Origin of the sequence: Marinilabilia salmonicolor, assembly GCF_003003035.1 — a bacterium.
In the GTDB taxonomy this organism is placed as follows: Bacteria; Bacteroidota; Bacteroidia; order Bacteroidales; family Marinilabiliaceae; genus Marinilabilia; species Marinilabilia salmonicolor_A.
In genome coordinates this window covers 115,343-173,013 of the sequence record NZ_PVTS01000003.1, presented here as the reverse complement: position 1 = coordinate 173,013, position 57,671 = coordinate 115,343, and the positions used below count along the sequence as shown (strand labels likewise).

Genomic DNA, 57,671 nt, shown 5'->3' with positions numbered 1-57,671 from the left:
AATAACCTTTTGAAATTGAAAATATATTTTTCTTCCAAGGAAAAATGATATTCCTGGAAATGACAGCGAGATGAGGTTTGATGGTTGGATGTTTCATGCCGGAGTGAACATGATGTTCTAATCTTAATGTATGAGGTTGGGCAACTTGTGGAATCAATTTAAATGCTCTAATATATCTTATATGGTTATGGATTTAACTTCTGCCTTCTGCCTCCCAACTTCACAACTTTTCTAATATTTATCATATCCCCATTTCACACGGAAGTGTATTTTTGTGGCATAGAAACCACTCACAGCGTTCCATGAGTCACCGCATAAAAGTATTTGCTGCCCTTACTGCCACCATGCTCTTTTGGGCCTTTTCGTTTGTATGGACTAAGGTAGCCTTTACTGTTTGGACACCCATTTCTACAATCTGGCTGAGGTTAGTTCTCAGCTCCCTTTTCATTTTTGGATATCTGGCATTGACCAAGCGATTGGAGCCTTTGCGAAAGAAAGATCTTAAGTGGTTGATGGCGCTCTCTTTTTTTCAGCCGTTCCTTTATTTTATGGGAGAGAGTAATGGACTGAATTATCTCAGCTCCACTATGGGATCTGTCATTGTAAGCACCATTCCTCTATTGGCTCCCATTCCCGGGGTGCTGTTTATGAATGAGCGTTTCTCGTGGCTCAATCTGCTTGGGATTGTGATATCCTTTTCCGGGGTGGGACTGATTCTTTTTGAAAATGGTTTTGAGCTGAAAGCACCCATCGAAGGGCTGTTGTTTATGGCACTTGCCGTTTTTGCTGCTCTGGCCTATTCTGTTGTAATTAAGCGGATGGGGAACCGCTATTCGCCGGTGAATCTTACTGCCTGGCAAAACCTGTTTGGTGTCGGTTTTTTCTTTCCTTTTTTCTACCTCAATGATTGGGAGCATTTTGTTTCTACTCCGCCTACAACCGATGCACTTGGGTCACTTCTTTTACTGGCAATTTTTGCCTCTTCCTTTGCCTTTATCTTTTTTGCTTACGGGATTGCCCGAATCGGGGTCACCCGGGCCAATGTGTTTGCCAATATGATCCCGGTTTTTACTGCCATCTTTGCCTGGATGGTACTGGATGAGGCGCTTACGCTTAAAAAACTGGCCGGTATTGCAATTGTAATCGGGGGCTTGTTTATTTCACAGTTACGCAAGCAGAGAGATAAAGTATAAACACCCGGATTAAGAAATTCCCTCATCTTTAGAATTTATATTTGAGTGAAATTTTTAGGTCTTTATAAATTTTTTCGTTGGCGAGGTTAAACAATATTCCTGGTTCGAGCTGCAGCCGGTTAGCAATGGAAATCGGGTATCCCAAAGAACCCGTTAAGTACCATTTGCTTTTTTCTCCGGGTGAAGCGGTGGTCTCGCTGAATGGGTTGTCAGAAAGGTCTTTAGAGTTCAGAAACCTTTCATAGTAAGTTCCCAATCCAGCGTTGACAAAATTACTGTTGTAGAAAAGCATTAACGGAATGCTTATGTAGTTAAGCCTCAATTCCGCTTCATAAGAAAAGGAATAACTTACGCCGGTTAGGTTGATTTCAGGGTAATCTTTGTGGTATTTATAGATTAGTCCTGATTGCAACCACCAATTACCACTTAAATTTCGTGACAATAATGCACCGAACCCTTTTTGTTTCGCATTATTATTGATTCGGCAGGAGGTCACTACTTCAACGGTCCATTTTGTCGGACTCTGTGTAGCGGGACTCTGAGCAAAGGTAACTGTTAGAGACAATAACGAACATAGGAGAATAATGATGTATCTGGGCATAAAGTGAGTTTTGTACTGGTTTAATCAAAGGTTCTCATTGGTTATTCCATGCCTAACTCATGCATAATAAAAGAATAAATATCGGCTCCGTTTTGTAATCTGGAAGAGTACGTGTGTCCGCCATAGTGGCCCGCATTTTCCTGTACCTTTAAGAGAATGGGGTTGGTTTGTATTTCCCTGTCCTGCAATTTGGCAACAAATTTGTAACTATGAAATGGTGGTACCCTGTCATCATTTTCGGATGTAACTACAAGCATGGAGGGATAATTGACGTTTTCCTTAATGTTATGATATGGAGAGTAATTTTTCAGTCTGCAGAAACTTGCACTGTCCGCAACGGTTCCATACTCATCGATATGCCAGTGGCCAACAGTGAATTTTTCAAACCGGATCATATCGGTGGGTGCCACCACCGGAACTACTGCCCTAAATAGCTCAGGGCGTTGGGTAGCTGCTGCTGCAACAACAAGCCCGCCATTGGAACCACCGGTAATTGCCAGCTTCTCAGAGTTCGTGTATTTCTGGTTGATCAGATACTCGGCAGCAGCAATAAAATCGTCAAATGAGTTTTGTTTATGTTTGCCGCGTCCTGCTCGTGCCCATTGGGGGCCCTTGTCTCCGCCTCCCCTTATGTTGGCATAAGCATAAATGCCTCCGTGCTCTATAAAATGTATTATTTCTGACCGATATGAAGGTGTTGAAATGGAACCAAATCCTCCATAAGCGCTTAACAGCAGGGGGTTTTGGCCATTAGTGGTAATCCCTTTTTTATGAACCAATACCAGTGGTACTTTATCCCCTTCTTCTGATTCGTATTCTAACTCTGTGTATTTAAACTGTTCAAAATCAAAGGGGACTTCTGTCCGTTCCACCACTTCTTTTTCAAAACTTTTGATGTTGAATTCATATACTACCGGTGGTACAGTCCAGGAGGTAAGCACAAAGCGAACCAGATTGTCCTCCGGTTCCCCTTCCAGGGCATGTATGGAAGAGATGAAAGGAAATTCGGCCTGGTGCAAAACTGTTCCGTCATATCCCATCACCAGAATTATGGGGTGGTTGTCTGACTGTATTGTAAGCACCATACGATCTTTGTAGGGTACCACATCCATCAGTACTCCATCAGAAAATGGAGGGATGATTTCTTTCCACTGAAGAGGATTTTCCGGGTCTATTTGCACCACCCTGTTACTGCCTGTTTTGTCGGAAATAAGGCCGATAAGTTTCCCATTTCGATTGTCTAGTATTCGTAAGGTCCTGTCGAAGTTGGTGATTAATGGTCGCAGAAATGGCTGATGTGAATGATAATCTTTATAAAAAACGCTTGCTTTTCCATTTATTTCATCCTTTTCTGTCAATACGAAAAAGCGTTCATCAGAAGTGGTCATAAAGCTTACTTGAACCCATGGTCTTTCGGGTCTTTCAAAGACCAATTCATCCATTTCCTGGCTGTTACCAATTTTATGATAATAGACTTCTTGGCCTGTTGTTTTTCCAAATTTTCCCACCTGATCAATTACTGAATAGAAAAACCCGTTATCCAGCCAGGAAAGTTCGGAAAACTTGATTCCTTTCAGGTGGTCTTTCAATTGTTTTCCGGAGGGCAGCCTTACCACACCTATTTCCTGCCAGTCACTTCCGTTGCGGTTGTATTGAAAAGCCAGGAGCTCCGAGTTTTTGGAAACCTGGTATCCGGTAATATCAATATTGTCTTTTCTGGAAATATCGTTATAGGGATCTATGAGAATTTTTCTGGTTTCTTTATTGCGACTCGTGTTAATGAGAAGCGATGATCCTACACGTGAATCTGTGTATGCAAAAGAAAAAAAGTATTTGCCGGCTTTTTGAGGGAAATTATACCGAACGCGCTTGTTTTTATAGATCTCATTGAAAGAGTTGGATTTTCTTTCTGCTTTTTTGAGCCAGTCTTTAGATAGTTCGTTTTGTTTGGCTACCCATTCAACGGTTTCAGGGCTATCTGTCTTTTCAAGCCAGCGGTAGTAATCTTTAATAATATGTACATTGTAAAATGTATCAACGACCGGAATCTGTTGGGCATGAATGGGGGCATACTCCTGGGCATAGGTTGTTAAGGAAAAGATCAGGATAAGGAAAAGAAGCGATATTCGCATGATGGCGGGGTTTGGGAGATGTTTAAACAGAAAACTAAAAAAAGCTAAATGACAGCCTTCGGAAAGCCTAAAACAGTGTTATTTTAATACATGAGTAGCCAGCAACTTCTGAACCTCATAGACATCAACTGATTTATTGAATTTCTTCTGAACACTCGGGTTGCTTTCCCCCGATATCCAGATTTTTAACTCTGCATCCAGATCAAATGTTCCGGCTGTTTCGATGCTGAAACGGGAAATACTGCTATACACCACAGAGAAATACTCTGTTTTTCGGCCGGAGAGTCCTTGTTTGTCTATTAAAAGCAGACGTTTGGTGGTGAAAATGAAGGTGTCACGAAAAAGTTTGAAGCCGATTTCAATTTCTTCGTTATCGGTAAGTAATTTGTTGTACTCGGCTCTGAGTTTTTCCGGTTCAACCATGCCGGCATTGCCCATCAGGGAAGAAAAGATGCCCATTGTTTGTAGTTTAGAGGGTTTGAAAGGTAAATGTAATAAAAAATATTTGAAGTTTCATTCAAGCATAAAATCCTATTGCCCGGATATGTGATGTAAGGCTTTGGCCGGTCGTTGGTCATAATTTAAACAGTGCCCGTCCGTTTTGCGGGCCGGCGGTGGCGAGAGGACTTAATGGGGGACTTCAAGGCCTTGGAGGCCAGCCGGAAATTAGGCCTGATGCGGGCAGATAGGTTTAAGCGGACTATACTTTTTTGTTTCCTTTTTGGGGCAATGCCAAAAAGAAAATCAATAAAGTAATTAAAATTTGGACTGATGACTTTTTCAGCGGTTCCTAACCTGGATTATTCATAAATTATCTATTGCGATGTTCAACTACCTTCTAAATTTTGGCGTCCTCGATAAAATTGATTTGAAAATAGTTCACTATTCCCTTTGTCAATTTTATCTGCGGCTGCCTGAATTAATTGGTATTTAAACATCTCATAACGAAAACTCATGAATAAACCAGGCTAAATAAATTCTGGAAAAATTGTAATTGAAGCTGTGCTCGTCCGGAAAGTTGCGTTTGCAAGGCATTCGAAGGAGCTAAAAGCGCAGGTTCCTTGGGTAAATGAGTATTTTGGCGGCAAGCATAATGAAGCAAACGTGACTCTATAGACAGACATTAAATAGGGAAGAAAGTCAAAATGGGCATTTCGTCATTCAGGATTCGTCAGGATGGATGGAATGCAATCGTGTATATTGAACTCTTTCTTTTTCACAATAGTCCGTTAAACTTTTTCAAAGCTCTGGAAATTAAATCTTTAAGTTTAAATGAGTGTTTTCGATAAAATACAGAATGTCAATGTCTTACGATTTTCTCTAATTCCTAACTTCTAAAATCTAACGATCTATTGTTTTCAGATGATAAACAAAAAACCCCTCGATCGGAATCGAGGGGTAGATAATGGAATGGATATAGATAACCCGACGAAAGCCGGATGCTATTCTCAAATGCTATATGCGATTAAAACTCGGCACTTTTAGGTGCTCTTGGGAACGGAATCACGTCGCGAATGTTGGTCATGCCGGTAACGAACAGCATCAGGCGTTCAAACCCAAGGCCAAATCCACTGTGCGGTACGGTTCCGAAACGGCGGGTATCCAGAAACCACCACATCTCCTCTTCCGGGATGTTCATTTCGGCCATGCGTGCGGTGAGTTTCTCGTAACTCTCTTCACGCTGTGAGCCTCCGATGATTTCTCCAATTTGGGGGAAAAGGACGTCCATGGCACGAACGGTTTTGTTGTCATCGTTCAGCTTCATGTAAAAAGCCTTAATCTCCTTGGGATAATCGGTGAGGATGACCGGTTTTTTGAAGTGTTTTTCCACCAGGTAACGTTCATGCTCCGATTGCAGATCAGTTCCAAAACCCTTTACAGGATATTGGAATTTTCCCTTTTTGTTGGGCTTGGAATTTTCCAATACGTTAATGGCTTCCTCATAAGTCAACCTGATAAAATCATTCTCCAGAACAAATTTCAGCTTCTCAATCAGCTCCATTGACTTTTCGGTATCCTTCTTTCCTTTTTCTTCCTGTTGCAGTCTCTGACTCAAAAACTGAAGATCATCCATGCAATTATCAAGTGCATATTGAATGAGATACTTCAAAAACTCTTCAGCCAGATCCATGTTGTCCGTCAATTCATAGAAAGCCATTTCGGGTTCAATCATCCAGAATTCCGACAGGTGACGAGTGGTGTTGGAGTTCTCGGCTCTGAAGGTTGGTCCGAATGTGTAAATTTCAGACATGGCCAATGCGGCAAGTTCTCCTTCGAGCTGACCGGAAACCGTCAGGTTGGTTGGTTTTCCGAAGAAATCTTTGGAGTAATCAATCTCTCCCTCCTCTGTGCGTGGCAGGTTGTCGATGTCCAGGGTGGTAACCTGAAACATCTCACCGGCTCCTTCAGCATCCGAAGCGGTAATGATGGGGGTATGAATATTGTAAAACCCTTTCTTATTGAAAAATTCGTGTACCGCAAAAATCATGGCATGACGCACACGTGTGATGGCTCCAAATGTATTGGTGCGAAAACGCAAGTGGGCTATCTCACGCAAGAATTCGAGTGAATGTTTTTTGGGCTGAAGCGGATATTTATCGGGATCACTGTCTCCCAGAATCTCGATGGATTTGGCGAGTAACTCCACATTCTGTCCGGCGCCCTGCGATTCCTGCAACTCTCCGTCCACCGAAATGGCGGCTCCTGTGGTGATGCGGCGTACCAATGCCTCGTCAAATTGTTCCATATCCACAACCACCTGGAGATTATTGATGCCAGACCCATCATTCAGGGCCACAAAATTTACATGTTTGTTTCCTCTGCGGGTACGTACCCAGCCTTTCACGGTGAATGGCTTTCCAATTTCTTTCGACCTCAGAAGGTCTGCTACCTTTGTTCTCTGCATCAGCTTAGTATTTTTAGTCTTGGAGGCTACAAAATTAATGATTTGTTTTTAGGCATCCTCATTTTTTAGCGAATAATAAGATGCATGGTTCGCAGAGAATCAGTTTCTCCGAACAATCGTGATCCTTTTTAAAAGAAATACTTAAGGTGTTTTTGATAAAAAGAAAAAGTTACTACCTTTGCAGACCGAAATAATCCGTATGGGTAGAAAAGAGATTTCCAGGAAGGAAACCACCTGTCGGAGAGAATCTTAAAATTGTATTTCAATGTACGCAATTGTATCCATTGGAGGCCAGCAATTCAAAGTTGAGAAAGACCGTAAAGTCTATGTGAACCGCCTCAATGCAGAAGAAGGAGCCTCAGTAGAGTTTGACCAGGTTTTGATGGTTGACAACGATGGTGATGTGAAGATTGGTGCTCCCGTTTTGGAAGGTGCCAAAGTTACTGCCAAAGTATTGGCCCATCTGAAAGGCGAAAAAGTAATCGTTTTCAAAAAGAAACGCCGCAAGGGGTATCGTAAGAAAAACGGACACCGTCAGTATCTGAGCCAGATTCAGATCGAAAACATTGAAGGTTAATCACGAAAAAAAATTAATGCAATATGGCACATAAGAAAGGTGTAGGTAGCTCCAGAAACGGACGCGAATCAGAAAGTAAACGTTTGGGCGTTAAGATTTTTGGCGGCCAGGGCGTTAAAGCCGGTAACATTATTGTACGTCAGCGTGGTACTCAGCATCACCCGGGCGATAATGTAGGCATGGGAAAAGACCACACGCTTTTTGCACTGACCGACGGAACAGTTGTTTTCCGTAAAAGACAGGGAGACAAGTCTTTTGTTTCTGTTGATCCGGCAGCTGCAGAATAAGTTTATTCGTAAAAAAATTCTTTGAATCTCCTGTTTTTGTTACTTTCGTAACAAATTCAGGAGATTTTTTGTGTCTTGTTTAATTAAACGCTAAGACGCAAAGATACAGAGATTAGGATGATTGAAAAGGGATGAGGATTTTTCTTAATATATTTCTAATCGATAGAATTCTTCTGTGATTAGAATATGTTTACTGTTCAAAGACGCGGTGGCCTGTCCGCTTTCCGGGCCGGCGTATGGCGTGAAGACAAAATGGGCGACGTTCATGGCCTTGCGCAATGGCCGGAAATTTTGGCTTTAGCGGGTTGATAGGTTTAAGCGGACTAGCCTTTTTTCGTTCTTTTTGGGGCAATGCCAAAAAGGACAATAAAAAGAAATTAAATGTGGGACTTCTGATTTTTTTCAGAAAACCCCATTTAGATTCCGTCTAAAAAGTCGGGAAAAATGATAATAGGAGCTGTGTAGGTTCAGAAAGTTGAGTTTCCAAAGCATCCCCCAATTCTTCGGGGAAGCAAACGTGACTTTATGGAAAAGCACTAATTAATAATAATCTTATATTGAAAATATGCTCACACTCAAGTACATTCAGGAAAACCGGGAGGATGTTGTGACCCGATTGAAAACCAAGAGGTTTGATGCCGGTGAAATTGTGAATAAAATTATCACTGCCGATAATGATCGAAAATCGACTCAGGCTGAGGCGGATAAGAAGCAGAATGAACTGAATACCCTGTCTAAATCCATTGGACAGCTTTTTAAATCAGGAAAAACAGAGGAAGCCAATGAAGCTCGGGAGAAAACAGGTGCTTTGAAGGAGGAGATTCGTGTACTGAATGGAAAACTTGCGGAGATAGAATCTGATATTCAGAAATTATTGGTGCAGGTTCCTAACCTTCCCCATTCAACTGTTCCCGAAGGGAAGGGAGAGGATGATAACCTGGTTGAGCGCGAGGGGGGAGAAATTCCAACGCTTGAAGATGCCCTGCCTCACTGGGAACTGGCGTCCAAATATGACCTAATTGACTTTGAACTGGGAACCAAGCTGACAGGTGCCGGCTTTCCGGTGTATAAAGGATGGGGGGCCCGTCTGCAGCGTGCGCTCATCAATTTCTTTCTTGATGAGGCAACAAAAGCGGGATATAATGAAGTCCTTCCACCGCTCTTGGTTAATGAAGATTCAGGTTTTGGTACCGGACAGCTTCCCGATAAGGAAGGCCAGATGTATCATGTTACAGAGGATAACCTCTATCTGATTCCTACCGCCGAAGTGCCTGTGACCAACATATTCCGGGATGTGGTGCTGGATGAGAAAGATCTACCGGTAAAGCAATGTGCTTACTCGGCCTGTTTCCGGAGGGAGGCTGGTTCCTGGGGGGCGCATGTACGGGGGTTGAACAGACTTCATCAGTTTGATAAGGTGGAAATTGTACAGGTCGCACATCCTGATAACTCTTATGAGATTTTGGACCAGATGGTTGCTCATGTTCAGTCGGTGGTGGAAAAACTTGAGCTGCCCTGGCGCATACTTCGCCTTTGTGGAGGCGATCTGAGCTTTACTTCTGCGTTGACTTTTGATTTTGAGGTTTATTCAGCAGCGCAGAAACGATGGCTGGAGGTAAGTTCTGTATCCAATTTTGAGACCTATCAGGCCAATCGTTTGAAGTTGCGCTTCCGTAAAGCTGGTGAAAAGAAACCTCAGCTGGCACATACATTGAATGGTAGTGCATTGGCACTTCCGCGTATTGTTGCCGCTATTCTGGAAAATAATCAGACCCCTGAGGGAATCAGAGTTCCGAAAGTGTTGGTTCCGTTTATGGGAACTGAACTGATTAAATAGACGTGTCTATCCATAAAGTACCATCTACTGCGTTACGCTTGTCCGAAAGTACTCATTTACGAAAAGTAAACTCCGTATTTTCGGACTTCGCAAGACTTGTAACTGGCACTTTCTGAACAAACACACTTCTAAAAACAGAATTTGCTTAGTTTATAGAAAGGCTAAATAGAAGAGTCTGTCCATTAAGTACCATTTGCGTCCCCGAAGGATCAGGGCAGGCTTAGCAACTGGCACTTTTTGACCAGACACATGACTTTTACATCGTTAGACGGGTATCAAATAGGAACCACCTAAATTCGCCCAAGAGGGTTTATAACCTAGATATGACAAACAAACGACATATATTCAACGCATCTTTTTACACTACCGAAGAGTATCGTTCCGATTGGGAAGCCTGGCTTGATGAAGTATTTTTTCCTTTTGTGTTGGAACAGGTTCCTGGGAGTAGTAAAGAGATTTTTGAAGTGGAATCGGATGTAAATCAGGAGATGTTGGTTTTCTCTGTTCAGATACGTTGCTCCACACCGGCAGAATTGAAAACTTTGCAACAGGAGTCGGCTCCTGTGTTCAGCCGTTTTAGAGCCCGGTTTGGGGAAAGTGTAACCAATTTCAATTCGGTATTAATTAAGATAGATTAGGAGTCCTTTATGGCCAAAATACCTGCTGAGAAAATCATCCTTGGGATTGACCCCGGCACGACCGTTATGGGGTATGGGATTATTGAGGTTACAGGGAAAACCCCGAAACTGGTTGCTATGGGTGCTGTGGAACTGGCCAAGTACAAAGATCATTATTTGAAACTTCAAAAAATATTTGAGCGGGTGGTAAGTTTGATTGATTCGTACCATCCCGATGAGCTCGCCATTGAAGCTCCTTTTTACGGCAAAAATGTGCAGTCGATGCTCAAACTGGGGCGTGCCCAGGGAGTGGCTATGGCTGCTGCACTTTCCCGCTCAATGCCCATCTTTGAATATGCTCCTCTTCGGATTAAACAAGCCATCACCGGTCGTGGTAATGCCTCGAAAGAACAGGTAGCTATGTTTCTGCAGCAATACTTAAAGTTGGAGGAAATGCCCAAATACCTGGATGCCACAGACGGACTGGCTGCCGCTGTTTGTCACTTTTTCCAGAAACAAAATCTGGTGAGTAGTGGAGGAGCCAAAAGCTGGAAAGAATTCATCCGCCAAAATCCCGGACGGGTGAAATAGAAAGAAGATGACCCCCAAAGTAAACCCCTGCAATTATTAGAGTTATTAATCCCCCTCCGTGGGAAGGGCCAGGGGAGGGCCAGTGGCCCAATAAAAAAGCCGTCCCCGAAGTTTTGACGCTTCGGGGACGGCTTTTTAGAAGTATGTTGTTTTACTTCCTAAAAACCTGACCGGATTTTTTCAGCAATTGCTCCCATCTCTTCGTTGGGCAGTTGCAGTTTTGGTTTTGAAAAACTAATATCCGATTCTGCATTTAGTGGCACCAGGTGGATGTGTGCGTGTGGGACTTCAAGTCCCAGTACTGCCACTCCGATGCGCTTGCAGGGAATTGCTTTTTCAATAGCCAGCGCTACCTTTTTGGAAAAAACCATCATATCGGCCAGAAGCTGATCGTCCAGTTCGAACAGATAATCTGTTTCCTGTCTTGGAATAACCAATGTATGTCCTTTGGCCAGCGGATTGATGTCCAGAAAAGCATAGAATCGGTCGTCCTCTGCAATTTTATAGCTGGGAATTTCTCCTGCTGCAATTTTCGAAAAAATGGTTGCCATAGCTCAATGAAATTTATGAGAAATGATTTCTTTGTTTTTGTGAAATTACAAAGAAATATCAACGATTTCAAAAGGCATTACACCTGATGGTACTTTAATCTCCACTTTGTCGCCTACTTTTTTCCCCATCAATCCCTGTGCGATTGGCGTGGAAACAGAAATTTTTCCGGCCTTCAGGTCGGCTTCTGATTCTGAAACCAGGGTGTAGGTCATAACTGCGTTATTTTTGAGGTTCTTGATTTTTACCTTGTTCAACATCTGAACCTTTGAGGTGTCAATCTTCGACTCATCAATGATGCGGCTGCTGGCAATGGTCTCCTTCAGTTTGGCAATGCGCATTTCCAAAAGCCCCTGGGCTTCCTTGGCTGCATCATATTCTGCATTTTCTGAAAGGTCGCCCTTGTCGCGGGCTTCGGCAATTTGCTTAGAGATGTTAGGGCGTTCAACCGATTCCAGCTGAACCAACTCTTCACGAAGCTTTTTTAACCCTGCCTGGGTTATGTAACTTACATTAGACATTGTTTAATCCTCCTATTTATTTGAAATTATTTATTGTTATTTGCTTTCAGATAATCAATCTTGTCAGATTATCTAATTACTATGATCTAAAACCTGTTTACTAATTTATCGTGGGTATATAAAAAGAAAAGAATCCCTGAGACTATATTATAGTCCGGGACTCTTTGCTACAAATTTAGCAAATGTTGTTGGTATAAAAAAATTAAGTCCGGACAATGATGGGGTGGAAGTTCCTAATAATCGGGTCTTTTGAGAATTTCAGAATAGATGACTGCCTCTTTTAAGTCGAACCAGTCGTTTAAGTTGTTATGAACTTCTTTTTTTACTCCTAAAGATCCTGATTCTTCTGATTTAAGGTTTTCCTGTCTTCCCGGCGACTGATTCTTTCTTTGTCGTCGGGAGTCTGTGGGTGATGCATTTGCTGTAAATACGTAGTCTTCTTTTACAAATGGTGCACCTTTCAGACTTTTTCTCGCCTTATCCACGGCAGCCGGTTCTTCTTCAGATTGCTGTTTTTGAGGACGCTCTTGCGGAATGGGTTCTTCGTCTTCAAAAATTTCTTTGAAAGGACTGAATACTTCATCAAATGGGCTTCTTGATTCCTGATCTTCGGGCACAGGCATATCATTCCTTTCAGGCTTTTTCCTCTTTAAAGCCGAAAAGATGAATATCACCACCATGATGATGATGTATATTATCTCACCGATGCCATCCATTTAATGAAAGCTTATTGTTTGAAATTAAAGTCCTAAATTAGCCCCAACTTTTGACTTAACCAAAGAAAGTTCTCAAATTTTATACCGCTGATGTTCTTTTTTGTATGAGTGCAATGTTTCTTCAATTTAAGGGTAGGTTTATCAGAGTGGCAATTGTTTTTGCCTTTTTTCTGACATTCTTTTCATGCAGTGATGCCGTGCGCGATGATTTTCCGAGGCGCAGCTTTGTCGGATATTTTGATCTGAGTTATGCTGAATATTCAAAAAGTGTATTTACTGCCCGGCGCGATATGATGAATGATCTTGTAGGGGTTAATGGCATTGTGGTTTACAATTCAGGTGGAACCTATTATGCTTTCGATTTGATGTGTCCTCATGAAAAAAGTACGGGTTGTAGTTTGACTGTAAATGTGGACGAGGATCCTTCTATTGCTGTCTGTTCATGTTGCGGATCTCAATTCCTGTTAGCATCTCCTTACGGGGAAGTTATTGAAGGCCCTTCCTCACGGAATCTGCATGTATATGAAACAGGTGTCAGTGCCAACAATATGCTTGTGGTATCGTCCGGGTACTAAATTTTACTTTTGTAATACGGAAGCAAAAAAACGGGGTTGTCCAAAAAGGTATATAGCAGCTCAACAAATAACCTTTCATCGAGTTTTAATATTGAGCATATCAGATTGTTACCTTCCAAAATTTAATTGAGGTAGGCACTCAGAATGATATCAAAACCTTACTTTTTGGACAGCCTCTTTGTATTTAGGGTTCGTCAATAAAGTCGGGAAAAATGGTAATTAGAGCTGTGTCCGTTCAGAAAGCACCAATTGTCAGGCTTGCAAAGCCACCAAAGACGGAGTCCTGAAGTAGCTTTTTTAAGGTTTTTTGTTCAAAAAACCTTAAAAAAAGCACAATCGGGATGAGTACTTTGGCGGCAAGCGTACCAGTCTGCCCCGATCTTTTGGGGACGCAAGTGGTACTTTAAGGACAAAAACTATTTAATGGTAGAATTTGATTCTAATACCTGTAATGCTCCGGCTTGTAAGGACCTTCCGGGGTTACCCCGATATAATCGGCCTGCTCGGGTGTCAACTCGGTAAGTTTAACACCCAGTTTGCCGAGGTGTAAACGAGCTACTTCCTCGTCCAGTTTCTTGGAAAGCGTATAAACACCAATTTCATAATTGTTTTTCCACAGATCCAGCTGAGCCAGTGTCTGGTTGGTGAATGAGTTACTCATTACGAAACTTGGGTGCCCGGTGGCATTTCCCAGGTTCACCAGACGACCACGGGAAAGAAGAACAATGCTGTGTCCGTCACTGAAAGTAAATTTATCTACCTGTGGTTTGATATTCGTCTCTTCAATTCCCGGAAGATTTTCCAGTTTCTCCACCTGAATCTCATTGTCGAAGTGGCCAATATTACAAACAATCGCCATATCTTTCATCTGGCCCATGTGTTCCACGGTGATAATGTCGCGGTTTCCGGTTGCAGTGATGAAAATATCGGATTCTTTTACCGCCTCTTCCACTGTGGTGACTTCATATCCTTCCATAGCTGCCTGAAGGGCACAAATGGGGTCGATTTCAGTAATCAACACACGGGCACCAAATCCACGCATGCTCTGGGCACAGCCTTTGCCTACATCACCGAATCCACATACCAGAACTGTTTTTCCGGCTACCATTACATCGGTGGCACGTTTGATTCCGTCGGCCAGACTTTCGCGGCATCCGTAAAGGTTGTCGAATTTTGATTTGGTTACCGAGTCATTCACATTGATGGCGGGGAATAACAACTCTTTGCGTTCCATCATCTGGTACAATCTGTGTACCCCTGTGGTGGTTTCTTCACTTACCCCTTTCAGCCCTTTGGCTACTTTTTGCCAGCGGTCGCTTTTGCTGGTGTGCAGACGCTTGAGAAGTGCCATCAACTCGCGGAAGTCTTCGCCCTCGCCACTGTAATCTTTTTCCAGGATGGCAGGGTTTTTCTCTGCTTCCACTCCTTTGTGTATCATCATGGTGGCATCACCTCCATCGTCCACAATCAAATCGGGACCTTGTCCGTCGCCAAAATTTAATGCCTGTTCGGTACACCACCAGTACTCTTCGAGGGTTTCACCTTTCCAGGCAAAAACCGGTACTCCCGACTTAGCAATTGCTGCTGCAGCATGATCCTGAGTGGAATAAATGTTGCAGCTGGCCCAACGAACATCAGCGCCAAGTGCTGTCAGGGTTTCAATCAATACCGCAGTTTGCACGGTCATGTGTAACGATCCCATGATTTTTGCTCCGCGCAGAGGTGCTTCTTCTGCAAATTTCTCACGCAATGCCATCAACCCGGGCATCTCCTTCTCTGCGATTTCAATTTCTTTCCGGCCATATTCAGCCAGAGATATGTCTTTAATTTTGTAATCCATATGATTTAAGTATCTGTTGTTGTGATGTGTTTTTTCCTTACGGTGATTCCCGCCTTTTGAGCAGGTTGTTATAATAGATTTTTCAAAATCAGGATGCAAAGTTACAAAATAGATCTGACATCTAATAAGGTCTTGATTGTGAAAGTATTTGAAATGAGTAACGGGTCATGCTGTCAAATTGGAGAAGCAGGCTTTAAAAATGATTTACCTGGGCGGAAGGACTCCTTTTTCCAGGAGAATGGACTTTACTTCCACTTCGTCCTGTCGCAATCGCTCTTTCAGTCCATCAATATTTGAAAACTTTATCTCCGGCCGGGTGCGTGCAACAAATTCCACGCGAATCTCTTCGGCATACACTTCTCTGTTAAAATTAAAAATATGTACTTCCAGAGATTTTTCACTGTTTTCTCCGTCAATCGTTGGTCTGCCTCCAATATTGAGCATTCCTCCGTAACTTTTTCCCAGCAGGTGTACCTTACAGGCATACACTCCGTCGTGCGGTATTAGTTTGATGGAGTCATCCATCCGGATGTTGGCAGTGGGGTATCCAAGTTGTCGTCCCAGCCGTTTCCCTCCTACGATTCGTCCTTTTATAGAATAATACCGTCCCAGAAAGCGTGAGGCTTCCCAAACATCTCCATCACTAATATGGCGACGAATGGTTGTGGAGCTGGGTTTTACGCCGTCGATGACCACCGGGCCATAGAAGCCCAGTCCAAAATGGTGTTCTTGTGCCAGCTTTTCCAACCCCGACCGGGAAATCCCGCCATGACCAAAACGATGGTTGTATCCTGCAACTAAATGGCTGATACCGATTTTGTCCACCAGGTGTTGTTGGATAAATTCCTGTGCCGTCAGGGACGAGAATTCTTTTGTGAAAGGTAAAATGATGATGTGGTCGATACCTGCTTCACTCAATAAGCGGGTTTTTTCTTCCAGGGTTGTCAATAGTCGAAGCTTTTCCGGTTCCTGACTCAGAACAATTCTGGGGTGTGGCCAGAATGTAAGTACCACAGATTCTCCATTGATCTGTCTGGCTTTTTCAATTACTGATGTTAAAAGCGCCAGGTGTCCTTTGTGAACACCATCAAACATTCCCATGGTCAATACAGGTCGTGTTGCCTGAAAACCTTCTATATCTGACTTGATTTTAACCATTGCCCCAGTAACAATTTCTTTTGCTTTCCCGGATGTTATTACTCCGAACCTGCCACAAAGTTACAAATGATTATCGGGTCAGACCAAAAGAACCTGTTATTTCATTATTGTTCGCGACATGACCAATAATGAGAGGGGGAGTTGTTACATTTTCACCGGGGCGTTGCCCCAGGCTGGTGCTCTCAGGCCGTTCTGTTATAGAATAGTTTCAGAATGGACATATTTTTGATCTCTCAAAAGGTTATACAAGCACTGGTAGTATGAGATGCATTTATTTCTTCATTAATACCAACCCTCCATAAAAAATAGTTTTGTAAAGGTGTATGGTGTATGGTATCCTCCCTACGGATTTAGTAGTGGTGTAGGACAGAGCCCTGAATGGGCGAAAGCTTCACTAATCCCGGATATGATTTTATCTATGCATCTTTGTAATTTATCACGAATAAAAAACTTTGCTACAGGTCATAAAATATTAAAGAGTTTTATTTTTGTATAAAACTCGCTATATTTATTTTCTGAAAATCATTGTATTTAAAACCATTAGTGGGGTATGGAACAATATTTACTTGAATTAATAAAAAGTAATAACCGGGTCATTGTACCTAATTTCGGTGCTTTTATCGTCTCTCGAGATAGTGGTACCACTGTGTTATTCAATAATTTCCTGAGCTTTAACGACGGGTTGTTGATCAATCATGTCAGTACCAAAAAAGGAATTGAAACAACAGAGGCCACAGATATGGTTTCTGATTTTGTTGATAAGATTAAGAAGGAATTGGATGAACAGGGAGAATACACCATCGATAAACTTGGTACATTCACCAAAGATCAAAACGGGATTCTCCGATTCACTCAGGATCCCCACCTGGCAGAACTTTTACCTGAAGAGAAGACGGAGAAAAATTTAAAAGAAGGGGGCCCGGATTCCCAGTTGCTGGATATCGACAGTAATGCCCCTGAAGAGCCAGTTGATGAAAAAACAATTAAAGAAGAGACTCCCAAAGATAAGAAGAGCGGAGAAGTCAAAAGTGATGGTAAGTTGCTGAATCTGGATGAAAAAAAAGGGGCAACTGATAAAAAGCAGCCGGTAAAACCTGAGAAAACGGGTGGGCAGAAAAAGCAAGCCGACGGTGGTGCTTCAGGTGGGAAAACCACCGTTGTGCATAAAGAAAAACGTAGTGGTTTGCCTCCCTGGTTGATCGCATTGCTGATTCTGATTCCCATTGTACTTTTTGTATTGTACCTTATTTTCTGGACCGGAGAGGATAAAAAGAAAGAAACCAAAGTGGTGAAAAAGGAAGTGGTGGACACTAATGCTGCTCAACGGAAAGCTGATAGCATTGCCATGGTTAAAGCCCGCCAGGAGGAACAACTACGCAAAGAAGAGGAAGCCCGGAAAAAGGCTGAGGCTGAGAAAACCAAAGGCCCAAGGCATCACATTATTGTTGGTAGCTTTAAGGAAGAGGCCAATGCAGAGAAGCTGGTGAAGAGACTTAAGGAAAATGGATTTGAGCAGGCTTCCCTTTTGTCGCACAACAATATGGTGCTTGTAAGCGCTGTTTCGTTTGAGTCGGTTTTAAAAGCAAGAGAGGCTCAGGAAAAAGTTCTGCAGGAGCAAAGGTTGGAGAACTGGATTCTTACAAAAAAGTGATTCACTAAACAGGTTTTTCTTCACAATACTATTTTTTTATAAAATAATGCGGGTGGTCGTTGTTTTTACAAAGCCACCCGCTTCTTTTTCAAAATGATCTGGATTTTAGCTTCTACATTTATACTCCTGACCGGTTATGTTTTGTTGATTCTTTTTTTCCTGAAAGGCTGGAATCAGCTTCCAGAGATTAATACAAAGCATCGTTCGAAACGGAGCGTCTTTATCTCGGTGGTCATACCCTTTAGGAATGAAGAAAAGAATTTGGTAAGACTTGTGGAAGGAATTGCGAGACAACGGTTTTCTTTTCATCATCTCGAGGTGGTTATGGTCAATGATCATTCCACCGATAAGGGGATGGACTGCTTATCTGAGCTGATGCATGAGTATTCCTGGCTGCACTTGGAGTCCTCGCGGGGACACGGGAAGAAGGCGGCACTCCGACATGGGGTTTCTGCGGCTACCGGGGAGTTAATTGTGGCGACGGATGCTGATTGTCATTTTGGGCGGGACTGGCTTCAAACCATTTCCGAAACTTACATCAGTCAAAATCCTGACATGATTATTATGCCGGTTGGAATGGAACGGGGAAACGGTTTTCGGGGGGCATTTCAGCAGAATGATTATCTGGCCCTGCAAATGGTCACTGCCGGTGCTGCCGGTTGCGGTGTTCCTGTCATTTCAAGCGGGGCAAATCTTGCCTTTAAGAAGAAATCCTATCTGGAGACAGCCCGGAAAATTCCCGGAGAACAATATCTGTCAGGTGATGATGTGTTTCTTCTTCATGCTTTTAAGGCTGAGGGGTTTAAAATTACCTATCTGAAATCGGCGCAGGCAATGGTAAAAACTTATCCTGCCCCCGGGTGGAAATCTTTTCTGCTGCAGCGGATGCGGTGGGGTGGAAAAAGTAAAGGCTATACAGATACCCGTGCAAAACTGGTTGCTTTGATGATTTTGGTGACCAACAGCTGGCTGGCAATTCTTCCATTTCTTGCCATGATTGATGTAAGAATCGCTTTTTTATGGTTAGGTGTTCTGTCTCTAAAAATTATTATAGATCGAATACTCTTAAATCAGGGCAAAGGGTTCTTTGCTGTCTCTTCCGGATTATTCCGGTTTCTTGCCATCTCATTTTTATATCCTACCTATATTCTGGTTGCGGGTGTTGGCAGTCTCTTCATTCGTGAACGATGGAAAGACAGAACGGGGAAATAAAATGTAACAGGTAATTCCATTTTCACCCCTTCTTATCCGGGGCCTGATTGGTCTTTTATCTCTTTTGAATCAGAGCAACCCCTTTAGAGATGAGAAACTGAAGGGTGAGCATGAAGATAATGGCAGCGCTCCCCGGTATGTCAAAGGCAGATGCAGCGATTAAACCCAGAATGGAGCCACTGATACCGAAAAGCACCGATCCTTTTATGATACCTGAAAATTTACCATAAAAAAGAAGAGCCGTGTTTTGAGGAATGGTAAAGATGCTTAGTACCAATATTATTCCCATTACCCGAATGGATAACACAATGGCAACGGCCACCAGAATAGCCATGCTGTTTCGGATAAAAGTTACCGGAATGCCTCTGGTTCTCGCAAATTCCGGATCGAAAGCTGTATCAACAACCGGTCGGTAGAAAATGATGAAGAACAGTGAGGTAACAACCAGAACCACCGCCAGTACCACTATATCTGCCTTCCCTACTGACAGAATGCTTCCGAAGAGAAAACTCATCAAGTTGGGTGTATAGCCGGGGGTTAAGAAAACAAATATGATTCCCAGAGCCATTCCCAGAGACCATAAAATGGCGATGGCACTGTCTTCTCTCATTTTTCCTTTTGTAGAAATCCATTCAATCCCCAAAGATGCGCCTATGGCGAAGACCACCGCACCCAGAAACGGGTTCAAACCAAAGAAATAGGCCATGCCAATACCTCCGAAAGAAGCGTGCGTGATGCCTCCGCTGATAAAAACAACCTTGCGGCTTACGATATAAGTGCCTACAAGGGCTGCCAGTGCACTTGTCAGAATAGCGGCCATCAGTGCGTTTTGGAAAAATTGATATTCGAAGAGTGAGATTATATTTTGCATGGTCATTTTTTTTCTATGCGACTCAATGTTGGTTAGATGGTGTTTGTTATTCGTGATCTTTCAGTACTCTGTGTGGCACCGGACCATGTGCTATCAGGTCAATGGGACAGTTGTACACTTTTAGTACATCTGCCGTCAGTACATTAGACGGATGATAATGCAGTGTGCCATTTACGCAGGCGATGGTTTTTACCAAGGAGGATATGGTTCCTATGTCGTGGGATATCAGGAATATCGCCATTGTTTTGTTCAGTTCTTCCAGGAGTGTGTAGAGTTCTCCTTCGAAACTTCTGTCCACAAAAGTATCGGGTTCGTCCAATACCAGCAGCTGAGGTTCGTTTATGATGGCTCTGGCCAGCAAAGCCCTTTGAAACTGTCCTCCGGATAGTTGGCCTACCGGGCGGTTTCCCAGGCCTGAGAGCCCTGTTTTGTTTATCAGATAATCGGCTTTTTCCTTATGCTCCTTCTTCAGGGGCTTCCACCAGGTTTTTGGACGGGCCATCCCTGAGAGAATCACCTCTTTTACGGTTACCGGGAATGAATGATCTATTTGCGAAACCTGCGGGAGGTAGCCGATATTGGGGCGACCTGACGGAAAAGATACTTGGCCGGAGAACGGGTTGAGAATCCCCAGCAAAACCTTGGATAGTGTTGTTTTTCCGCCTCCGTTCGGGCCAATTACACCTAAAAAATCTTTTGGGTGTATGTCGAGGTTTACATTCTTTAAAACGGGAGTCCCGTTGTATCCGGCAGTTAAGTTTTGTATGGAAACCAGTGGTTTGGACATGTCTTTTGGTCTATTTAAGATGATTGCTCAGAAGTTCACGAAGATCTTTCATCGTGCCAGGCCAGTTGTACCCCAGGGGATTGATGACAACAAGCCGAGCCCCCGTTGCTTTGCGGACCATTTCTGCGTTGCGTTGATCGAATTCTGCCTGGATGAATATGATTTTAATCTCTTCTTCCAGCGCTCTGTCTATTAATTCCTTGAGTTTGGCAGGCGATGGTTCTTTACCTTCATATTCAATGGAAATCTGTTCCAGACCATAATCGCGTGCCAGGTAGGTTAAGGCCGGGTGGAAAATCATAAACTTGTTGGGTTGCTCATTGTCGGAGAGGGCCATAAAACTGTTGTGTATGGTTTCTACTTCAGTGAGTAACCTTAAAAAATTCGCATCGATGGTCTCTTTGTCTTCGGGGAAATTTTTAATGAGAACACTCTTCAAGTCAGGCAGGAAATCCATAACTATTTTTGGTGACATCCAGATGTGTGGATCTATTCCTGCCTCGTGCATATGGTCGCCATGTTGATGATCTTCCCCTTTAATGAGTTGGATGTTTCGGCTCAGGTTTAGGACATCCATTTCGGGATTGAGCTCTTTTAACCGGTGCATCCAGGCTTCCTCAAATCCCAGATGGCCTGCCTGAACATAAACACCCGCTGATGATAAGGCCATCAGCTGACTCGTGGTTGGGGCATAAGTAGCAGGACTCGTTCCCATGGGAACCATGACATCAACGGGGACCTTCTGTGAAGTCAGTTGGTCCACAAAATATCGCAGGGGTTCGATGGTAACGGCAACTCCTTTTTCCTCGGTTTTAGTTGAGGAGCAAGAGGTCAAAGTAAAAAGTGTAAGAATAATGAATCCTGAAACTTGAATGAAACGAGCATGGCAACTATTGCCACATAAGGATGAGTATAAATTTCTGAATGCGAGTTTCATTAGACCTTTAGGATTAATTTTTATATTAATGAATTTATTGATCATGGCTAACATTTGACAAATTGTTGACTACTAGGTGGCTTTGATAAGGTAAAAAATGGGTGTGTATATTACTTTTTTCCGCTACATGCGTCGCAGATGCCTTCCACAACCAGACGGGCTGAAGAGAATTGAAATCCCTCAGGCAAATCTGTTAAGTCCACATCCAACTGAGGCATGCATAATAATTTATGGCATTTTGTGCAATAAAAGTGGGCATGGTCACTTTTTCGAAACCGGCCGGCTATTTTGAATTTCTGTGTCTCCCCGTCCAATACAATTTTATGAACAACTCCTTTTTCCGTGAAGAGTCTTAAGGTGCGATAAAGTGTTACCCTGTCGGTTGCGGGGGGCAGTTTTTCTTCAATCTCCTTTTGGGTAAGTGCAACTCCGTCTCCCCACAGGTGACTTAGGACCTGTTTTCTTATTGCCGTTCCTGTAAGTCCGTGGCTCTTTAAAAAAGATGATATGTCTCCATTACTTGCAACCATGTTGCAATATTAAACAATTCTAAATTAAAATGCAACCATGTTGCAAAAAGAAGAAGTTTTCAATTCCTCGATTTGACGAACAACCTTTTTGTGTTGATTAACGTACAATAGATGTGTTTAAAAGTTCATGTTATGGCAAATATTTTAGTGTGCGAAGATGATAAGCTTATAGGTCGGATAATCGAGCGCAAGCTTTTGGATGGCAACCATAAAGTGAAAGTAGTTGAAAATGGGAGTATTGCAATGCGGGAACTGAAAGAGCAAATATTCCAATTGGTTATTTCGGATGTCATGATGCCTGTCAACAGTGGACTGGATGTTATTTCTTATATGCGGAATGAATTAAAACTGGATATTCCTATTTTGATGATTTCTGCAATTTCGGAGGAGGATAATGTCCGGGAGGCATTCCGACTGGGAGCCAGTGATTATATTTCAAAGCCTTTTAATGTCGGTTTGTTAAAAGATAAGGTTAGTCACCTGCTGGAAAGTAAGAAGGTTTTCATCTGATTGTTGGATCAATTTTTATAAATTATATGGTGGTCGCAAGTGCAAGGCTTGCAATGGCTGATAAACAGGAGTCTGCTTTTTGTAAGTGAAAAAACACAACGCAGCAATTGCCCTTTTCCTGCAACCATTAAATGTACTTTTTTGTCGATATTAGAAAAGTATATGGTATTAAAGAACAGGTATTTTATGAGGAAGAGTATGCTTATTCTTGTCGGGCTCTTATGTTTGAAGTTTGTTGATGTTAGCGGGCAATCTGTTGATTCTATCCGACAGGTAGCCTGGTCGGGTAATTATGCTGAAGCACGAAATTTGTGTTTTGAGCATGAGGACTACCCGGAGAATACGGATCTGCTTTTTCTGGTGGGTCAGACCTACTACTGGGAGGAGAATCTGCGCCGGTCTAAAGAAGTTATGAATGATGTATTGGATAAAAATCCTTCCCATATCGAAGCTTATGTGGTTCTGTCATCAATTCTTATCTCAGAGAAAGAAATGAGTCAGGCAATTAAGATAGCAGATGAGGGATTGGAACGTGCGGATAATAACGAAGAATTGCTGTACAATAGAGCTCTTGCCAATGCTAATCTTGGATATCTTAAAGAGGCCAGGGAAGAATTGGATGTTTTGCTTTCCAATAATCCTGAACATAAAGAAGCAGAGGAGTTAAGGGAATCTTTGAGAGGGTTTAAAATTCCCGGTTCGCTTGGAGTTTATCAATCCCTTCAGACCTACAATAAGCCGTACGATCGTTTTTACTGGGTAACTACGGTTGAGGCTCCTGTGGGAGATAAAGGTTTAAAAATTATTCCCCGTTTTAGTTACGGAAATCTTCAGGTGGAAGATGATTCATTTAATGGCAGTCAGGTAGGCGTGGATGTTTATCCGCTTACCGGACTTTATTCTTATATGTATCTTCATTATGCCTATTCCGGGGCAGAAATTTTTCCCGAGCACCGCGCCGCTCTTGAATGGTTTCAGACAATTGCCCGGGGATGGGAGTTCTCCGCCGGAGGAAGATATATGTACCGTCAGAAAAATCATCTTTTTTATACAGCATCAGTTAGTAAATATGCGGGGAAATGGATGCCCGGGATCCGCTTTTTTTATGCTCCGGAGTCAGGCAATAACCTGACAGCTATAGCTTCTGTTCGGAAATATTTCAACAGCGATAATACCTTTCTTCATTCCTTTATAACCTATGGTAGTAATCCGGACAGGATGGATCAGCAGGCTGATATTGCAGCAGATGGAGAAGCTTCCAGAATTGCCGCCGGGGCTTATGCCGTGCTCAAAATGAGGGGGGCGTTTTACGCAAGAGTGTTGGCTGAATATACCATGGAGGAATATATTCCGGAGAAATGGAGAAATGTATTTTTAGGACAGATTGGCATTGAGATTAAGTTTTAAAATATGGAAAGAATTACAGACATCATGATGACACATAGTGCCGGGGATACCCTGGTATTGGTGGCTTTAATGGTTCTGGTAATGATTGTTCTTATTGTTGTTGTTACATTGTTTCTTTTACTGCGACAATATTTCTTCAGATTACAAAAGGCGCGTGTTCTTCGGAAAAGGCAGCGATTCAATGATTTACTCGTGGATTGTCTGTTTTCAGATAGTCAGGGCGATCTTGAAATTTGTAAGCTAAAAGGAAGATCCGGGGGCAGAATATTGTATCAGTCGATGATGTTTTTGATGCACAATTTTAGTGGAGAATTGTCCGGAAAAATCAGGGAGCTGTTTTATCAACTAAATCTTGAAAGATATCTGGAGAGAGATCTTTATAGCGGGAAATGGTGGAAAATCAGCAGAGGTTTGAGGGATTCAAGAACCATGTTGTACGACAAGTCTGTGGAAGTTGCCCGAAAACATGTTGACTCTCCGCGATTGGAGCTAAGGGTGGAAGCTCAACTTACCCTCATGGCGCTTAAGGTAAATGAACCTTTTGAGTTCCTGAACCGGCTTAAGCGTCCGTTCTCAACCTGGGCCCGAATACATCTCTATCACGAAATGACCAGATGGGAGCAAAAACCGGATGCCACCTCCTGGCTTCACAATTCCAATCCCGGAGTGATGGAATTTGCATTGCGTGTGATGGGTTTATTAAACCAGAAAGCTGATGTTAATGAGGTGGCTCCACTTTTAAGACATAAGGATAGCCGGTTGAGGGCAGAGGTGGTTCGGTATGCCGCATTGGTGCTTGAAAAGGGACTGTGGTTTAATGCGGCCAGAAAGTTTAAAGCTGAAGATGTTAAAGTCAGGGAAAGGCTTGCTCAAACTGCCGGAATGGTACCCGGTGTTCCGTTTTCTCTGGTGATGGATTGGTTTAACCGGGAAAAATCCACCGTCGTTAAAATTGAACTTGCGCGAACGCTTCTTGTTTTTGGAAAAACATCAGGACTTAGTTCTGAGGAGATGGATGCATTGGGGAAGGTGGCATAAATTAATTTTATGGAAAGATTTTTTGATTTTGCGAATACTGTTGATTTGCTGGTTACTTTTTATGCAGTGCTGGCTTGTTTTTTCTACCTGATGCTGGTGGTTTTTGCATCGCGGGAGCTGCAGATGTACAAGAAAAAATCAGAAACAGGCAATCAAAATACCATTTTGTCTTCGCCTTTTGCCCCTTTTGTAACTGTGATTGCGCCTGCCTACAATGAAAGTCTTTCTATTGTTGAAAATGTTAAAGGATTGCTTGCCCTGAAATATCACAAGCTTGAAATTGTGGTTGTAAATGATGGCAGTAAGGATGATACCCTGGAAAAGGTAATCAGAGAGTTTGACCTTGAGAAGGTTTTTTATCCGTTTGATTATGATGTTGGTTGCAAACAGATTCGGGGTGTCTATAAGTCAAGAAATATGGCGCTTGACAAACTAATTGTGTTGGATAAGGAAAATGGTGGAAAGGCAGATGCTCTGAATGCCGGAATTAATATTGCCCGTGGTGACCTGTTTATGGCAATGGATGTGGATTCTCTGATCGACCGGGAGGCTGTAATTAAGTTGGTGCATCCATTCTTAAAAGAGACGGAGAAAAAAGTAATTGCGACCGGGGCTGTGGTCAGGGTGGCCAATTCCTGCAGAGTTACCGGGGGCAACGTGTCCAAGGTGCATGTGCCACGCAATATCTGGGCTCGCTTTCAGGCTTTGGAGTATATTCGGGCATTTTTAATCGGACGAATGTCCTGGAAGCATCTTGACGGTCTGTTGCTCATTTCAGGGGCCATCGGGATGTTTGATACACATGTTGTTAAAGCCTGTGGAGGCTACCTAATCTCTACTGTTGGAGAAGATATGGAGTTGCTTGTTCGTATGAGGAGGTATATGAGCGAGCGGAAGGAGCCCTACAGTGTGGATTTTGTTCCGGATCCTCTGTGTTGGACAGAAGTTCCGGAAACCTTAACAACGCTTGGGCGACAACGTAACCGGTGGATGAGGGGAAGTATGGATACTTTACGAATCCATCGTAAGATGTTTTTAAATCCACGGTACAAAACAGTTGGTTTACTTGGATATCCTTACTGGTTGATCTTTGAGTGGTTTGCACCTCTTCTAGAGTTTACAGGGTTTATTTATTTTATTTCTCTTGCCTTGTCGGGAGGTATAAACTGGAATTATGTGGTTTTACTTCTGACTTTTGTTTATGTTTTTGCGGTAACAATGTCTTCGTGGGCTATTTTTCTGGAAGCTTTTACAGTTCACAAATATGACAAGCCATCTCATATTGCCTCCCTTCTGTTCACTGCCATGCTGGAACCCCTGATTTATCATCCAATGACTGTTTGGTGGGGAGTACGAGGCAATATCGATTATGTTAGAGGCAACACAAATTGGGGAGCACAAGAGCGGAAAGGGTTTGCAGCGAAGAAAAAATAGCGATTTGCCGACTGTTGTATGCACTAATGTCGTATTTTTGCAGTTATGCCAAAATTAGCGTTAACACTTAATACCTACTCCCCTCGGGAAGAGAAACTCAATGTGGCCAGCCATGGTGCCGGGTTTGTTTTGAGTTTGGCGGCTTTGTTTTTTCTTGTCAAACAATCTGTTGAGTTACAGTCTTTTTGGCATTGGATGGGCTATTTGATTTATGGATTTAGCCAGGTAACCGTTTTTGGCGCCTCTACTCTCTATCATTCAGCGCAAAATCCCAGAAAAAGATACCGCTTAAAGATTTTTGATCATGCTGCCATTTATATTTCAATAGCAGGCACTTATACTCCTTTTACATTGATTGTTATCCGTGAAGACTGGGGCTGGCCTTTGTTTATTGCGGTCTGGACGATGGCACTTGCCGGAGTGATTCTGAAAATATTTTATGCAGGGAGGTATAAGGTTTTGTCCACCATCGGGTATGTGCTGATGGGATGGGTGATGGTTATTGCTATTAAACCCTTGTTGGAGCATTTGGCACTGGCGGGACTCCTTTGGATTGCTGCCGGTGGGCTGCTTTATACTGTTGGGGCTGTGTTGTATCAGATAGGAAAGATTCCGTTTAATCACGCCATTTTTCATTTTTTTGTTCTTGCAGCTGCTGTTTGCCATTTTATTGCCGTATTTTTTTATGCAGTGTGAAGGGTTTATTACTAGTGTAAAGAATCATAATATTCCGAACTAATTTTTGCGCTGTTTTCCTTTTTTCTTCGTTAATCTTTTTCGCCGTAGGTGTGGCTATGGCTGTAAAGATTGCCTTGAAAAAAGAAAAACTTCATCAAAAATTTTAGTTCGTTCTATTAAAACTCTTTACATTAGAAATGAAGATTTAAGTTGGCCACAGATTTTTGGCAATCATCCCTTTGGAAGGATGTAATTTTTTATTTTGCATGAAGTTCTGTTTTTGACGAAACACCTCTTTTGATTGATTAAGAAACTTTTTTCATTGACTTAACGTACAAAAAAGAAAACTGGTAATGAATGACTGAGAAGAGAACTTCCATATTGATTTGTGAGGACGACAGGCTGATGGCTGAAATCGCAGAACAGGTGCTTTCGGATGATACATGTGAGCTTACGGTAGTGGAAAATGGCGCCTTAGCCATAGATGAGTTGAGAAAGAGAGCTTACGACCTGGTGATTACTGATGCTGTAATGCCCGAACGTTCGGGGTTGGAGGTTACTACCTTTATTCGACGACACCAACGATTGAATACTCCTGTTTTAATGTTATCAGGTATTTCAGATCTTAAATATGTCAGAGAAGCCAAGGAGAGGGGCGTTAATGATTTTCTTTCAAAGCCTTTTTCAGCCGAGCGACTCCGTAGGAAGGTCAGTCAGCTTCTGAAAAAGAATCTTTTTGTTTCCTCAGGACTGGTGGTCTGATCTGAGTCTTACCTTCACTTGTTATATTTCGGTGTTGCTCGTTTTATTCGCATATTAAAAATCTTCTAAAAATCCGGGTGCTTTCCGGTGCTTCGTAGCTTGTTCATAAGCATAAGATACCTCCAGCAATAATAAGAAATAATGGGATTTTGGTTGCCGGGTAAATTGCCCCTTGATTTTGTGCCATGTGCAATATAATTGCTTTCAACATCAAAAACTGTCTGATATTCATATTTTTTTTGATCGGTTTGCAGAATAAGTATGCACCTTTGTGATGCAATTGTTTCTAAACCTGCTTTATTCATGGATTATTGGAATAGATTATTTGTGACTAAACCAGGTTAATATTCATAATCTTTTAATATCTGGAAAATGAAAAATATTCAACTCTTTTTAGTCCTGATGCTGTTTTTTGTCTTGCCGGTTGCAGCTCAGGAAACTGCCTACAAAACCCAACAAAATATTCACTACTATCCGGAAGAAGTAAATCAGTCTGATGTGTATATTAATGAGCGTTGTGTCCTTGATGTTTATTATCCAACAAACAAAGAAGATTTTAGTACCATTGTTTGGTTTCACGGAGGCGGAATAACTCAGGGCCACAAGGAAATTCCGGAAGCATTAAAAAATCAGGGAGTCTGTGTTGTAGGGGTTAATTACCGTTTGCATCCCCGGGTTAAATCGCCTGATTATGTGGAGGATGCTGCCGCAGCCGTTGCCTGGACTATTAAAAATATTGATGATTACGGTGGCGATTCTACACTCGTTTTTGTTTCAGGGCACTCGGCCGGGGGATATCTGACCAGTATGGTTGGGCTGGATAAACGCTGGTTGGCTGAATTTGGTGTGGATGCCAATCAAATTGCAGGGCTGATCCCTTTTAGCGGACATGCCATTACGCATTTTACGATCAGAAAAGAGCGGGGAATCCCCGGAACTCAGCCTGTTGTTGATGATATGGCTCCTTTGTTTCATGTGCGCGCTGATGCTCCTCCTTTACTGCTGATCACAGGCGACCGTGAAAAAGAGATGCTCGGACGCTATGAAGAGAACGCTTTTCTGATGCGCATGATGAAGGTGGTTGGTCATAAAGAAACCCGTCTTTTTGAGATGGACGGGTATGGTCATGCAATGACATTTCCGGCTTTCCCGCTGCTGTTGGAGGAAGTGAAGAGAATTTCAGAGAAACGTTAATTTGTATATTTGTCGGATAACAGAAAGGGGAGTTGTTATGAAGTTTAGTAAAACTTTCGGCGCAGTTTACGATTATCTGATGGTCTTTCTTGAGAAGCCCTGGCTAAAAGTGAGGAGAGCCAGGTTGCTGACGGGTCTTTCAGGTAAAGTACTTGAGGTGGGTGTCGGGACAGGCACCAATCTTCAATATTACAATCATGAGGCACAAGTTACGGGTATCGAACCATCTCCCCACATGATTAAAAGAGCCCTGAAGAAAAGAGATTTGTTGCTTTTCCCTGAAAGAATAAACCTGCACCATACCGGGTGTGGTTATGATGATATGGCAGATCTGGTAGCGCGGGAGTCTCTTGATGCTGTTGTTTGTACGCTGGTGCTTTGTACAATTCCCGAACCGGAAAGGGCACTTTGTAATTTCATGGAATGGCTTAAACCGGGTGGCCGCCTTTTGGTGCTGGAGCATATCCGTTCGCACAACCATTCCACCGGTAAAATTCAGGATTTTCTAACTCCCACCTGGGCTAAAATTGCAGAAGGTTGCCAGCTTAACCGACCAACCGATAAAATGATTTTGCAGGCCGGTTTTCAGTTGATCAGAGAAGATCACTTTAAAATTGGATTCCCCTTTTATGAGGCAGAGTACCGGAAGCCTGATTGATTGACAGGCAGGGGAGATCACGTGTTGTCAGAATCACTGCGAAAATGAAGCAATATTTTCGTCGTCTTAGAGCGCATTTCCTTTATCCGAAAGATATTTGATGATGGCATTTAATCTGTTACGTAAATCGATAATGTTATTTACTTCCATGCCTTCTGACAGTAGGCCGGTCAATAGTTTTTCCGGAATTTCCGCTGCCTCGTGTTGCATGCTTTCACCTTTTTCTGTCAATGCTACTATTACTTTTCGTTCATCTTCCTCTGACCTTTGTCTTGTAACTATTCCCAGGTTCATCATTCGCTTAAGCAGGGGTGTTAAAGTATTGGTATTGAGGATTAATTTGGATGATATCTCCTTTACGGATAAGGGGCCATGTTCCCAAAGAACCATCAATACCAGATATTGAGGATAAGTAATTCCAAGTTTATCCAGATAAGGTTGATACTCACGGGTTATGAGGCGTGACGCGGCATATACCGGAAAGCACAGTTGGTTTTCGAGTTTTAATTGTTCGTAAGCCATATGGGATGGATTGTAGGGAACCGGAATGACCGATTCCCTGTTGTTTTGTATTGCAAAGTTAATTCAAAATCGTTTGCAGATACTTATCTATCTCCTCGGGTTTGGTGGTGGGCGCAAATCGTTTGAGCGGTTTACCTTCTGTATCGATGACAAATTTTGTGAAATTCCATTTGATGATTCCACCAAATAAACCGCTCAACTGTTTTTTCAGGTATTTGAAGATGGGATGAGCATCGTCACCGTTCACATTTATCTTCTCAAACATCGGGAAGGTCACACCATAATTTGTATAGCAGGTTTCGGAAATCGATTTTTCATCACCGGGTTCCTGGTTTGCGAATTGGTTACATGGGAATCCGAGAATTACCAGACCTTTGTCTTTGTATTTCTTGTACAGTGCTTCCAACCCTTCATATTGCGGTGTGAGGCCACACTTGCTTGCAGTATTAACCACAATCACTGTTTTCCCTTTATAGGTATCCATTGACACTTCTTTTCCAAAAAGCGTTTTTGCTGAGAATTGATAAAAATTATTTTCCATGTTCTTAATTATTTAGTTAGTCGCAGGCAATTAAATCGCACGCGATGCAAATATAAGAACATTTTTATTTCTCAACTATGAAAACATTAAAAAATCACTATTGTCCGGAAAAACTATTATTTTGAAAGAAGATTGCTTCGCTCTGCTCGCAATGACTCTGTCTTACAGGTTTAGCAGAGTTGGTAGGGTTTGATTTTCTGATAGACCGGAAACATTATGCTGAGTTGAAGATTTTTTGTGCTTAGCGGAAGAAATGAGGTCGCTAATCGTTAATCATGAAGGTTTATTGCATCATCAAATGTAAATCAGGATTTGAAATATTCCGGGATGATTGTGGTGATGCAGGATAAAGATACCCTTGTGGCAAAAATGATTAATGTTTGTAAAAGCGACCTTGAAAATATTGGTCTTGAAATCACCACCATGAATATTGCCGATGTGGATGATTACCGGTGTGGATGGAAAGCACGAACCAATTTCTGCCATTCATCCCAATGCCATTGATGAAATGAAAAACAATCTGGTTGGTGGAGTGATGGGAGATATTTTTAGGAAGAAAAAGGATGTAGAAAACAATCCGCCTTCAAATTAATTTAATAAGAAAATGAACAGGAAGCCATTCTGCAATGAGAAGTAGAATGGCTTTTTTACTTTTCCATATACCCTTTTGGGGACACTCCGAATTTGGCTTTAAAACTTTTGGAAAAACTCGACAGGCTTGAGAATCCTACTGCATACATGACTTCAGTGATGTTGCCTTCGCGGTTGGACAACATTTGTTCGGCTTTTTGCATCCGGAAGTTGTTGATAATGTCGCGTGTAGAAAGGCCTGTAATACTTTTCAGTCGCCGGTATAGGTGTGTGGCACTCATGCCCACGGCACTGCTTAGCATTTCTACCGAAAAATCCGGGTTGGAGAGGTTGTGCCGGATGATGCTCATTACTTTTTTCAGGAAAATTTCTTCCGGCTGTTCTCCGGGCTCTTCTTTTTCGGGAGTCAGCAATAATTGGTTCCTGATGTATCGGGCCATTTGCTCTTCGCGACGGAAGAGACTGTGGATGCTCGATTTTAGGAAGTCAATGTCGAAGGGTTTGGTAATGTACATATCTGCGCCTCGATTCATTCCTTCTGTTTTGTCCATGTCGAGGGTTTTGGCAGTCAGGAGTATTACCGGTATGTGAGCCGTTGCCTGGTTGGTCTTCAGGCTTCCGCAGAGTTCCATGCCATCCATAACCGGCATCATCACGTCTGAGATGATAAGATCCGGATGATCTGTAGTTGCCTTTCTTAATGCCTGAGCACCATTCTCAGCGAGTGTCAGGGCATATTCCTCTTCCATATTGATTTTGAGGTAATCAAGAAAATCAGTGTTGTCGTCAACAATCAGTATTCTTTTTGCATTTGGTGACAGGGTCGATGCATTTGAAGAATCCTGGCTCTTGGGGATGAGGGTGTTTTCTGTTTTGGCTATATCATGTTGTTCCGTGGTTTCAATGGCAGGCAGCACCAGCGTGAATTCACTTCCTTCACCGGGTTGGCTTTTTAGTTGGATGGTACCTCCATGAAGTTGTGCATATTCCATCGCCAGGGTTAGTCCTATTCCTGACCCCTCATGACTGTTGATCTTTTGGTCGGTCCGGTAAAAAAGCTCAAAAATGTGTTCGCGGTCTTGTTCTGCAATTCCCGACCCGAAATCGCGGATGCTTACTTCCAGCGTGGGGGCGTTGTTCAACGATGAGGTAATATTGAGGGTGACGTTAATAGTTCCTTCGTCAGAGGAATATTTAAAAGCGTTGGACAACAGATTGAAGAGGATGGTTTCCACTTTATCTGCATCTAAAAGATATTGATGAGGTTCCGGGAGGGGTTGAAGCTGATAATCAATTTGATGCCTCTGTGCCAAATCATCAAAAGAGGCATAGACTTCTCTTACGAAAGCATTAATCTCAACAGGCTGTTGGATAAGCTGTAACTGAGATGATTCAATTTTCCGGAAGTCGAGAAGCTGATTAATGAGTTTGTAAAGTCTCCCTGCATTTCTGTGTGCCAGCTCTATCATTCTGCGAAACCGTGGATCCTTAATGTCCCCTTTCGACAGCTGTTTCAAGGGTGAGATAATCAGTCCCAACGGTGTCCTGAATTCATGGGAAATATTGGTAAAAAAACGGATTTTGGCCTGGTAAAGCGCTTCACTGTGCTGTTTTTCAATTTTTACGATTTTCAACTCGTTGTTGAGTCTCTGACGGTAGCTGTAGATACGGAAAATAAAATAAGTGATACCGATAATCAGCACAATGTATAATGTGAGAAACCCCTTACTCAGCCAGATGGATGGGGCAATGTGAATTTGCAGGTTTTTTGTTTCACTCCAGACCCCCAGATGGTTGGTCCCCTGAACTTCAAGAGTATAATTCCCCGGTTTGATATTGGCATAAACTGCATAGTTCTTCTGTCCCGAACTTTGGAGCCATTGATCCTGCTCCGGCCTAAGGCGGTAGCGAAACTGACCGTTGTCGGGGTAGAGGTAATCCAATGCAGAAAATTCAAAGGTTAGCGAATTCTGGTGATGCTTCAGGTCTATCTGGTTGGAAAATGCAATGTCATCTTTCAGGATGTCAGGTTTCTGTGAAGGAGTGACTGCTTGATTGTTGACTCGCAGTCCTGAAATGAACATTGTCGGTTTGCTTTCCGGATAACTGATGTGTGAGGGGGTAATTTCGAGGTAGGCGTTATCACCCCCAAAGAGGATGTTCCCGTTCTGCTTTTGCGCACTGCAATTGGAGTCAAATCCCTTGAAAGGAGAGCCTTCTTCCACCGGAATTGTGATTACTTTATCTCTGCTGATATCCAAGCGGAAAATGGAATTCTGAGTGGTGCCCCAGAGATTTCCATCATTGTCCTCCTCAAGGTTGATTATTTTTTGCGGATGGCTGACGTTGATGTGGTATTCCCGGATTTCTTCAGAAGTTTCCTGATATTGGATCAGCCGGTTTTCTGCGCCAATCCACAGCGAATTGTTTTTTCCTGCCCGAAGGATTGTAATCACACCATTAGCAATAATCCCGTTGACTGTACTGACCGGCTGTTTGCCCTTTTTTGCATCCAGCGTCCAGAGTTGATTGCCAATGGCATAGTAAATACTCCGGTTTCCTCGTATTAAATGTCCGTCTCCGTTGGAGTCTATTCGGGTAAACTGATAATTTTGGGGTGATTCTCCTTTTGCTTCAGTTCGAAAAACCCCGCCTTCCCATGCACTGACCCAGAAGCTGCCATCAGGAGCCTGTACAATACTGCTGATATAGTTGGAGGTGAGGCCGTTTTCTTTGCCTGCGGTGATGGCGGACATCTTTTGGCTTTTGGGATCCAGGATGTTTATGCCGCCGGCAGTACCGATCCATATTCTTTGTTTTTTATCCTCCTCAAGTGCATATACATTGTCCAGCAGAACTTTGTTTTCTGTTTGCGAGGTAGATGAATAGGTGGTTCTACGCTCCGTTTCTTCATTCTTTTTCACCACCCCATGAATGGTTGCCAGCCATACATTGCCCTTCCGGTCTGTCAGGATATCTCTTATCTGGTTGCCAATTCTTGGTTCTTTGTTGCTAAAAAACTCTTCATGCAGATGATAGTAGGGTTCACTTTTGTTTGCAATACTAACTCCGCCGGAGGTGATGAGCCACACTCGTTCCTTATTGTCCTCCAGGATCTGCCATACCACATTGTTGGCGATAGTGTTGTTGATCAGAGGATCATGAAAGTATGCTGTGACCGATTCCTCCTGTACATCAAAAAGGTGCAATCCAAAATCTGTCCCCAGCCACAGCACTGAATCTGATGCATGGTAGATGGTTTTAATGACTTCATTACTAAAATTGGTGTTGGTGGAGTTGTAAAGCTTAAAATCTCCGGTTTTTGTATTGAAGAGAGCCAGACCGGTTTCTGTTCCTACCCACAGTAACGAGTCGCAATTGCCGGAGTATTCGCTGATGGAAACGATGAGGTTGTTCTCCAACAGAGGTTTGTATGCTCCCTTAACATCGAAAGTTGTTATTTCGCCGTCACGAAAGCGGTTTAGTCCATCGTAAGTGCCTATCCATAAATCTCCGTTGTCTGCTTCATGGAAGGAGCGGATGGTGTTGTGTGACAATCCTGAGTTGGAACTATCGAACCAGTTGAAAATATTATTATTGGGGTTGTGTTTCAAAAGACCGTTGGCTGTCCCGATCCAGATATTTCCCTGCTTGTCCCTGAACAGGGTGCGAATGGTCTTGTTTTTTCCTATGTTGATGGTTTCAATCTGGAATGTATGGATGTTAATGGTGCAAAGCCCGTCCCAGGTACCTACCCAGATGCGATCGTCATCGCAAATCAGTGCCGAAATATTGTTGGAGGGAATACTTCCAGGTCCTCCGGTGTGCTGGAACGTCAGCATTTTAAATCCGTCGTACCTGCAAACTCCTTCCTGGGTCCCGATCCAGATAAAACCATGTTTATCCTGAACGATGGAATTGGTTACATTGGATGGCAGACCTTGTTCAATGGTGAGGTTTGAAAAATAGAGTGGCGAAGTAGCTCCGGTTGTGGCCACAAATATTGTCAGCAGCAGAACTGACGTCAGAAGAGAATATGTGGGTACCCGTAGAGACATTGGACTTTTTTTGAGATAAAAACTGCTTATGGTATTATGGTAAAAATAGAAATAAATTAACAGAAATTAGCCGCATGATAATTTTCAACACGTTTTTGTAAGATTTCGACAACTTCTTAGATCTCTTTGTTTTCAGTGATTTTCAGATTTGCTTGAGGGGAATTCATCGAAATGTAAGATTTCGACAACAATCTGCAAGATGAGGGCAATTACATTTTTTAGCGGTTGTTTAGCTTTGATGTGAGATTTAGGAAATAGTTTTTAGAGCGAAAGCTGACTCAGTCTTGATTTTCTTTGCCTACTTTCTTGTATCAAGACAAGAAAGTAGGTCAGGGTTTAAGGGATGAAATCCCTTTTAATTTTTTTTGAACATAAATAACGACTACAGATATGAAGAAACAACAACTAGTATTTATTCTGGCACTCTTTTTTACTACCATGATGAGTTTTGCCTGTTCGGACGATGACAATGGAAAGCCGGTTGAGAATGGCACGGAGGGAGAAGAGACTGAGATTCCTGAATTGCCTGGATTTATCAAAGGGCTTGATCTTTCGTATGTCAACCAGGTGGAAGATCATGGAGGTATCTATAAGCAGGAAGGTGTAGCTGCCGATCCGTTTGAGATATTGACCGAAAAGGGAGGAAATCTGGTGAGGGTTCGTCTTTGGCATAATCCCTCCTGGGTTAAAGATATTTATGGAGATGCCACTCCCGTTTACAGCGGAATAGCCGATGTGGCTGCAACTATTGAGCGAGCCCACCAAAATGGTATGGCGGTTTTGCTGGACTTTCATTACAGTGATACCTGGGCTGATCCCGGACATCAGGATGTCCCTGCCGCCTGGAAGAATATTACCAGTCTGGATGTTTTGACAGATTCTGTGTATAACTATACTTATGAAATGCTTTCTTACCTGAAGGAGAAAAACCTGTTGCCACAGATGGTGCAGATAGGGAATGAGACTAACCCCGGAATGATGACCACAAATACGCCGGAAGGATTCCCGGATCTGAATGTTTATGACGGTAACTGGTCCGCCTTTGGGCAGGTTGTCAATGCCGGTATTAAGGCTGTACGTGATATTGAAAGCCAGTCGGACTCAGAAATCAAAGTGGCCCTGCACATCGCTGATCCAAAAAATCTGGAATGGTGGATGGCTGATGTCATCAACAAAGGAAATGTACATGACTTTGAGATTATGGGATTCTCCTACTATCATATCTGGCATACGACTATTTCTTTTGATCAGTTACCGGGACTGGTCTCCGATCTTAAATCGACGTATGGTAAAGATCTCCTGGTAATGGAGACAGCTTATCCTTTTACTACAGAATATGATGATAACTACGGAAATATTTATTCTTCAGAAACAGCTCCTCTGGAAGGCTTCCCATTCACTATTGAAGGGCAAAAGCAATACCTGACAACCCTTTCTCAGAATATGGCCAACGCAGGTGCCATTGGGGTTATTTACTGGGAGCCGGCCTGGATCTCTTCCGGAATGAAAGATTTGTGGGGAACCGGATCCAGCTGGGAGAACTGTGCACTTTTCGATTTTGACGGCAATGTCACCGAAGCCGCAGATTATCTGGAGGTAAACTATTAATATCAAAAAAAGAGTATGTTGAAACGAGCACTTTTGATGACCATAGGAGTTCTGGCGCTTGCTTCGTGCCGGAACAATCCCGAGCATTCAGGTTTTGATCAACGCGCCAATTTGTTTAATGCAGACTGGCAGTTTATTCAGGGTTCTGGAGTTAAAGATGTAAACAAGTTAAGTTCAGATGATGCTGATATCAGTTGGGAGCAGGTTTCTCTACCGCATACGGCAGCGGTGGAACCTCTGGTGATAAAAGACCAACAATGGCAGGGAACCAGTTTCTACCGGAAGACATTCAAGGCTCCTGATATTTTGAAAGAGAAACATGTGGCATTAAAGTTTGAAGGAGCCATGCAGGTAGCTGATATTTTCCTCAACGGAGAAAAGCTGATGACACATCAGGGCGGATACCTGCCTTTTTATGTTGAACTGAGTGAGCATCTGAAATACGGGAAAGAGAATGTACTTCTTGTGCGACTCAACAATGAGGACAATGAACTGGTGCCTCCGGGCAAGCCCATTGCCGATCTTGATTTCAATTGGTTTAGCGGTATTTATCGCAATGTGTGGCTGATGGTCAAGGAGAAGATACATGTTACAGATCCTGTGGGAGCTAACCGCGTTGCCGGAGGTGGTATTTTTGTGACTTATTCTGATGTTTCGGACGAAAAAGCCACAGTGGATGTTAAAGTGGATGTGGATAATCAGCGCCAAAAACCTGCTGATATCGGTTTGAGCGTAAAGATAAGAGATGCTGAAGGGAATGTGATAACAGAACAAAGCGTTGCTGCACAAAATGTGGAAGCAATGGGCAATCAGGTTTTCCAGACTTCATTTGATATTGAAGAGCCCGCTCTGTGGTCTCCCGACTATCCCAATTTGTATGATCTGACTGTAGAAGTGCTGGAAAATGAAAAAGTGGTGGATGCTGTTTCGGAAACCATCGGTATCCGGACTTTTTCCTGGACAGCCGGTCAGTTTTATCTCAATGGCGAACCCCTGTTTCTGAGAGGAACCAATCGCCATCAGGAATATCCGTACATTGGGTATGCCTTGTCAGACAATGCCAATTACCGCGATGCTTACAAAATAAAACAGGCCGGATTCAATTTTGTGCGATTGTCACATTACCCGCATTCCCGTTCTTTTATGAGGGCTTGTGATGAACTCGGACTTTTAACGATGGATGCCATTCCCGGCTGGCAGTTTTTCGGCAATGAGGTGTTTCAGGACAATGCCATTCAGGATGTGCGCAATATGGTTCGACGCGATCGCAACCATCCTTCTGTGGTGATTTGGGAAGCTTCACTCAACGAATCGGGGATGACCCGTGAATTTATGCAATGGGCACATGCTGCCGTCCATGAGGAATACCCGCATGAGGATACTTATACCTGCGGGTGGATCGACGATGTCTATGACGTTTATATTCCTGCACGACAGCACGGGAAGCCGCCTCATTACTGGAATCGCTACGATGAGGAGAAACCCATCTTCATTGCCGAGTACGGCGACTGGGAGTATTATGCTCAAAATGCTGGTTTTAACCAGAAAGCGTTTGAAGATCTTACATCAGAAGAGCGTAACTCACGTCAGTTACGTGGATTCGGTCAAAAGCGGCTTTCGCAGCAGGCCCTCAATTATCAGGAAGCCCACAACAGCAATTTGCAAGGGCCTGCCGTCGGAGATGCCAATTGGCTGATGTTCGACTATAACCGTGGATATGCTCCTGATCTGGAAGCTTCCGGTATTATGGATCTCTTCCGGTTGCCCAAGTTTGCATTCTATTTCTATAAGAGCCAGGCAGATATTAAGCCTGAAGTGAGTCCGGATTTTTACGGGCCTTTCATCGAAATTGCCAATTTCTATAACGATCCTTCTTTTTCTGAAGTGAAAGTGTATAGCAACTGCGAAGAAGTGGAACTCTTTGTAAACGGGAAGTCTGTCGGTCGGCAAAAGCCTGATAGTGATCGTGTCAGCTCCCACCTCAAACATCCCCCTTTTACCTTTCATCTCACTGGTTTTGAACCAGGTGAATTGACTGCAAAAGGATATGTGGCCGGGCAGGAAATAGCAGAAACCATCAGACGTACTCCGGAACAGGCCGCACAACTAAATCTTTGGATTGACGAAAGCGGTCGTCCTTTGGAGAAAGGACAGAATGATGTGGTTTTCCTGTATGCTTCTGTTACGGATGCGAATGGCACAATACTTCCCGAAGCTACTAACAATGTTACTTACTCAGTGGAAGGTGATGCTGAATTGATTGGTGCAAACCCGGTGAGTGCGGAAGCGGGAATTGCTACCATACTCCTGAAAGCAGGAGATCAGGGAGGTGTCATAACCATAAAGGCATCGGCCAACGGGCTTGCTGCCGAACCGCTCACGGTAGAAGTACCATAATAAAAACCAAACAACTATGAATATGAAAAATCTGCGATTACAAAAGAAAAAACCGGTTGCATTGCTATTGCTGTGGCTGTTTGCCACTCTGGCAATTGCTCAGCAAAAGACCATTACCGGTACCATCGTTGATGGGGAGACCAATGAGTCGCTGCCCGGAGTAACGATTCTTATTGATGGCACCCAAACGGGAACCATTACGGATGCCAATGGACAATTTACCATTCAGGCTTCCGAATCCGATGTGTTGCGCATATCCTATATCGGGTATGAAACCCAAATGATTGAAGTGGGTGACCGAAGCCGTCTGGATATTACTCTGAAGCCCGACGTGATCAGCTTTGATGAAGTGGTGGTCATTGGCTACGGGCAGCAACGTAAGGGAGATCTTACAGGTGCTGTGTCCAACGTGAACAGCAAGGACTTCCAGAAGGGAATTATCAGTTCTCCTGAGCAATTGATCAACGGAAAAGTTTCGGGTGTACAAATTATGTCTCAGAGCGGATCTCCTTCTGCGGGTAACTCTATCCGGATTCGGGGGGGTGCTTCTCTTAATGCCAGTAACGACCCGCTGATTGTCCTGGACGGTGTGCCTCTGGAATCAGGCGGAATCAGTGGAAATGACAATAACTTTCTGAGTCTGATCAATCCCAATGACATTGAGAGCATGACGGTACTGAAGGATGCCTCCTCGACAGCGATTTATGGATCAAGAGCCTCCAACGGAGTGATCCTGATTACTACCAAAAAAGGGACAGGAGATGATTTGAAGGTAACTTTCAGTACAACCAATTCCCTGCAGGCGAAAACCAAACTTGCGGATATGCTTTCCACTGAAGAATTTATAAATGTCGTGAATCGTGATGGTTCGCCTGCTCAGCAGGCCCTGTTGGGAGATTACAATACCGACTGGAATGATGAAATATACCAGTTGGCTTTTGGCACCGATAATAATCTTAGTTTTTCAGGGCAATTGAAAGAGGTTCCATTCCGTTTTTCTCTGGGTTACTACAATCAGGATGGTATTGTAAAAACCGATAACGCCGAGAGAATGACCGGTAACCTGACCGTTTCGCCTTCATTCCTGAATGACGACCTGAAAGTGACTTTGGGAATAAAAGGAGCGTTGAATAGAAATACGTTTGCACAAACAGACGCAATTTGGGGGGCAGCGACTTTCAATCCTACCATACCTGTGTATTCAGGTGCTGATACTTTTGGCGGTTACAACGAAGCCATTGATGGATCAGGAATTCCGGTAACGTCCGCGGTCATTAATCCGGTTGGTCTGTTAAACCAAAATTCCTCTACCAGTGATGTGGGGCGGGTGATTACCAATCTGGATGCTGAATACAAACTTCCATTTCTGCCTGAAATGAAGGTGCATGCCACCCTTGGATATGATTATGCCAAAGGAGAGGGTGAGATTTATGTGCCTGCTGAAGCTGCCGAATTTTACATGACCAATGGCCGGGATTATTCGTATGGCCCGGAGGAAAAAGAAAACCGCCTGCTGACAACTTACCTTAACTATAATAAGAACCTGGAAACCATTAATAGCACCGTTGATGTAACAGCAGGTTATGATTATCAATATTGGAAGAGCACAAGACCTTTTTACGAAGAACTGAACGTGAACGGTGAGGTGCAGAATTCCATTGCAGCCTCAGATCAGCGGCATGCATTGCTCTCTTACTACGGACGACTGAATTATACCTTTGCATCGCGCTACATGCTTACTGCTACGATCCGGCAGGACGGAACATCCAGGTTTAGTGAAGATACCCGATGGGGTACTTTCCCTTCGGTAGCCGTGGGATGGCGGTTGTCTGAGGAGTTCTTCCTGAAGGATATTGACGTACTGAGCAATCTGAAACTGCGTGCAAGTTATGGTATTACAGGCCAGCAGGAAGGAATAGGAAACTACAATTATCTGCCCGTTTATACCATCAGTCAGACAGGGGCCCAGTACATCTTTGGAGATCGTCCGGTAAACACCTATCGTCCCGAAGCTTACGTTTCCGATTTGAAATGGGAAACTACCAGGGCTTACAACTTCGGACTTGATTTTGGGTTCTTCAACAATCGCTTGTCGGGCTCTGCAGAATACTACACACGGGAGACAGAAGACCTTTTGGCCACAGTGCCTTCTCCGGCGGGAACCAATTTCGACAAAAACATTCTTACCAATGTGGGGAACGTTGACAGCGAAGGTTTCGAAGTGAGCCTGAATGCAGTTCCTGTTGACAATGCCCGGTGGACCTGGGATCTCACATTCAACGCTGCATGGCAGACACAGAAGATTAAAAATCTCTCCATAATCAAAGGAACTGAGATTACCAGTACTTCCATTGGTCCAACCATCGACAGTTATTACTTTCAGGTGCTGACAGAGGGTTATGAACCGTATATGTTTCACGTATATCATCAGCTCTACGATCAGGAAACCGGAAAACCCATTGAAGGGGCCTATGCCGATTTGAATGATGATGGTGAGATCAATTCTGAAGATTTGTATCGCTACAATTCTTCTGCTCCTGATTATATTTTGGGTTTCAGTACTTCTTTGAGGTATCGCAACTGGACTTTGAGTACCAGTCTCAGAGCCAACATAGGAAACTACGTATATAATGGTATGGCTATGAATACCGGGGCACTGGGAACCATGTCCTACAACGCTTATCAGCTCAGTAATCTGAACAAGAGTTACCTGGAGACCGGATTTCAGAGTCGTCAGTATTTATCAGATTACTACGTGGAAAATGCCTCTTTCCTCAAAATGGATAACCTCACTTTAGGGTATAACTTTGGGAAAGTGACCAACTGGCTCAATGTGAATGCCACTGCAATGGTGCAGAATGTATTTACCATCACAGAGTATTCCGGCGTTGACCCGGAAGTGCCGCAGGGAATGGATCTTTCGTTCTATCCCCGCCCCCGCATTTTCTCGTTGAGTGTTGGACTGGAATTTTAATTATTAAAGGAGTTACGTTATGAGAAAGATAATATATACACTTTGGATACTTTCGGTTGGGGCTTTCTTCGGATGTACCGATGACCTGAATCAGTATCCTGAAATAGAAGAAACCTCCGAGTCAGTTTATGCCAATCCGGACAATTACATTTCGGCTCTTGCCAAGTGCTATGCATCCTTTGTTACTGCCGGACAGGAAAAAGGTGGAGGAGACGCAGACCTTAGCAGTAATAACGGGTATGACTATATGCGTTGTTATTTCAATGTTCAGGAAGCAGGAACCGATGAACTGGGCTCTACCTGGATTGAGGGTGATAACATTGGCGACCTCACTTTTCTCACCTGGGATGCCAACGATCCCTGGGTGGCGGATATGTACTACCGTTCCTATTATTCCATCTCTTTGTGCAACGAATTTCTGAAGAATAGCACGGATGAGCGCATCGCAGGGTTTACAGAGACAGAACAGGCGAAAATCAGGACTTACCGTGCTGAAGCCAGATTCCTGCGGGCATTGGCTTACTTTCATGCATTAGACTTGTTTCACGATATTCCTTTTGCGGATGAAGAACTGATTGGTAGTTCTGCTTTACCCGAAGAGTATCAGGCTGCTGATATGTTTGAGTTTATTGAAACTGAACTGATTGAATGTAGCGAAAATATGACCGAAGCTGCCAGCTGTGAGTATGGACATGCACCACAAACAGCAGCATGGATGTTACTCTCACGTTTGTATCTCAATGCTGAAGTGTACGAAGCAGGTCCGCATTATGAGGAGGTTAAGACTTATGCTCAAAAGGTTATTGATGCAGGTTATGAGTTGGAGCCAGATTATGGCAAGCTCTTCAATGCTGATAATCACAAGCGTGTAGGCCCCGGCAATGAAATTATCTGGCCTCTTGTGGTGGATAGTAAGAATGTAATGTCGTGGGGTGCTACCACTTATCTGGTTTGTGGAGCTGTGGATACCGACTATGGAGCTCCGGCTGATACGCTCGGGGTTGCCAGTGCCTGGAGCATGTTCCGTATTCGTGGAGAGATGCCCGCTTTGTTTGATATGGAAAATGATTCCCGTGCCATGTTTTATACCGATGGACAAAGTCAGTATATGGATGGTGGCGTAGATGACCGGAGTGGAGGTTACTTTGTGCTGAAATGGAGCAACCGGACTGATGCCGGTGAGGCTTCATCAAATACTCAAAACGACGGCGTGGATACAGACTTCCCAATGTTCCGTCTGGCTGATGCCTACCTGATGTATGCCGAAGCAGCGGCGCGCTCAAACAGCGATTTGGGGACTGCGTTGAATTATGTCAATGAGCTTCGTTCTATCCGCAATGTAGCAGAAGTTTCGGAAAATGATCTGACAGCAACCACTGAAGGGATTCCATATAAGTTTTTCCTGGATGAACGGGGACGCGAGCTCTACTGGGAAGCAGTGCGACGCACAGATCTTATCCGGTTTGATGCATTTACTTCCAACAAATACATCTGGCAATGGAAAGGTGGAGTTAAAGACGGGATGGCTGTGAATGAGAAGTACAATATTTATCCCATTCCGGCAACGGAGCTTTCCGCCAACCCTAATTTGTCAAACGAAAATTACTAACCTTTAATTTGGTAAGACAATGCAAAATATAAAAACATATATAGGGGTCTTTTTTCTAATCTTGTTGGCGGTGGCTTGCGAGAAGGAAGGAGACAAGATTTATCTGTCAGGACTTGAGGCTGCCGATCTTTCAGTATCGGGTTCTGAGGTGGTCTTAACAATTGAAAATTCTGATCTTCAGGTGTTGAGTTTCTCCTGGGAGTCCGGAGAACTCTCTGTGAGCAACGATACAATGGGGGTGGCTTCCGGTTTGCCTGGAATGACCGTTGAGGTTTCAGCATCTTCCGATTTTGTGCAGTTTACAGAGTTGCAAGGCACCGGAAATCAATTGGCGCTTACAGGTGCGCGGCTCAATGCCTTGGCCAAGGATGCCGGTTTGCAACCCGATGTGGCCTCACCACTTTATTTCAGGGTGCGATCATCGGTAGGAAACAATATGGAGCCGGTTTACAGCAATGTCATTTCTGTTGATGTCACGCCTTTTGTAATTGATATGTCGAAACTTTATCTCCTGAATGCTGAGCAAAATGATACCCTGGCAACAATCTATTCTCCCGAAGAGAATGGTGAATATGCCGGCTTTGTTAAAGCAACAGGGTGGATGAATTTTTATTTTCAGGAAGGAGATGGTGTCATTTATGGTAATAATGGTGTGTCCGAAGTTCCTTTTGAACTTTCTACCGATGCAGAAACAATGTGGAACTGCTGGTTCCCGGCCAATGGAGGACATTATTATGTGACCATGAGTACTGCCGATATGGAGTGGACTGCTACATGGCTGCCAAAAATTTCGGTGGGAGGAGCTGTTGAGGATTCACTGGCTTTCTTTAAATCGCAGGAGTTGTGGGCCGGGGTTATTGAAACGACTGCCGCCGGGGCCCAGGTCACGCTGAGCAGTGATGCCCTGCTCTACAATACCGACACCGGAGATACGGATGACGGAGCACTTGCCACAACTGTTTCCTTTGCAGAAAGCGGAAGTGGTAACATTGTGCTTGCAGAAACTCCCGGAAACTTCACGGTACCATCATCAGGAATCAATACCATTACGCTTGATCTGACAGGTGCTTCGGGTTGGACTTATACTATAGATGAAGGAGAAAATCTGCCCCAGGAGGAAGTTGTTATTCCCTTCTTGTATCTTCCCGGGTCAAAAGACGGGGAGACCGGAGGCAGCTGGACATTTGATAACTTTATCCCTCTGTTGAATAATGCCCTTTACGGTGGCTTTGTGGATATCAATTCCCAGTGGGGATTCCAGATGTTTACAGCACCCGAGTGGGGAGTCGATTATTATACCATGGGTGAGAGTGAAGGCCTGCTGGAAATGAATGTCGAAAACCGCAATATTCCTGCTCCTGATCCCGGTACCTATTGGGTCAAAGCGGATGTGGAAAACATGACTTACGGACTAACTCCCCTGGGGGATGTGTTGTATTTGTCAGGGCTCAACGATCAATGGGATTTTAATACGACCATTCCCAAAACCGGTGAGGGCATTTACTCCGGTACAATAGAGGTTTCCACTCCTTCAACGGATGGCTTCTCTCTTTATCTGGAAGCCGATAACTGGGATGATAAATTTGGTGGAAGTGACGGAACCCTCGGTTATGGATGGGGAAACATTACCGATGATACCGAGGTGGGAACCTACACTCTGACAGTAGATTTGTATAATCTTACTTATGAGATGACGTTGAATCAATAAATCAATCTTTCCCTTTTTGATCCGCCCCTGTCAGGGTTTTTAATCCTGTCAGGGGTTTTATTTTGGACATTAGAACTAAATGAATTACAACTTGTAAGGCTTTTTTAAAGTGAAGGTTCCTTCTACTCAAGGGGAAATAAGGTTAAACAGCCAAGGCTTTCTGGGGCAATGTTAAAAAGAGTAATTTGAAAACAACTGTCCAATATAATTTTTTTAAAAGAGCTGTCGGGCTTGTTGGTTATCGACCTTGGCAGGTAAGCCTAAAAACAAGGTTGTTTCATCGAAAAATCGTCTTTGTTTGAATCTCACGCGTGCAGCAAGTGAGATGAGTTTAGACGATTTCGATGGAAGAACCGTAGTTTTTAGAGCGAAAGCTGGCTAAGTCTTGATCTTCTTTGCCTACTTTCTTATATCAAGATAAGAAAGTAGGTCAGGGTTTAAGGGATGAAATCCCTTTTGGAGAATGTTTAGGATACTATTCATTAAAACTGTATTTAATAAAGGGTTGCTGTCTTTCAGAAACCCTTAACTTTAATAATATGAAAGGAATACTATTAATAATTCTGTTTTTTGTTATTACAGCTGCATCAGGTCAGCATTCCCGTAATGCTTATGTGGATGACGAGGGTGTGTTGCGCTGGGAGCATGATCAGTCCGAAATAGTGGGTTTTGGAGTCAACTACTCCGTCCCGTTTGCACATGCTTTCCGGATGGCTGAAAGGATGGGTATTGATCATGAGGAAGCCATCAGGCAGGATGTATATCATTTTGCCCGGCTCGATCTGGATCTTTATCGGGTACATGTGTGGGATACAGAGATTTCCGATTCAGTGGGAAATCTGTTGGAAAATGAGCACCTGCGGTTGTTCGATTTTGCCATTCATGAGATGAAAAAGCGCGGAATGCGATTTGTGATAACTCCCATTGCTTTTTGGGGCAACGGATGGCCCGAGCCTGATGAGGATACGCCAGGGTTTTCCAATAAATATGGGAAGGATGCCTGTCTGACCAATCCTGATGCCATAAAGGCACAAGCCAATTATCTGGAGCAGTTTCTTAATCATAAGAATGCCTTTACCGGCATTGCCTATAAAGATGACCCTGATGTTATTGCTTTTGAAGTTTCCAACGAACCACATCACGGTGGGAGCGAAGAAGAGGTGAAGAGCTACATTAACAAGATGGTTGCTTCAATGAAAAAAACCGGTTTGCAAAAGCCTGTTTTCTATAATATGAGTCACAGTATTCATTTGGCAGATGCCTATATGGAGGCAGATGTAGATGGGGGAACCTTTCAGTGGTATCCGTCGGGACTGGTGGCCAACCATGCGCTGAAAGGGAACTACCTGCCTCATGTGGCGGAATACAAAATTCCTTATGAAGACCATCCGGGGTTCAAAAATAAGGCTAAAATTGTTTATGAATTTGACCCTGCCGATGTGGCCGGAAATTATATGTATCCCGCCATGGCCCGAAGCTTCAGAGAAGCGGGGTTGCAGCTGGCAACACATTTTGCTTATGATGCCATGTTCCTGGCCCCGTTCAATACCAATTATGGTACCCATTTTATGAATATGGCTTATGCTCCACAAAAAGCCCTTAGTTTAAAGATCGCGTCAGCCGTTTTTCATGAAATTCCACGGAATGCTGATTTTGGAGCCTTTCCCGGGAATAATGTTTTTGGGGATTTCAGGGTCAGTTATGAGCAGAATCTGGCTGAATACCTTTCAGAAAACCGGTTTTTTTACACTAATAATACATCTTCTGTGCCTTCGGAGACTTCTAAACTGAAGGAGATAGCGGGTTTTGGAAATAGTCCGGTAGTGAAATACGATGGGCGGGGCGCTTATTTTCTTGATGAAATAGAGCCGGGAGTCTGGCGGCTGGAGATAATGCCTGATGCCTTTTGGCTTAAAGATCCTTACAGTCCGGTTGATCCCAATGTGCAGAAAGCTGCTGTGCTGCATGCAGAACATTCCATGACCATTCATTTACCTCAACTTGGAGATACTTTTTCAGCTAAGGGTATCAATGAGGGGAATGCTCTGACAGCTATTGCCAATGAAGGGGAAATTAATCTTACCCCCGGAGTCTATTTATTGAGGAAAAAGGGAGTTACAGCGAAAATTGATGCTCAGAGTGCTTTTAAAAATATATTGCTCAATGAATATGTAGCTCCTGCAACGGATCTGGATACCCTTTTGGTACATAACAAAACGTCCCAATCAATGAATATGAGTGATGAGGTGGAGATTTCTTTTGATGTAATCTCCGCGGAGAAGCCTGAGGAGGTTGCTGTATTTGTAGGAGAGGGACATTACCGCAGCCGGCGTTTTGAGGCAAAGGAGATTTCTCTCAATCATTACAGGGCTTTATTACCAGATGAGTTTAATCGCCAACAGACCTTGAATTATTATATTGGGGTGAAACATCCGGATGGGAACTGGAAGACATTCCCTTCAGGGATTGCAGGGAGCCCAGGTGATTGGGACTTTTCTCCCCGCCAGGGCTACAATCTTGATATATCGCCGGATGACGCTCCTCTTTTGTTATGGAGTGCCGATGATCATGAGTTTTCATCCTCCTTCTGGCAACAGGGAGTTGGCGTGCTTCCGAATTTTAACAGACGAGTGCTTTCTTACAACTTTACTCCTGATGATACAGATTGTTCAGTAGATGAGCCGTTTCATGCATTCAAATATTATTTTGGGGAGCAAATTGCCGGGCGTAAAAAAAACATTTTATCAAAGGAGAAGTTGGTCCTAAAGGCGGGGGTAAGATCCGGAATGCCTCCGGTACTTCATATTTCCCTGATTGACAAATCCGGACTGGTTCGGAAATACCAGATGAAATTGAATGACCATGATGAATTTTATACGGTAAGCCTGAATAATTTTGATGCAGGCCGCATTGCTGTTGTTCCCCGACCATTCCCCGATTATCTTCCCTGGTTTGCCGGTTCTGAAAATAATACAGATTTTAATTTGGATGAAATCGAGTTTTTACAGATTGTATTGCCTGCTCAGAAGGTAGAGGGGGCTATTGATTTCTATTTAGAGGAAGTGTGGTTGGAGTAATATATCAGGACGGTTGTATTTATCAGGTAGATGGACATTGTAAAATAATGCAGTCCTCCTTAAAGCAAGGGTTTATCCGTTTAAAGGAATACATAATGATGTTGTGTTTTAAATTGGTCCGAAGTCTCCCGGGACAAGGTTTTTCGTTCTCAAAACTATTCTTCAACGGACCAACGGCTCAGGGAAATTGGTACAAACCCCCCCTTTCTCAATATTGGTCGCCGCGACCAATATTGAGAGGGGGGATGTTCCCCCTGGCTATTGATTTCAGTATATCAACTTGTTACCACCTTATTTGTTTTATGAATATGGCAGGTTAAAACCAAATTGTCCTTTCGTTGTTAATTTAATTCATCAAAAACAATATTGACATGAAAACATCAAAAGATTTAGCTGCACTTATATTGCGTGTGGGATTTGGCTTTTTCATAGCATTCGGACATGGATTGGGCAAACTTCAAATGTTGCTTTCCGGAAATATTCAGTTCCCTGCTTTGTTTGGCATCAGTCCTACTATTAATCTGGTTTTGGCCACTCTGGCCGAATTTGTGGCAGGAATTATGGTGCTGATTGGTCTCAGAACCCGTCTGGCATCTATTCCGCTGATGATTACCATGCTCACTGCAGCATTGGTCGTACATTCCGGGGATCCATTATTCTCTGCCGGAGGGGCCTCCAAAGAGTTTGCTTTGGTTTACTTTATTGCTTTTGCAGCAACTTTCTTCCTGGGGTCCGGTAAATATTCAGTGGATGCCATTGCAGGAAAAAGATAAAAACGGGTTTTTTGACAGGGAAATGTTAAAATCAATTATGTCACTGCCTGCCAGAGGTTCTGGTGGTGGTTTTCGAAGGTGAAATGATGTTTTTATCCACTTCAATTTAAAAAATATCCACTTTTTGTTTGAGGTTGTTAAAAGTTGTCTATCTTTGTCGCCAAGAAAGTTTCGCCTTTCCCTTAGATCAGAAAAAAATCCAGAAAAGAAGGTTCGGTGGTTTGCCGGACCTTTTTTTGTTGATTTTTTCCGGGCATGATGAGGAAGGAATCCTTTTTTTACTATTTTTGCAGCACCAAAAAGGGTTGTTAGCTCAGTTGGTTTAGAGCATTACCTTGACAGGGTAGGGGTCACTGGTTCGAATCCAGTACAACCCACAAAAAGCCGGCAGGAATTTCCTGGCCGGCTTTTTTATTGGTATTGATGCAATTCCTTAACTTTTATTATTTTTGAACTTTACAATCAGCCCCCTGAGAGAAAGAAAATAGGTAAGAAACGTCTTCAGGCGGGGAAAAGGGGATATAATTATGACAGAATACAATGCAGAAAACTGGGATTTGATGGTCCTGGAAATCAGTAAAAAATTTAAAGTGACTGCTGACTTTGATTTTATGTTGTTCCTGATTGGTATTCAGGAGCTTGGTCAGGGGATGAAACCATACGAAAGGCAGGAGAAGATGGATTTGATCAATCTTGGAAAATGTACCCTATTAAGCAGGGAAGGCTACCTGAAAGCCAATGGCCCTGATGAAGAGGGCTGGCCACAGTTTGAAGAGGTGAAACGGTTAAAATCTCTGACCCCTTCATTTCTGAATCATGTGCTTAAAAAATCCGCTTTCGAATATCTAAAAATACAATTACAATAATCTGATAAACAAAAAAACCATGACACCATTTCTTTCTTTTAGAAAAGCATCTATGTTTTCACTTCTTGTTGCCCTCGGGGTATTGCTCACTTTTTGTGACGAACCTGAGAAGAAGGTGCTTGTAAAAACACCTTACGGCAATATGAAAATTAAACTTTATGATGATACTCCACAGCACAAGGAGAATTTCCTTAAGCTGGTGGAAGAGGGCTTTTACGATGACCTCTTGTTTCACCGGGTAATTGAAGGATTCATGATTCAGGGGGGTGATCCTGAATCCAAAGGTGCTGAAAAAGGTGCCCGCCTGGGCTCCGGAGGTCCCGGATATACGGTGCCTGCTGAGATCAATTTTCCGAAGCGTTTTCACAAAAAGGGAGCTTTAGCTGCGGCTCGTCAAGGTGATCAGGCCAATCCTGAACGTAAATCATCCGGCTCTCAGTTTTACATTGTTCAGGGTGAAACGATGTCTTCTGAGGACCTTGATAATCTGGAAGAACAGATGGGGCAGAGAGCCATTCAGGCTCGTATGTTTGATAAAATCACTCCATATCAGGACTCATTGATGGCCATGCGTCAGCGTGGAGACCGCGAAGGGTTCGAGGCGCTTATCTCAAAGTTGGAAGAGGAGACCAAAGCTGAACTGGGTGATTCGGCAAATTTTGAATTTCCTGAAGAGGTGCGTGAGGCATACACTACTATTGGTGGAACTCCCATGCTGGATGATGCCTATACTGTATTTGGTGAAGTAGAGGAGGGTCTGGCCATAATTGACTCCATTGCATCTGTATCAACCGACCAGATGGATCGCCCCGTGGAAGATATTAAAATGACCATGGAGATTATTGAGGAATAATATTTGCATACTTAATGAGCGGATGATTTATTATTATCCCGGGTTGTATTTTGCAATTAGAGATTGCTTCGGGCGAGGCCCGAAGCAATCTCTAAACATTCAGACGTGACTATCATTTGAGGCTACTAAAGATAAAATTGTCAGTTAATGATGCGATTGTTGTTTATATTTTTATTTGCAACGAGTTTCTTCTTTTTATCTGAAACCGCGAGTGGACAGGAGTACACCCACTATGTGCTCATCAAGACCAATCTGGGTAACATGAAGGTGAAATTGTACAACGACACTCCCAATCACCGGAATGAATTTCTGAAATTGGTCAACAGTGACCATTTTGACGGGACACTTTTCTACCGTGTGATTCAAAACTTCGTCATTCAGGGAGGGTCTTCAGATTCTCGCAATGCTCCTGCAGGCAAACATATCGGGTATGGCAATTCCGCCGTTATGATCGATGCCGAGACCCACGATCATCACTTTCATAAAAAAGGAGCTTTGTGTGCACCCCGTCAGCCCGAGGACGTCAATCATTTCAAGATGTCGGATATTTCCCAGTTTTATATTGTTAAGGGAAGGGTTTGGACGGATGAACAATTGGATATCATTGAAAAAAACAACAATATTCCCATTAAAAACCGGTTGAAGAGGGAGTTCTATGTACCCCGCAAAGAGGAACTGGACCGGTTGAAAAAGGAAGATCCCCATGCTTTTAATGAGTTGCTGAGGGATATTAAGCAGAAGATTAATTTTGAATATTCATTGTCTGATTATATTGAATTTTCAGATGCTCAACGTGAGGCTTACACCAGTATTGGCGGTTTGCCTGATTTGGATGGTGACTATACCGTTTTTGGAGAAGTTGTCGAGGGATTTGATGTTATCGATAAAATTGCTGCACTAAAAACAGATAAAAATGATCGTCCCTATACCGACGTGGTTATCAGGGTGGAAGAAATAATGCAATAAAACGCTTTTAAAATGCGCCGGAAGTCACGTATTCTTTCTTTTTTTCTAATCAGTCTTTTGTTTTTTTTCGTGGTGGGATGTAATAATTCTACCGGGAAAAAAGAACCAACGAAAGAAGAGATTTCCTTTGGTTCTTTTCAGGATAATATCAAAGGTATGGTGGAGATTCGTACTTATGATCACTACAATCGCGCATTGAAAAGAGGTTTTGGCTTTTTTGTGGACGAGGATCTGGTGCTCACCAACTTCGAATGGATTAAAGGAGCTTACAAAGCAGAAATCGCCCCCGTTGGAACCCGTGATATGACGGAAGTAGAAGGATATACCGCCTACGATCACAATCTTAATCTGTTGGTGCTGAAGGTAAAACAAAATAATGCTGATTACATCAAGGTTAAAGGCAGCCTTGCACAACCCGATACGCTGTACACTCTGAAAAGACCCAACCGTAAACTCTTTGTAGTAAAGGCGCTTGCAGGCAACTATCAGGATTTGGATTCTTTGGGTTTCTGGACTGTTCCGGATAACATAAAAGAAGGCAAACCGGCCTTCAGGTTGAATCATGAATTTATGGGAATCGTTCAGGAGAGAGGCTCCGGGGATTCTTTGCAACGCGTCGTGCTTTCCAAAAAGTACATCGCCCGCATGTTGAAAGAGCAGAATGAACGTGCTGCTTCCATCTATGATCTCCGAACCAAAACTGACAAGGTATATATTTCGCATAAGAAAGTAGCCGGATTTCGCATAAAAACCACCATGGGAGATATTGTCATTCGTACTTATGATGAGTTGCCGGCCTACCGGGATAATTTTATAAAACTCGTCAGCGACCAGTTCTATGATAGTCTGACGGTTCATCGTGTACTGAAAAACTTTTTGATACAGATGGGGGCCGCCGACTCAAAATATGCCGGCAAAGATGATGTGGTGGGCTGGAAAGGTCCCGGTTATACTTTACCTACTAAAATTGTCCCCTCCCTTTTTCATAAGCGGGGAGCGGTTGCAGCCTCCAAACTTCCGGCCGCCCGTAATCCCCGAAATCGTTCAGACGGATCCCAGTTTTTCATTATTGCAGGCCGTATTTTTACCGATGAGGAACTCAACGATATAGAGCAGGAAAAGGGGTTTCGCTTTACCCCCACGCAGAGGGAAGTCTATACTACCGTTGGCGGAGCTCCCTATCTGGACGGAGATTACTCTGTTTTTGCAGAAGTGGTAAGTGGCATGGATGTTGTTGATAAAATTGCAGCGGTTGAAACCTACGGGGAAGACCGCCCTGTGCAGGATATCCGGATTAAGACCATCGAAATTATTGAGAAATAGGATAATATTACTTGATGATGGAACCTGCCTTTCCATGTGTCCATCAGCTCATCTAACTAAAATTTGAAACACATGAAAACTGTAACTCTAATCCTCAGTTTACTGGTTGCTTTGTTGTTTTCCAGTTGTAGTACTTATCAGTATGTAGGGCTTACCCCTTTGAAGATAGATGCTTCGGACGATGTCGGCGCTTCTCTGACAGATTCGCTCGAAATTAACTATTCGTTTGATGGAGATGGAGGAGAAATTCAGGTTGAGATATTCAACCGTTCAATGCGTCCCGTGTTGGTTGATAAGTCCAAATCATCTTTAATCCGTTCAGGAGAGACGATTCCCTTTTTCGATAATACTTCCCGGATTTCATCTACATCGCACAGTCGTCAATCCTATGTTAATGATCGGGATTATTATACTACCACCAACGGTGAAATTCAAACAGATCCATCCGTTTTGTTTATTCCCCCCGATAGTAAAGTGAATGTGAGAGGGCCTGTTCTGGAGCAATCATTCTTCGATTTTCCTGATGAGAACCAGGTGGAGACAGTGAACCTCAGAACAGACAATGGGTATTATAAAACCAGAACAGTGTCTTTCTCCGGAGAGGAGACTCCGGCCACTTATCGTTTATTTCTGACAATTATTCCATATGGAAAAGATGAAGCGCCCGTCTTTGTGCGGCAACAATTCATTGTGAACAGGCTTACCAATACCTCCCTTTCTCCCGGCTACTTTACAAATGATGGAGAAAACATCTTTTTTATTCAAAAGTCAACCGGCTTTGGGGCTTTTATGGGAGGAGTTGCAGCCATTGCTGTGGTGGTTGCACTTGTTGTCGCAGGTGGGGCCTAGATTATTGTGCCGCAAATATGACAATTGTAACCATTCTGTTACATGATATCTTTCTCTGCTTCCATTCCCCAAAAATATAATGGTACAGTGAACTTTAAGCGGGTGGAAAAAATTATTACTTTTGTGGTTCAAATTGTTCCAAAAAATCAAAAACAATGCTTGATAAGATTAAAGATTTACTGGAAGAAGTAAAAAACCTGACGGCAGCATCTGCTGAAGAGGCAGAACAGCTGCGGATTAAATATATCAGTAAAAAAGGAATTATTCCTCAGCTTTTCAATGAGTTTAAGAATGTTCCCAATGATCAGAAAAAGGCAGTTGGCCAGGCTATCAATGAGTTGAAAAATGCAGCTCAGGAGTCTATCACTCAGTTGAAGGAGCAATTTGAACAATCAGGGCTGACTTCAGGGGCAACAGATCTTACACTACCCGGAAGTGCCATGCCCTTGGGTAGTCGCCATCCGCTCTCCATAGTTCGCAATCAGATTGTGGAGATATTTGATCGTATCGGATTTTCAGTTGCTGAAGGACCCGAGATTGAAGACGACTGGCACGTTTTTGAAGCGTTGAACTTCCCGCCGGAACACCCGGCCCGCGATATGCAGGATACCTTTTTTATCAATCAGGATCCGGATATTTTATTACGGACACATACTTCTTCGGTTCAGATTCGTACCATGGAGCACCAGAAACCACCCATTCGTGCAATCTTTCCCGGTCGTGTGTTTCGAAACGAAGCCATCTCGGCCCGTGCTCACTGTATTTTCCATCAGGTAGAAGGTCTTTACATCGATAAAGACGTATCATTTGCAGACCTGCGACAGACATTGCTCTATTTTGCCAAGGAGATGTTTGGTCAGGATACCGAGATTCGTTTGCGCCCTTCGTACTTCCCGTTTACCGAGCCATCAGCCGAGATGGATATCTCTTGTACCCTTTGTGGGGGCGAAGGATGTAACATCTGTAAGCACACAGGCTGGGTGGAGATTCTCGGATGCGGAATGGTTGACCCCGCTGTATTGACCAATTGTGATATTGATCCGGATGAATACACCGGTTTTGCTTTCGGGATGGGAATCGAACGTATTGCCATGCTGAAATACCAGATCAATGACATACGTTTGTTCTTTGAGAACGATGTGAGATTTTTGGAACAGTTCAGGGCAGAGTCGTAAAAGATTTTGTAATCGCTGAGATGCGATGATGCAGAGTTTTTATTATGATATATAAACCGTGGGTCTTTAGGGTCACGGTTTTTTTTGTGTTAAGCCCCGTCCGTGTGGATTTCCGAATCCACACGGCTTGTTTTTCACGGGTTTGTAACCCGCTAAATCGACCAAAATTTTATAGATGAGTAATCCAATATTAACCACGCGGGGTAGTATCTATAAGCCTCACCGGAGCCTTTTCTGGACTGTTAAAAAAAGCCAAACGCAAATTCTCGCCTTGGAACCTTTTATTATCAGTGATTTAAGTTGTTTTTTGGATAGATCTCAATGGATTATCAATCATCTGTTTTCAAAAGTTTAACAAAGTATTGATACAAAAATCTTAATGTATTTTGTTATTTCGCACCCTTAAAATTTTTAAACATCACTTTTTACAAGAGATTTATGAATCAAACTGCCGAATGGACCAATCTTCAACCCGGCATAGTAAATGAAATTATCACAAACGGTGTGGAAAGTAGTGAATTGGAGGTACCGCCATAGCGATAATCCTATCAATGTAACTTTCAATATTTCTTATTTTGCAATTTCAGTGCTAATTGAGGACAAAAACTTATCAGGCACGCACTTCTATTTTGGAGCATACCACCCAAAGATGGTTTCAGATACAGAAAGAATCTCCAAACCATAATTTGGTAACTCTCAAATCTCTTAAACAATCGTTATGAAGAATTTCAAAAACAAGTATTTTGATATTTCAAAACCGGTGTTCATCCCGGCAGCTATAATTACCTTTTTATTTGTCAGTTTAACTATCCTTTTCAGCGAAGATGCCGAGGCTGGTTTTTCCGGTTTTCAGTATTATATGTCGAGTAATTTTGGTTGGTTTATTACCCTGTGCATTAATTACTTTTTGATTTTTGTGTTATATCTGGCATTCAGTAAGTTTGGAAATATTCGAATAGGCGGGAAAGACGCCAAACCCAGCTTCAGTAAGTTTTCCTGGGTCGCGATGTTGTTTTCAGCCGGAATGGGTATTGGCCTGGTCTATTTTAGTGTAGCAGAGCCTATGCTGCATTTTAATAATCCCATTATCGAAGGGGCCTCAGATGTTGAAAAAGCCCGCCTGGCCATTCGCAACACCTATTTTCATTATGGGTTCCATGTTTGGGGAATTTATATGTTGCTCGGGATTGCACTGGCTTATTTTACCTTTAACAAGAATGCAGCATTATCCCTGAAATCTACTTTGGTTCCGTTATTTGGTAACCGTCTGAATGGATGGCCCGGCCATCTCATTGATATTGTGGCAGTTCTGGCAACGCTGTTTGGACTGGCCACTTCACTTGGTTTTGGGGCATTGCAGTTCAGTACAGGTTTATCTGAATATTTTGGTTTGGAAAACTCCACCAGTTTGCAAGTCACTTCGATTATAGGAATAACATTAATTGCTACCATCTCGGTGGTAACAGGACTAAACAAAGGACTCAAATATTTAAGCAATGCCAATATCATCATAGCACTCGTTGTTTTTGCATTTGTGCTTATTCTGGGAAGTTCTCTGCGCTTGATCGATGGTTTTGTGGAGAGCTTAGGAACTTACCTTTCAGGGTTGGTCGAATTGAGCTTGTTCCGAAATCAATATGGTTCTCCCGGCGACTGGTTTAAAGGCTGGTCGATGTTCTACTGGGTATGGTGGATTTCATGGTCGCCTTTTGTGGGAACTTTTGTTGCCAGAATATCCAAAGGAAGAACCATCCGGGAAATTGGGGTTTTTGGACTGGTCATTCCTTCTGTTTTTTCCTTTTTATGGATGTCGGTATTGGGAGGAACTGCTCTGAATCTGCAATTAGATGGCAGTCTGGATATTGCCTCCATCGTGGCACAGGACAGCTCAGTGGGGCTCTTCAAGATGCTTGAAACCCTGCCTTTTTATGAAATCACCGCATTTATATCCATTGTTTTGGTAGGTACTTTTTTCATTACCTCATCCGACAGTGGTTCTTTGGTGGTAGATAT

Annotated in this window: 49 protein-coding genes and 1 tRNA gene (2 of these 50 running past the window's edge); 34 read left to right on the top strand and 16 right to left on the bottom strand. The window is 43.1% G+C overall.

Annotated features, from left to right (window positions below):
- Together BY457_RS04125 and BY457_RS04120 are read left to right on the top strand one after the other, a co-directional pair.
- A protein-coding gene (locus tag BY457_RS04125; protein WP_106152054.1) for a hypothetical protein crosses the window boundary here: on the top strand, positions 1 to 48 show its end. The gene continues 261 nt to the left of window position 1, outside the view; the window shows 48 of its 309 coding nt (coding positions 262-309); its start codon lies beyond the left edge, outside the window; it ends in the stop codon at positions 46 to 48.
- Positions 49 to 302: 254 nt separating this feature from the next.
- Positions 303 to 1,193, top strand: coding sequence for a DMT family transporter (locus tag BY457_RS04120; protein ID WP_106152053.1), 891 nt, complete (start codon positions 303 to 305; stop codon positions 1,191 to 1,193).
- A gap of 28 nt (positions 1,194 to 1,221) precedes the next feature.
- Here BY457_RS04120 and BY457_RS04115 read toward each other — a convergent pair whose 3' ends face one another.
- The 4 genes from BY457_RS04115 to asnS form a co-directional block, all read right to left on the bottom strand.
- Complete coding sequence (locus BY457_RS04115) at positions 1,222 to 1,794, bottom strand: hypothetical protein (protein WP_146130949.1); 573 nt, start codon at positions 1,792 to 1,794, stop codon at positions 1,222 to 1,224.
- A gap of 41 nt (positions 1,795 to 1,835) precedes the next feature.
- Complete coding sequence (locus BY457_RS04110) at positions 1,836 to 3,926, bottom strand: prolyl oligopeptidase family serine peptidase (protein WP_106152051.1); 2,091 nt, start codon at positions 3,924 to 3,926, stop codon at positions 1,836 to 1,838.
- A gap of 78 nt (positions 3,927 to 4,004) precedes the next feature.
- Positions 4,005 to 4,385 (bottom strand): PH domain-containing protein, encoded by a 381-nt coding sequence (locus tag BY457_RS04105; RefSeq protein ID WP_106152050.1) that lies wholly within the window; start codon positions 4,383 to 4,385, stop codon positions 4,005 to 4,007.
- A gap of 1,006 nt (positions 4,386 to 5,391) precedes the next feature.
- Positions 5,392 to 6,831 (bottom strand): asparagine--tRNA ligase, encoded by a 1,440-nt coding sequence (gene asnS, locus BY457_RS04100; protein WP_106152049.1) that lies wholly within the window; start codon positions 6,829 to 6,831, stop codon positions 5,392 to 5,394.
- Positions 6,832 to 7,096: 265 nt separating this feature from the next.
- Here asnS and rplU point away from each other — a divergent pair, with 265 nt between their 5' ends.
- The 5 genes from rplU to ruvC all read left to right on the top strand — a co-directional run bounded on the left by rplU (position 7,097) and on the right by ruvC (position 10,740).
- The gene (rplU, locus tag BY457_RS04095) at positions 7,097 to 7,408 is read left to right on the top strand and encodes a 50S ribosomal protein L21 (protein WP_010662089.1); all 312 of its coding nucleotides are present in this window, start codon (positions 7,097 to 7,099) and stop codon (positions 7,406 to 7,408) included.
- A 23-nt stretch (positions 7,409 to 7,431) separates the two neighbouring features.
- On the top strand, positions 7,432 to 7,695 hold the full coding sequence (gene rpmA, locus BY457_RS04090; RefSeq protein WP_010662088.1) for a 50S ribosomal protein L27: 264 nt from the start codon (positions 7,432 to 7,434) through the stop codon (positions 7,693 to 7,695).
- A 565-nt stretch (positions 7,696 to 8,260) separates the two neighbouring features.
- Positions 8,261 to 9,532: a serine--tRNA ligase gene (serS, locus tag BY457_RS04080; RefSeq protein ID WP_106152048.1), complete on the top strand. Its 1,272-nt coding sequence runs from the start codon at positions 8,261 to 8,263 to the stop codon at positions 9,530 to 9,532.
- Between the two features lie 323 nt (positions 9,533 to 9,855).
- A complete protein-coding gene (locus BY457_RS04075) occupies positions 9,856 to 10,170 on the top strand; it encodes a DUF4286 family protein (RefSeq protein ID WP_106152047.1) in 315 nt (104 codons plus the stop codon).
- A 9-nt stretch (positions 10,171 to 10,179) separates the two neighbouring features.
- Complete coding sequence (gene ruvC / locus BY457_RS04070) at positions 10,180 to 10,740, top strand: crossover junction endodeoxyribonuclease RuvC (protein WP_010662085.1); 561 nt, start codon at positions 10,180 to 10,182, stop codon at positions 10,738 to 10,740.
- Between the two features lie 158 nt (positions 10,741 to 10,898).
- Here the strand turns inward: ruvC and BY457_RS04065 are convergent, their stop codons facing one another.
- The 3 genes from BY457_RS04065 to BY457_RS04055 form a co-directional block, all read right to left on the bottom strand.
- On the bottom strand, positions 10,899 to 11,291 hold the full coding sequence (locus BY457_RS04065; protein ID WP_106152046.1) for an HIT family protein: 393 nt from the start codon (positions 11,289 to 11,291) through the stop codon (positions 10,899 to 10,901).
- A 45-nt stretch (positions 11,292 to 11,336) separates the two neighbouring features.
- On the bottom strand, positions 11,337 to 11,810 hold the full coding sequence (greA, locus tag BY457_RS04060; RefSeq protein ID WP_106152045.1) for a transcription elongation factor GreA: 474 nt from the start codon (positions 11,808 to 11,810) through the stop codon (positions 11,337 to 11,339).
- A gap of 233 nt (positions 11,811 to 12,043) precedes the next feature.
- Positions 12,044 to 12,526, bottom strand: a complete 483-nt coding sequence (locus tag BY457_RS04055; RefSeq protein WP_106152044.1) for a hypothetical protein — start codon at positions 12,524 to 12,526, stop codon at positions 12,044 to 12,046.
- A gap of 104 nt (positions 12,527 to 12,630) precedes the next feature.
- Here BY457_RS04055 and BY457_RS04050 point away from each other — a divergent pair, with 104 nt between their 5' ends.
- Positions 12,631 to 13,101: a Rieske (2Fe-2S) protein gene (locus BY457_RS04050; protein ID WP_106152043.1), complete on the top strand. Its 471-nt coding sequence runs from the start codon at positions 12,631 to 12,633 to the stop codon at positions 13,099 to 13,101.
- 439 nt (positions 13,102 to 13,540) lie between these two features.
- Here the strand turns inward: BY457_RS04050 and ahcY are convergent, their stop codons facing one another.
- Positions 13,541 to 14,941, bottom strand: coding sequence for an adenosylhomocysteinase (gene ahcY / locus BY457_RS04040; RefSeq protein ID WP_106152042.1), 1,401 nt, complete (start codon positions 14,939 to 14,941; stop codon positions 13,541 to 13,543).
- Positions 14,942 to 15,145: 204 nt separating this feature from the next.
- Positions 15,146 to 16,099 (bottom strand): bifunctional riboflavin kinase/FAD synthetase, encoded by a 954-nt coding sequence (locus BY457_RS04035; RefSeq protein ID WP_106152041.1) that lies wholly within the window; start codon positions 16,097 to 16,099, stop codon positions 15,146 to 15,148.
- A 550-nt stretch (positions 16,100 to 16,649) separates the two neighbouring features.
- Between BY457_RS04035 and BY457_RS04030 the strand changes: the two genes are divergently transcribed.
- Together BY457_RS04030 and BY457_RS04025 are read left to right on the top strand one after the other, a co-directional pair.
- Positions 16,650 to 17,750, top strand: coding sequence for an HU family DNA-binding protein (locus tag BY457_RS04030; protein ID WP_106152040.1), 1,101 nt, complete (start codon positions 16,650 to 16,652; stop codon positions 17,748 to 17,750).
- Positions 17,751 to 17,843: 93 nt separating this feature from the next.
- Complete coding sequence (locus tag BY457_RS04025) at positions 17,844 to 18,962, top strand: glycosyltransferase (protein ID WP_106152039.1); 1,119 nt, start codon at positions 17,844 to 17,846, stop codon at positions 18,960 to 18,962.
- A gap of 55 nt (positions 18,963 to 19,017) precedes the next feature.
- Here the strand turns inward: BY457_RS04025 and BY457_RS04020 are convergent, their stop codons facing one another.
- The 4 genes from BY457_RS04020 to BY457_RS04005 all read right to left on the bottom strand — a co-directional run bounded on the left by BY457_RS04020 (position 19,018) and on the right by BY457_RS04005 (position 22,087).
- Entirely contained in the window at positions 19,018 to 19,833 is an 816-nt protein-coding gene (locus BY457_RS04020) for a metal ABC transporter permease (protein ID WP_106152182.1), read from the bottom strand.
- A gap of 46 nt (positions 19,834 to 19,879) precedes the next feature.
- Positions 19,880 to 20,620, bottom strand: coding sequence for a metal ABC transporter ATP-binding protein (locus BY457_RS04015; protein ID WP_106152038.1), 741 nt, complete (start codon positions 20,618 to 20,620; stop codon positions 19,880 to 19,882).
- A 10-nt stretch (positions 20,621 to 20,630) separates the two neighbouring features.
- Positions 20,631 to 21,455, bottom strand: coding sequence for a metal ABC transporter solute-binding protein, Zn/Mn family (locus BY457_RS04010; RefSeq protein ID WP_258176581.1), 825 nt, complete (start codon positions 21,453 to 21,455; stop codon positions 20,631 to 20,633).
- A 212-nt stretch (positions 21,456 to 21,667) separates the two neighbouring features.
- Positions 21,668 to 22,087, bottom strand: coding sequence for a Fur family transcriptional regulator (locus BY457_RS04005; protein ID WP_106152037.1), 420 nt, complete (start codon positions 22,085 to 22,087; stop codon positions 21,668 to 21,670).
- A 132-nt stretch (positions 22,088 to 22,219) separates the two neighbouring features.
- Here BY457_RS04005 and BY457_RS04000 point away from each other — a divergent pair, with 132 nt between their 5' ends.
- From BY457_RS04000 to BY457_RS03960, 8 genes are all read left to right on the top strand, one after another.
- Entirely contained in the window at positions 22,220 to 22,597 is a 378-nt protein-coding gene (locus BY457_RS04000; RefSeq protein ID WP_106152036.1) for a response regulator transcription factor, read from the top strand.
- A gap of 186 nt (positions 22,598 to 22,783) precedes the next feature.
- A complete protein-coding gene (locus BY457_RS03995) occupies positions 22,784 to 24,004 on the top strand; it encodes a YaiO family outer membrane beta-barrel protein (protein ID WP_181256350.1) in 1,221 nt (406 codons plus the stop codon).
- A gap of 3 nt (positions 24,005 to 24,007) precedes the next feature.
- Positions 24,008 to 25,042, top strand: coding sequence for a hypothetical protein (locus tag BY457_RS03990; protein WP_106152034.1), 1,035 nt, complete (start codon positions 24,008 to 24,010; stop codon positions 25,040 to 25,042).
- A gap of 9 nt (positions 25,043 to 25,051) precedes the next feature.
- Positions 25,052 to 26,476, top strand: a complete 1,425-nt coding sequence (locus tag BY457_RS03985) for a glycosyltransferase family 2 protein (RefSeq protein WP_106152033.1) — start codon at positions 25,052 to 25,054, stop codon at positions 26,474 to 26,476.
- A gap of 45 nt (positions 26,477 to 26,521) precedes the next feature.
- Positions 26,522 to 27,172 (top strand): PAQR family membrane homeostasis protein TrhA, encoded by a 651-nt coding sequence (gene trhA, locus BY457_RS03980; protein ID WP_106152032.1) that lies wholly within the window; start codon positions 26,522 to 26,524, stop codon positions 27,170 to 27,172.
- Between the two features lie 339 nt (positions 27,173 to 27,511).
- Positions 27,512 to 27,916, top strand: a complete 405-nt coding sequence (locus tag BY457_RS03975) for a response regulator (RefSeq protein ID WP_106152031.1) — start codon at positions 27,512 to 27,514, stop codon at positions 27,914 to 27,916.
- Positions 27,917 to 28,288: 372 nt separating this feature from the next.
- A complete protein-coding gene (locus BY457_RS03965; RefSeq protein ID WP_106152029.1) occupies positions 28,289 to 29,110 on the top strand; it encodes an alpha/beta hydrolase in 822 nt (273 codons plus the stop codon).
- 37 nt (positions 29,111 to 29,147) lie between these two features.
- Positions 29,148 to 29,768 carry a class I SAM-dependent methyltransferase gene (locus BY457_RS03960; RefSeq protein ID WP_106152028.1) on the top strand — a complete coding sequence of 207 codons (621 nt, stop codon included), beginning with the start codon at positions 29,148 to 29,150 and terminating at the stop codon, positions 29,766 to 29,768.
- A gap of 66 nt (positions 29,769 to 29,834) precedes the next feature.
- Here the strand turns inward: BY457_RS03960 and BY457_RS03955 are convergent, their stop codons facing one another.
- Positions 29,835 to 30,290: a MarR family winged helix-turn-helix transcriptional regulator gene (locus BY457_RS03955; RefSeq protein ID WP_181256348.1), complete on the bottom strand. Its 456-nt coding sequence runs from the start codon at positions 30,288 to 30,290 to the stop codon at positions 29,835 to 29,837.
- 58 nt (positions 30,291 to 30,348) lie between these two features.
- Positions 30,349 to 30,831, bottom strand: coding sequence for a glutathione peroxidase (locus BY457_RS03950; protein WP_106152026.1), 483 nt, complete (start codon positions 30,829 to 30,831; stop codon positions 30,349 to 30,351).
- A gap of 436 nt (positions 30,832 to 31,267) precedes the next feature.
- On the opposite strand from BY457_RS03950, the gene BY457_RS18970 reads away from it, so the two are divergent.
- Entirely contained in the window at positions 31,268 to 31,423 is a 156-nt protein-coding gene (locus tag BY457_RS18970) for a hypothetical protein (RefSeq protein WP_181256346.1), read from the top strand.
- A gap of 55 nt (positions 31,424 to 31,478) precedes the next feature.
- Here BY457_RS18970 and BY457_RS03945 read toward each other — a convergent pair whose 3' ends face one another.
- A complete protein-coding gene (locus tag BY457_RS03945; protein WP_106152025.1) occupies positions 31,479 to 35,480 on the bottom strand; it encodes a hybrid sensor histidine kinase/response regulator transcription factor in 4,002 nt (1,333 codons plus the stop codon).
- A gap of 390 nt (positions 35,481 to 35,870) precedes the next feature.
- On the opposite strand from BY457_RS03945, the gene BY457_RS03940 reads away from it, so the two are divergent.
- From BY457_RS03940 to BY457_RS03865, 15 genes are all read left to right on the top strand, one after another.
- A complete protein-coding gene (locus BY457_RS03940; RefSeq protein WP_106152024.1) occupies positions 35,871 to 37,088 on the top strand; it encodes a glycoside hydrolase family 53 protein in 1,218 nt (405 codons plus the stop codon).
- Positions 37,089 to 37,103: 15 nt separating this feature from the next.
- Entirely contained in the window at positions 37,104 to 39,485 is a 2,382-nt protein-coding gene (locus tag BY457_RS03935; protein ID WP_106152023.1) for a glycoside hydrolase family 2 protein, read from the top strand.
- A gap of 16 nt (positions 39,486 to 39,501) precedes the next feature.
- On the top strand, positions 39,502 to 42,459 hold the full coding sequence (locus tag BY457_RS03930) for a SusC/RagA family TonB-linked outer membrane protein (RefSeq protein WP_106152022.1): 2,958 nt from the start codon (positions 39,502 to 39,504) through the stop codon (positions 42,457 to 42,459).
- A gap of 19 nt (positions 42,460 to 42,478) precedes the next feature.
- Positions 42,479 to 44,068 (top strand): RagB/SusD family nutrient uptake outer membrane protein, encoded by a 1,590-nt coding sequence (locus tag BY457_RS03925; protein ID WP_106152021.1) that lies wholly within the window; start codon positions 42,479 to 42,481, stop codon positions 44,066 to 44,068.
- Between the two features lie 19 nt (positions 44,069 to 44,087).
- Positions 44,088 to 45,776, top strand: coding sequence for a DUF5114 domain-containing protein (locus BY457_RS03920; RefSeq protein ID WP_106152020.1), 1,689 nt, complete (start codon positions 44,088 to 44,090; stop codon positions 45,774 to 45,776).
- 539 nt (positions 45,777 to 46,315) lie between these two features.
- Positions 46,316 to 48,853: a hypothetical protein gene (locus tag BY457_RS03915; RefSeq protein ID WP_181256344.1), complete on the top strand. Its 2,538-nt coding sequence runs from the start codon at positions 46,316 to 46,318 to the stop codon at positions 48,851 to 48,853.
- 371 nt (positions 48,854 to 49,224) lie between these two features.
- Positions 49,225 to 49,626 (top strand): DoxX family protein, encoded by a 402-nt coding sequence (locus tag BY457_RS03910; protein WP_010662051.1) that lies wholly within the window; start codon positions 49,225 to 49,227, stop codon positions 49,624 to 49,626.
- 302 nt (positions 49,627 to 49,928) lie between these two features.
- Positions 49,929 to 50,003: transfer RNA gene (locus tag BY457_RS03900), tRNA-Val, on the top strand.
- A 150-nt stretch (positions 50,004 to 50,153) separates the two neighbouring features.
- Positions 50,154 to 50,492 carry a hypothetical protein gene (locus tag BY457_RS03895; protein WP_106152018.1) on the top strand — a complete coding sequence of 113 codons (339 nt, stop codon included), beginning with the start codon at positions 50,154 to 50,156 and terminating at the stop codon, positions 50,490 to 50,492.
- A gap of 19 nt (positions 50,493 to 50,511) precedes the next feature.
- Positions 50,512 to 51,345: a peptidylprolyl isomerase gene (locus BY457_RS03890; protein WP_106152017.1), complete on the top strand. Its 834-nt coding sequence runs from the start codon at positions 50,512 to 50,514 to the stop codon at positions 51,343 to 51,345.
- A gap of 147 nt (positions 51,346 to 51,492) precedes the next feature.
- Complete coding sequence (locus BY457_RS03885; RefSeq protein WP_258176575.1) at positions 51,493 to 52,311, top strand: peptidylprolyl isomerase; 819 nt, start codon at positions 51,493 to 51,495, stop codon at positions 52,309 to 52,311.
- A 12-nt stretch (positions 52,312 to 52,323) separates the two neighbouring features.
- On the top strand, positions 52,324 to 53,634 hold the full coding sequence (locus tag BY457_RS03880; RefSeq protein ID WP_106152016.1) for a peptidylprolyl isomerase: 1,311 nt from the start codon (positions 52,324 to 52,326) through the stop codon (positions 53,632 to 53,634).
- Between the two features lie 72 nt (positions 53,635 to 53,706).
- Complete coding sequence (locus tag BY457_RS03875) at positions 53,707 to 54,483, top strand: hypothetical protein (protein WP_106152015.1); 777 nt, start codon at positions 53,707 to 53,709, stop codon at positions 54,481 to 54,483.
- Positions 54,484 to 54,638: 155 nt separating this feature from the next.
- Complete coding sequence (gene pheS, locus BY457_RS03870; RefSeq protein WP_106152014.1) at positions 54,639 to 55,658, top strand: phenylalanine--tRNA ligase subunit alpha; 1,020 nt, start codon at positions 54,639 to 54,641, stop codon at positions 55,656 to 55,658.
- Positions 55,659 to 56,376: 718 nt separating this feature from the next.
- On the top strand, positions 56,377 to 57,671 hold the 5' portion of the coding sequence (locus BY457_RS03865) for a BCCT family transporter (protein WP_106152013.1). The gene runs 217 nt beyond the window's last position; 1,295 of the gene's 1,512 nt are visible here — the first part of the coding sequence; the start codon lies at positions 56,377 to 56,379; its stop codon lies beyond the right edge, outside the window.

Bases quoted from the DNA above. Each gene is read 5' to 3' on its own strand.
- BY457_RS03885 (WP_258176575.1), top strand. From the start codon at position 51,493: ATGATGCGATTGTTGTTTATATTTTTATTTGCAACGAGTTTCTTCTTT.
- BY457_RS04000 (WP_106152036.1), top strand. From the start codon at position 22,220: ATGGCAAATATTTTAGTGTGCGAAGATGATAAGCTTATAGGTCGGATA.
- BY457_RS03960 (WP_106152028.1), top strand. From the start codon at position 29,148: ATGAAGTTTAGTAAAACTTTCGGCGCAGTTTACGATTATCTGATGGTC.
- BY457_RS03910 (WP_010662051.1), top strand. From the start codon at position 49,225: ATGAAAACATCAAAAGATTTAGCTGCACTTATATTGCGTGTGGGATTT.
- BY457_RS04050 (WP_106152043.1), top strand. From the start codon at position 12,631: ATGAGTGCAATGTTTCTTCAATTTAAGGGTAGGTTTATCAGAGTGGCA.
- BY457_RS03920 (WP_106152020.1), top strand. From the start codon at position 44,088: ATGCAAAATATAAAAACATATATAGGGGTCTTTTTTCTAATCTTGTTG.
- BY457_RS04120 (WP_106152053.1), top strand. From the start codon at position 303: ATGAGTCACCGCATAAAAGTATTTGCTGCCCTTACTGCCACCATGCTC.
- pheS (WP_106152014.1), top strand. From the start codon at position 54,639: ATGCTTGATAAGATTAAAGATTTACTGGAAGAAGTAAAAAACCTGACG.
- ahcY (WP_106152042.1), bottom strand. From the start codon at position 14,941: ATGGATTACAAAATTAAAGACATATCTCTGGCTGAATATGGCCGGAAA.
- BY457_RS04020 (WP_106152182.1), bottom strand. From the start codon at position 19,833: ATGCAAAATATAATCTCACTCTTCGAATATCAATTTTTCCAAAACGCA.
- BY457_RS03945 (WP_106152025.1), bottom strand. From the start codon at position 35,480: ATGTCTCTACGGGTACCCACATATTCTCTTCTGACGTCAGTTCTGCTG.
- BY457_RS03930 (WP_106152022.1), top strand. From the start codon at position 39,502: ATGAATATGAAAAATCTGCGATTACAAAAGAAAAAACCGGTTGCATTG.
- BY457_RS04030 (WP_106152040.1), top strand. From the start codon at position 16,650: ATGGAACAATATTTACTTGAATTAATAAAAAGTAATAACCGGGTCATT.
- BY457_RS04075 (WP_106152047.1), top strand. From the start codon at position 9,856: ATGACAAACAAACGACATATATTCAACGCATCTTTTTACACTACCGAA.
- BY457_RS03975 (WP_106152031.1), top strand. From the start codon at position 27,512: ATGACTGAGAAGAGAACTTCCATATTGATTTGTGAGGACGACAGGCTG.
- greA (WP_106152045.1), bottom strand. From the start codon at position 11,810: ATGTCTAATGTAAGTTACATAACCCAGGCAGGGTTAAAAAAGCTTCGT.
- BY457_RS04025 (WP_106152039.1), top strand. From the start codon at position 17,844: ATGATCTGGATTTTAGCTTCTACATTTATACTCCTGACCGGTTATGTT.
- asnS (WP_106152049.1), bottom strand. From the start codon at position 6,831: ATGCAGAGAACAAAGGTAGCAGACCTTCTGAGGTCGAAAGAAATTGGA.
- trhA (WP_106152032.1), top strand. From the start codon at position 26,522: ATGCCAAAATTAGCGTTAACACTTAATACCTACTCCCCTCGGGAAGAG.
- rpmA (WP_010662088.1), top strand. From the start codon at position 7,432: ATGGCACATAAGAAAGGTGTAGGTAGCTCCAGAAACGGACGCGAATCA.
- BY457_RS03875 (WP_106152015.1), top strand. From the start codon at position 53,707: ATGAAAACTGTAACTCTAATCCTCAGTTTACTGGTTGCTTTGTTGTTT.
- BY457_RS03915 (WP_181256344.1), top strand. From the start codon at position 46,316: ATGAAAGGAATACTATTAATAATTCTGTTTTTTGTTATTACAGCTGCA.
- BY457_RS04035 (WP_106152041.1), bottom strand. From the start codon at position 16,099: ATGGTTAAAATCAAGTCAGATATAGAAGGTTTTCAGGCAACACGACCT.
- BY457_RS04015 (WP_106152038.1), bottom strand. From the start codon at position 20,620: ATGTCCAAACCACTGGTTTCCATACAAAACTTAACTGCCGGATACAAC.
- BY457_RS03890 (WP_106152017.1), top strand. From the start codon at position 50,512: ATGACACCATTTCTTTCTTTTAGAAAAGCATCTATGTTTTCACTTCTT.
- BY457_RS04105 (WP_106152050.1), bottom strand. From the start codon at position 4,385: ATGGGCATCTTTTCTTCCCTGATGGGCAATGCCGGCATGGTTGAACCG.
- BY457_RS03995 (WP_181256350.1), top strand. From the start codon at position 22,784: ATGAGGAAGAGTATGCTTATTCTTGTCGGGCTCTTATGTTTGAAGTTT.
- serS (WP_106152048.1), top strand. From the start codon at position 8,261: ATGCTCACACTCAAGTACATTCAGGAAAACCGGGAGGATGTTGTGACC.
- BY457_RS03895 (WP_106152018.1), top strand. From the start codon at position 50,154: ATGACAGAATACAATGCAGAAAACTGGGATTTGATGGTCCTGGAAATC.
- BY457_RS04115 (WP_146130949.1), bottom strand. From the start codon at position 1,794: ATGCCCAGATACATCATTATTCTCCTATGTTCGTTATTGTCTCTAACA.
- BY457_RS04005 (WP_106152037.1), bottom strand. From the start codon at position 22,087: ATGGTTGCAAGTAATGGAGACATATCATCTTTTTTAAAGAGCCACGGA.
- BY457_RS03955 (WP_181256348.1), bottom strand. From the start codon at position 30,290: ATGGCTTACGAACAATTAAAACTCGAAAACCAACTGTGCTTTCCGGTA.
- BY457_RS03935 (WP_106152023.1), top strand. From the start codon at position 37,104: ATGTTGAAACGAGCACTTTTGATGACCATAGGAGTTCTGGCGCTTGCT.
- BY457_RS03940 (WP_106152024.1), top strand. From the start codon at position 35,871: ATGAAGAAACAACAACTAGTATTTATTCTGGCACTCTTTTTTACTACC.
- ruvC (WP_010662085.1), top strand. From the start codon at position 10,180: ATGGCCAAAATACCTGCTGAGAAAATCATCCTTGGGATTGACCCCGGC.
- BY457_RS03925 (WP_106152021.1), top strand. From the start codon at position 42,479: ATGAGAAAGATAATATATACACTTTGGATACTTTCGGTTGGGGCTTTC.
- BY457_RS03965 (WP_106152029.1), top strand. From the start codon at position 28,289: ATGAAAAATATTCAACTCTTTTTAGTCCTGATGCTGTTTTTTGTCTTG.
- BY457_RS03880 (WP_106152016.1), top strand. From the start codon at position 52,324: ATGCGCCGGAAGTCACGTATTCTTTCTTTTTTTCTAATCAGTCTTTTG.
- BY457_RS04110 (WP_106152051.1), bottom strand. From the start codon at position 3,926: ATGCGAATATCGCTTCTTTTCCTTATCCTGATCTTTTCCTTAACAACC.
- BY457_RS18970 (WP_181256346.1), top strand. From the start codon at position 31,268: ATGTGGATGATTACCGGTGTGGATGGAAAGCACGAACCAATTTCTGCC.
- BY457_RS03950 (WP_106152026.1), bottom strand. From the start codon at position 30,831: ATGGAAAATAATTTTTATCAATTCTCAGCAAAAACGCTTTTTGGAAAA.
- BY457_RS03985 (WP_106152033.1), top strand. From the start codon at position 25,052: ATGGAAAGATTTTTTGATTTTGCGAATACTGTTGATTTGCTGGTTACT.
- rplU (WP_010662089.1), top strand. From the start codon at position 7,097: ATGTACGCAATTGTATCCATTGGAGGCCAGCAATTCAAAGTTGAGAAA.
- BY457_RS03990 (WP_106152034.1), top strand. From the start codon at position 24,008: ATGGAAAGAATTACAGACATCATGATGACACATAGTGCCGGGGATACC.
- BY457_RS04065 (WP_106152046.1), bottom strand. From the start codon at position 11,291: ATGGCAACCATTTTTTCGAAAATTGCAGCAGGAGAAATTCCCAGCTAT.
- BY457_RS04055 (WP_106152044.1), bottom strand. From the start codon at position 12,526: ATGGATGGCATCGGTGAGATAATATACATCATCATCATGGTGGTGATA.